This window comes from Heyndrickxia shackletonii (assembly GCF_001420715.1).
GTDB lineage: Bacteria > Bacillota > Bacilli > Bacillales > Bacillaceae_C > Margalitia > Margalitia shackletonii.
The window spans coordinates 3611411-3669081 of the sequence record NZ_LJJC01000004.1 but is presented as its reverse complement, the minus strand read 5'-3'; the positions used below and the strand labels follow the sequence as shown (position 1 = coordinate 3669081).

Genomic DNA, 57671 nt, shown 5'->3' with positions numbered 1-57671 from the left:
GATTAACAACCACATTTAAATCAACCTCCTTCTTAATAGTAGCATAAAAAATGTACAGATACTGTTAATAAAAAAGTAAATTGCATTACATTTGAAAAGGATTAAAAACAAAATGTACTACATGATTTTCCGCTTTTTCTCATACATTGTTGTATGAGTATGAAATATAACATGTGGAAAAGGGGGAGACGCGGTTGAATATTGAAGAGAAAAAGGACTTGGAGAAAGCGATATCGGAAATAACAGAGATTGCAAGTGGATTTGGTCTTGATTTCTATCCAATGCGCTATGAAATTTGTCCAGCAGATATTATCTACACATTTGGTGCTTATGGTATGCCGACACGCTTTTCCCATTGGAGTTTTGGTAAGCAGTTTTTCAAAATGAAGCTGCATTATGATCTCGGCCTCAGCAAAATTTACGAACTTGTCATTAATTCGGATCCATGCTATGCCTTTTTGCTTGATTCCAACTCATTAATTCAAAATAAACTGATTGTTGCCCATGTTCTCGCGCATTGTGATTTCTTTAAAAATAATGTTCGTTTTCAAAATACAAAACGAGATATGGTCGAAAGCATGGCTGCTACGGCTGAAAGAATTCGTGCTTATGAAATTAAATACGGAAAGAGGGAAGTAGAAAAGTTTATCGACGCGGTTTTATCGATTGAAGAACATATTGACCCTTCTTTAATGAGACCAAAACTTGCTTGGAGTATGGATGATGAGGATGAATGGGAGGAAGAGGAGCATAAAACTGTTACCCCATATGATGATTTATGGTCGATAGATGATCGCAATAAAAAACCAGTGGAGAAAAAGCAAAAAAAGAAATTTCCACCCCAACCAGAAAAGGATATTATGCTATTCATAGAACAGTATAGCCGTGAATTAACCGATTGGCAGCGGGATATTATGACGATGATCAGGGAGGAAATGCTGTATTTTTGGCCACAGCTGGAAACGAAAATCATGAACGAAGGCTGGGCATCTTACTGGCATCAACGGATTCTCCGCGAGATGGACTTGACAAGTGATGAATCCATAGAATTTGCAAAATTAAACGCAGGAGTGGTGGTTCCTTCAAAAACAGGAATCAATCCATATTACCTCGGAGTAAAAATATTTGAGGATATTGAAGAACGCTGGAATAATCCGACGGAGGAAATGATACAACGGGGTGAAAAACCAAATTCCGGGCGGGAAAAGATGTTTGAAGTACGGGAGATAGAGTCCGATATATCTTTTTTAAGGAATTATTTAACAAAAGATCTAGTAATGAGAGAAGATATGTATTTATTCCAAAAGCAGGGTCGTGATTACAAGATTGTCGATAAAGAATGGAAACAGGTGCGGGATCAGCTTGTCGGCATGAGAGTAAATGGCGGATTTCCTTATATTACTGTTAATGACGGAGACTATATGAAAAACGGAGAACTTTACTTAAAGCATTGGTATGAGGGAATTGAATTGGATTTGAAGTACCTGGAAAAAGTATTGCCGTATTTACATCAGCTCTGGGGAAGACCGGTTCATTTGGAGTCGACAGTTGAAGGCAAGGATATGCTGTTTACCTATGATGGACGGAGTGTGCAAAGAAAATATTTATAAATAATCGAGATTGCTGGATTTATTCAGCAATCTTTTTTTTTGCGAAGACCAGTTGTATAGAACACTAGGGTTTAGCTAAATACAAATAGTTTTGTCGAAAATAAATCAAAAAAATTTGATAAATAATACTTGCAAAAATCAAGTAAAAAGAATAAAAATAAATTAAATAAGTCATAAAATAGGAATTAAAAGTTGATTTTTACAACTAATAAGGAGGTATTAATATTGAGGAGATCATTTCAAACGATCACAAGGAGTTTTGGAGTGTTAAATAAAATCTGTTGCTCCGTGGATGGGGTAGATGTATCAGCCATACAAAGTCATATTCTTTATGAAATAGATACAAATGACCAACCTTCCATGCAACAGATCGCAGACCTGCTGGGCATTGACATCGCAACATTCAGCAGGCAAATTCAGACACTTGTCAAAATGGAACTGGTTGAAAAAATTCCATCTAAAGAAGACAAAAGAGCCAGCAACCTTATATTGACGGAAAAAGGGGAGAAAGTAGCAAGGGAAATTGACAAACAAGTGAATGCGTTTCTTGAAGATATTTTCAGCTCCATGACCGATTTTGAGCGTGAAACTGTGCAAGGAGCAGTAAAATTACTTGCTAATGTCATGACAAAATCACCATTGTGCTGCGGGAGCAAAAAAGGAATCTGGTAGTTGTTAAAGGAGGGGGAGGGATGGAGGAATTAAGGATTCGATTGGCAACGCTTCATGATATAGAAGATGTCCTTTCTATTTATAACGAAGGGATTGAGGATCGAGTCGCGACGCTCGAAACAGAAACAAAGGATTTAACGTATATGTTGAATTGGTTCCAAAATCATCAGAACCGCTACCCAGTGATTGTGGCAGAACGATTAGGTGAAATTACCGGATGGGCGAGTTTAAACAAATACAATACCCGAAAAGCCTATGACGGTGTTGCAGATTTATCGGTTTATATCAAAAGAACCCTCCGAGGAAAAGGGATTGGTGGAAAGCTATTATCCGTATTGAAGCACATGCAAAAGAAAATGATTTTTATAAAATTGTTCTTTCAACTTTTCCTTTTAACGAATTAGGGCAAGGACTATATAAGAAAAAAGGATACCGAGAAGTGGGAGTGTTTGAAAACCAAGGGAAGTAAGATGGAGAATTTGTGGATGTCATGGTCATGGAAAAATTAATTATATAGGGGGTAATGGATATGAATGAATTTAATATAAATACTCTTCCAGTTGCAATTATCGGAGGAGGCCCTGTGGGGCTAGCCGCAGCTGCCCATTTAGTGAAAAAAGGTGAGAAGTTTGTAGTGTTTGAAGCAGGAAGCACAGTAGGAGCGAGCATGCTGGAATGGGGACATGTAAAAATGTTTTCCCCGTGGGAATACAACGTGGATAAAGCTGCAAGGGAGTTACTAGAACAAACTGGGTGGACTTCACCGAATAAAGATGTGTTACCGACAGGTCGTGAATTGGTCGAAGAGTATCTTTTGCCGTTAAGTGATCTTCCAGAAATCAAAGACCACATTATATTAAATGCAGAAGTTATGGGTGTCACTAGAAAAGGAATTGACAAGTTAAAGTCAGCTAATCGGGACAACGTTCCTTTCCAGCTTTATGTTGAAGTTAACGGGGAGACGAACGTATTTGAAGCAAAAGCTGTCATCGATTCATCTGGTACTTGGAAAAATCCCAATCCTGCACTTTCGAATGGTATCTGGACGAAGGCGGAAAGAAACCTAAAAGATCAAATTTATTATGGTATCCCAAACGCGAATGAATTAGCAAATCGCTATATAAACAAAAACGTGCTGGTCGTAGGAAGCGGACACTCCGCTATTAATACGCTTCTTGAGCTTGCTGAACTGAAAGAGAAATATTCAGATACATCGATTACTTGGATCCTTCGTAAGAACAATCTTCATGAAGTCTATGGCGGTCAAGAAAATGATGCCCTGCAAGCTAGAGGAGAACTTGGAATCCTACTTCAGAAATTAGTGGAATCAGAACAATTAAAAATTGTTACTCCATATTATATAAACGCTTTAACCGAAGAAAATGGAAACATCAGTATAAAAGGGGATATAAACGGCGAAGAAATGACCATTTATGGAATCGATGAAGTTATCGTCAGCACAGGTTTCAGACCTGACACATCCATTATAAGTGAACTCAGATTAACCATAGATCCTGCGGTCGAAAGTGTTGAAGCACTTGCCCCTTTAATTGATCCTAATATTCATAGCTGCGGAACGGTAAGACCTCATGGTGAGCAGGAATTAAGACATCCTGAAAAGAACTTTTATATTGTAGGAATCAAAAGCTACGGGAGAGCTCCAACGTTCTTACTTGCGACTGGATATGAACAAGTACGTTCTGTTGTAGCGTATTTAACAGGGGATTATGATGGGGCAAAAGAAGTACATTTAGAACTACCTGAAACTGGAGTATGTAAAACGAATTTTACGACCAGTGCAAGTTCTTGTTGCGGACGTCCAGTACCAGTTACATTAGAAGTAAAAAATAGCTCTTGTTGCGGTTGAAAGATAAAAACCAGTCCTAATTTTGGATTGGTTTTTTAAATGCTTGCTCTTATTTTTACAAATTCTTAACGAAGCTTTCTTGAAAAACACATATAAGCAATTTATTATATAAGCAGTTAGTTATATTCGATTTTACATATGGAGGTTTCATATGACAGCAAAAGAAGAATTAAATATTACTACCGCAGCGGGAATTTTAAAACTTTTAGGGGATAAAACTCGCTTATCAATGGTGAAGATCATGTCAGAGCATGAGGTTTGTGTCTGTGAATTGGTTGATTTATTCGAAATAAGCCAACCAGCCATTAGTCAACATGTGAAAAAGCTAAAAGACAATAGACTAATCAAAGAGAGACGAGGAGCACAGTGGATTTATTATTCTTTGAATCCAGAATTTCCTTATTACGATTATCTATTGAATGTTATAAAAGATTTACCTAGTCAAAAGTACAAAATAGAAGAAAGTTGTCAAAATTGTTGTGACTAAACATAGGGGGAAATACATCAGTGGTTATCTTATCAATTATTATTTTTTTACTTACCTTGACGTTGGTCATATGGCAGCCGAAAAATTTATCCATCGGATGGTCTGCTTGCGGAGGTGCCGTCTTAGCTCTATTAGTGGGAGTTGTTGATTTCCATGATGTTATCGAAGTAACGAAAATTGTGTGGAATGCCACCTTTTCTTTTATCGCTATCATTATTATTTCTTTAATCTTAGACGAAATTGGTTTCTTTGAATGGGCAGCTCTCCATATGGCAAGGACGGCAAAAGGAAATGGAATTAAAATGTTTGTGTATGTCAGTATTCTAGGAGCATTGGTTGCAGCATTCTTTGCCAATGACGGGGCAGCACTTATTCTTACGCCGATTGTATTAGCGATGGTACGAAATTTAAACCTGGAAGAAAAAAAGATTTTTCCGTTTATCATTGCAAGTGGATTTATCGCGGATACGACATCTCTTCCACTAGTGGTAAGTAATCTTGTAAATATTGTTTCAGCTGACTTTTTCGGCATTGGATTCGTTCATTTTGCATCTAAAATGATCATCCCTGACTTGTTCTCTTTAGTAGCAAGTATTCTTGTGTTATTTCTTTATTTTAGAAGGAATATGCCGAAGCAATATGATTTATCGAAATTAAAGAGACCAGTTGATGCTATTCAAGATAAGAAGATGTTTCGAATGTCTTGGATTGTGCTAGCGGTATTATTAGCAGGTTATTTTATCAGTCAGACGTTCCACATCCCAGTTTCTATTATTGCAGGAGTTGTCGCCATCTTCTTCTTACTAATGGGAAGGGAAAGCAAGGCGATTGAAATCAAAAAGGTGTTAAATGGTGCACCTTGGGCCATCGTATTTTTCTCGATTGGAATGTATGTAGTCGTTTATGGACTGAGAAATGCTGGGTTAACCACCATATTGGGAGATGTGATTCAAGCGGCTGCCAATCATGGTTTACTAGTTGGAACGGTCTCCATGGGATTTTTGGCGGCATTTCTGTCTTCTGTCATGAATAACATGCCGACCGTCATGATTGATGCTCTTGCGATAAGTGGAACCCATGCGGCAGGAGTAGTGAAAGAGGGACTGATTTATGCGAATGTCATCGGTTCCGATTTAGGACCAAAAATTACGCCAATCGGGTCTTTAGCAACACTTCTATGGCTTCATGTATTAAAAACCAAAGGTGTAAAAATATCATGGGGAACGTATTTTAAAACAGGTATTATTTTAACCATCCCTGTCTTATTGATTACTCTTTTAGGCTTATACTTATGGTTACGGCTTGTTTAATCAAAATGGAATAAGGAGAATAATGATGTCTAAAACGATTTACTTTTTATGTACTGGCAACTCTTGCCGAAGCCAAATGGCAGAAGGATGGGCGAAGAAATACTTAGAGGATGAATGGACTATTAAAAGTGCAGGTATTGAAGCTCATGGATTAAATCCCAATGCCGTAAAAGTAATGAAAGAAGTAGGGATTGATATATCTAATCAAACCTCCGATATTATTGACCCAGAAATATTAAATAATGCAGATCTAGTGGTTACGTTGTGTGGGGATGCAGCAGACAAGTGCTCCGTCACACCACCGAAAGTGAAACGTGTTCACTGGGGTTTTAACGATCCTGCGAATGCCGAAGCAACAGAAGAGGAAAAGTGGGCTTTCTTTGGACGTGTTCGGGATGAGATAGGGGAACGTATTAAACGTTTTGCCAAGACAGGAGAATAAATTTTAGCCAAGAGTTTGATGCTCTTGGCTTTTTGTATGTAACAGCCTTCGTTTTTCCTGTCTCTAACTGACTTAAATATCCCGATGATATTCCTAATGCTTTCGCAAAAGGATTAAGAGAGATTCCTTTTTTTTCGCTCATTAGTCGGATTTTTTGCCCCAAATTCTTCAACATATTATTTCTCTCCATCCTTTATCAATATGCGGTAAAGGCTCTTTATAGAAGTTGAAAAATAGGCTACCGATTCATCAAATTTTTTTTGATAAACGGATTGACAGATGAAAATGTTGGAAGTATGATTGATATATCAAAATTATTTGATTTATAAAGTAGGTGAAATCAATGAATCAAGAAATCCCTTCTCAAGATGTATCCTTGGAGAAAGCTTTTGAGAAATATGAGCAGAAGTTTAAAGCACTTGCGGACAAAAAGAGACTTCAAATTATGAATATATTAACTCAGAAAGGTACGATGTGTGTATGCGATTTAGCTCCAATGATGGAAATGACTCAATCAAAACTGTCTTACCATTTAAAAATCTTATTAGATGCTAATATTATTTTAAAAGAGACCAAGGGTACATGGAGTTATTACACGCTAAATCAGGAAGAGGTTAATCATTTACTTTCACATGAACTTTGTTGTTTATTTAAACCTAGTTGTTGTTAATTTTTTTTTAGATAATAAATCAATTTTTTTTGATTTAATATTTTTTTACATTAAATGATAGGAGGAAGAGCAATGTTTAATGACTATGAAGTATTTCAATGGATTAAATTCCGCCAACAAGAAATGGAAAGAAAAGCAAAAAATGCATGGAAGCAACAAGTGGATCTTAGTGAAGTAAAACCTTCAATAAAACGTAGTTTTTCTTTAAAATCTACTATGCATCAGCCATGTTGTAATTGTGCATAGTACACGTTGGGGGAAGAGGGAATTAATATGACAGTAAATCATGCTGGAGTATTAAGTAAGGACTATTTCATTGCTTACTTGAAATTAATAATGAACGCAAGAGTATGCTCTTTAGAAATGGCAAAAGATATTACATTAGAACTCTTTTTCCATAGCAATTTAAAAGAATATGGAGAAGAAACATCGAAGCGGTTTTTAGAAGCCTACAATGAATTAATGACGGTTATGGATCATTAATTGTTTTTAAATCAAAAAAATTGATTTAGAGTGGAGGGGGAAGAATGAAAAGTCAATTATCCAAATTATCCAGCATACTTTCCAAAGATATTGCTTTTTTGACCGCAAGGGAAACAGAGGGCAGAGTTTCGGGATCCGTAGGGGCAAAAGTAGCAGCAAATTACCTGGTTAATCGTTTAGCGGAACTTGGTGCAAAACCAGCTGGAGAGGATGAATATTATACTTATCTCGATGTTTTTGCTGCCAGATTAAAAGGTGAAGTGACTCTTAACATAGGTGGTAAGAAGCTCATTCATCGGAAAGATTTTGGGGAAATATCTAAATACTCTAATCCGAGCGGAAATCACCTAAGGGGAAAATTATTGGTGGTCCGCGATGGGGATGATATGGATCCTGATGAGTTAAAAGGGAAAGTGGTTCTCATACCAGAGATTCCGAAGGATTTTGATTTGCCCGCTACGGTTAAGGCAGCTGAAGAAGTCGGAATTCAAGCGCTTTTAATAAATGGAGGAGAACGGCGCTGGTTTCATAAAACCCTGTTAGCCTCAAGGGAGAATTCCATCCCAGTCTTTCGAATTCACAATCAGAAGGTAAGTGTTCTTGTTGAAAGCGGCGACCATGAAGTGGAAATTCACCTACCTCTTATATCTGAGAGTTTAACGTGCCAAAACGTTTTAGGACTGTTCCCAGGCAAAAATCCATCTAAAACCCTGGTAATCTCAGCACATTATGATCATGTTGGGGATGACCCCAGCGGATTTCGATTCCCTGGAGCAATCGATAATGCATCGGGTGTGGCTATTGTTCTGGAGATTGCAAGAAAATTATCAGGTAGATTTTTCCCGTTTAATATATTAATCGCTTTTTTTACAGGAGAGGAATCAGGATTGATTGGGGCAAAACACTTTGTGAAAAATACAACGTTACCAATTAATGCGGTTATTAATATAGATAGTTTAGGATTTGAACCCTCCTTGGTCCAAATGAGAAATGGGCACGAGGATGCAGGAAATTGGTTAGCGGATTTATCTGCAAAAATCATCCAAAATCATGGTGTCGAGGTAGCATGGATTGCAGGAGGAGAAGACTCTGTTGCTTTCCAAAAGGAAGGAATTACTGCCATAGGATTAGGGCAAAAACCCACTGATCCTGCCCAAAGGGGAATCCATTCCCCAGATGATGATGCTGAAAATTTATATTACCAACCCATTGAGAAGGCATTGGAAATTACTGAAGACATAATCAATCAGTTCATCGAAGATCCAGAAAGATTTTATAAGTTAATTTAGTTTTTAAATCAAATTATTTTGATTTAAAATATAATTTCATTAAGGGAGATGGATGTAATGAATTTTATTCAAAAACAGGAAGGAAACGATCAAGCGAAAGGCTCAAGCTGTTGCGGTCCTGTAAGCAAAGAGGAAGAAAGTAAAGAAGAATCTTGTTGCGGTTCTTCAAGCGAAATAAGCACATCTTGTTGCTCTTAATTAAAAAAAGACATGGAGATATGAGATAGACCTTATTTTATTGGATGTAATGCTACCGGGAATAAGTGGTATTGAAGTATTAAGGAGACTAAGAAAAGAAAAAAGATAACCCCTGTTATTCTTATCTATAGTAAAGAAGGGGAGGGATCAGAGGCAGTATTATCCTTCCCATAAAATCCAACTCAGAAGAGCAAGTGGAGAAAATGACCTAATCCAATATGGATTAGGTCATTTCAATGGATAGAAATAATACGTTAACACTCCTACTAATATCCCTGTTACGGCTCCAAAAAACACTTCAATTGGTTTATGTCCTAACAGTTCTTTTAATTTCTCTCTGTACTCTGCTTTTTTTAAATTAGGATTTTTTAAAGTATCAATTAGTCTATTAAAATCAACTAATAATTTATTCAGAACTTCAGCATGAAAACCAGCATGTCTTCGAACCCCAGTAGCATCGTGCATGACGATTAGGGATACGACAAGAGCGATTGCAAATTCATTTGAATAAATACCAGAAGTTAATCCAATTGCAGTAGTCAAGGCGATAATGGTAGATGTATGAGAACTGGGCATTCCACCAGTACTGAACATTAATTTCCACTTTAATTCCCTTGTTGTTAATAAGTAAATGGGAATTTTTACGAATTGTGCAATTAGCATACCCAGAAGAGCGGCTAAGATGGGATAAGATAAGAACATTTTTCCTCCTAGTGTTTAAGAAAATATCGTATTCAAGGACTTATTCGTGATGGTTTTCCTTATGAAAAAAGATTCATAAACCTGATAAATCCTATATTTATAAAGTAGCAGTGAAGTACTAAGAATCCCTTATCGTTTCATTAAAGTTTGATTAAAAAGAGTTATTTCAAAATAATTGGTGCTAATATTATGAAGCGAATTTCAGAATTAAACCGATAATTGGAAGTATAGGGGAATTAATTTATTTCTTCGGAATGTTATTCCGCTTATAAAATTTCCATCCACTAAAGTTTATTATGATCGCAAAGAGAGGATTACTAGAATATCGAAATATCCTTTGAAAAAAATGCTTCTCTTTGCTTTTGATGGAATCACATCTTTTAGCGTTGACCCGATGAGAACTCTCATTTAAATGATTATTTTTTATAAAAGTGTGGTCTGAAGGCATAAATTTATTTTTATAACCAATTTCAGTGCCCAAAGAAGTGAATTATGGTATCTCAGAGGCACACGCAATTTTTTTGGATTACATTCAGTAATAATGAAAAACAAGGGAGACGCTACTCCCTTGTTTTTCATTGTGCGCCCGGCATGGGTGTAGTCTCTAGGGTGAAAGTCCCGAACTGTGAAGGCAGAAGTAGCAGTTAGCTTAACGCAAGGGTGTCCGTGGTGACGCGGAATCTGAAGGAAGCGAGCGGCAAACTTCCGGTCTGAGGAACACGAACTTCATACAAGGCTAGGTATCATTGGATGAGTTTGCAATACAAAACAAAGTCCTTTCTGCCGAAGGTGATACAAAGTAAATGAAGCAGATAGATGGAAGGAAAGATTGCACTCTTACCCGGGGAGGTCTGGTTGATACGCCAAGTACACTTGGTAACCTATCTAGTAATGGATAGCTGAACAATCAGAAGTCAGCCGAAGTCGTAGTACTTGGTTTGCTCGAGAGAATCAAGGAAGGACTGAACCATTTTAGGAGAACAAACACTCGGCAAACGGTTCTTTATGTATGAAAGCAGAAAATTCTTACGGAACCTACCTGAAAGGAAGAAATGGTGAATTCCATGGGGGACTTCGGGAGGGCTTAGTAAAGAACCCACTTAATGAGAATGTATTGTTCACGTAGAAAGGATAAATCTCAATGTTAATGGAACGAATGCTGTCACGGGAAAATCTTTTACTGGCATTAAAGCGAGTAGAAAAGAACAAAGGAAGTCATGGAGTAGACAATATGTCCGTAAAAGACCTACGAAGACATATTCTCGAAACGTGGGATACACTTAAAACATCCTTAATGGAGGGTACTTATCAACCTTCTCCTGTCCGTCGGGTTGAAATCCCAAAACCGAACGGTGGAGTAAGGTTATTAGGTATCCCAACCGTGACAGACCGTTTCATCCAACAGGCGATTACTCAGATTTTAACCCCTATCTTCGACCCGACTTTTTCAACACAGAGCTATGGTTTTCGACCAAACAAACGAGGTCATGACGGTGTTAGACAAGCGAAGAAATATATCGAAGAGGGATACCGATGGGTAGTCGACATGGACTTGGAGAAATTCTTTGATAAAGTCAATCATGATAGATTAATGCGGACTCTATCCAAAAGGATTCAAGACAGAACGCTCCTATCACTAATTCGGAAGTATCTACAGTCTGGCATTATGATTAATGGAGTCATAACGAAATCCGAGGAGGGTACGCCCCAAGGTGGACCATTAAGTCCTTTACTCTCCAATATCGTTCTAGATGAACTAGACAAAGAGTTAGAAAAGAGAGGGCACAAGTTTGTCCGATACGCAGATGATTGTAATATCTACGTAAAATCGAGAAGAGCCGGAGAGCGAGTAATGGACTCGATTACTACTTTCATTGAATTTACTCTAAAACTAAAGGTGAATCGAGAAAAGTCAGCTGTAGACAGACCTTGGAAAAGAAAGTTTTTAGGTTTTAGCTTCACATTTCATAAGAAACCGAAGGTGCGGATGTCAAACCAAAGTATTCAACGTGTCAAGAAACGGATACGAGAATTAACTTCAAGGTCAAAACCAATTCCAATGGATTATAGAATAGAGAAGCTGAATCAATATTTGATTGGCTGGTGCGGATATTATGCATTAGCAGATACACCCACTATTTTCAAAGAATTAGACGAATGGATTAGAAGGCGTCTCAGAATGTGCCAATGGAAAGAATGGAAGAAACCAAAAACCAAAGTAAGAAAACTCATTGGATTAGGGATTCCAAAAGAGAAGGCATACGAATGGGGAAACTCTAGAAAGAAATATTGGAGAATAGCCAGAAGCCCAATCCTACAGAAAACCCTCACAAACTCCTATTGGGAGATGCGAGGGCTGAAGAGTCTTTATGTGAGATATTCTCAACTACGTCAGACATAAATGGAACCGCCGTATACGGAACCGTACGTACGGTGGTGTGAGAGGTCGGGGGTTAGTCACCTCCTCCTACTCGATTATCGAGCTATGTTTCCTGCATTTGGGTCCACTTTAAATGAAGGCTTAAACCAATCGTATTTCACTTCCATCATCATCCCTGCTGACACATGATGTGGCAATGAAGCATCTAGTTTACCGGGATTGTTTGTTTTAAATGCAACGATGTATTCATCGTCTGGTTTTAGATTAATAATATCCTTTATTACTGGTGAAACGGATAGAGGTACACCATTTTTGCTTAGTATCTGAAAGGTGTAACCGTGAGAGTGCGTTGTGTGGTCAGATGCTTTGGATACTATTCTTAATTTTAACTATCACCATGTCTCCCTTTTTCAGCAGGATTGGGATCTGTTTTAGGGAAAGACTTAGCGTTATTCGTAAATGCCATTCCGTTTTTATTCATACGATCCCCAAGGTTCATTGTGTACTCGATATTATATTTTTGAGTTAAAGGACGTAAAACAACCGATCTTGTATGTGTTGATTTGTTTAATTCAAAAGGAAAAAGGAAAATATGGAATTATTAAATGCACATTTTCTGCAAATTTGTCTGTTATTTTAATAATTCGATAGGAGATTTATTAAATCAAAGGTATTTAAGGAGGAATAATTATGCAAAAAAAAATCGTAATAGGAATTGCTTCGTTCATGCTTATCTTTGCGTTAGCAGCCTGTGGAAAAAGCAATGGCTCCGCAGACCATAAAAATATGGACATGGATTCTAAGTCAGTAAGCAGTATGAACATGGATCATATGGTGCACTCAAGTTCTGGTGAAGTTCCAAAAGTTTTAAAAGTGGCTAAAAACCCAACATATAAAGTAGGAGATAAAGTGATTCTTAAAACAGATCATATGAAGGGAATGATGGATGCTGAAGCAACCATCTCAGGGGCTTTCGATACAACCGCTTGTGTTGTGAACTACACGCCGACAACAGGTGGACCGGAAGTAAAAAATCATAAATGGGTCATCCAGGAAGAAATAAAGGATGCAGGAGATCAAACATTAAAACCTGGTACAAAAGTTACATTGGAGGCAGATCACATGAAAGGAATGCAAGGGGCGAAAGGTGAAATTGTCACTTCAGAAAAAACAACCGTTTACATGGTTGATTATACACCGACAACAGGTGGACCAGTCGTAAAGAATCATAAATGGGTAACCGAGGACGAAGTAACTGCCAAATAAAATAGAGAAAAAGCTAATCCTATAATATGGAATTAGCTTTTTCTTTTTGAATTTCACTTTCTTACCTCTAAATTTTTGTTATTCGCCTTTAGGACTCCATTTATAACCGATGCCCCAAACCGTTTTTAAGTGTTGATTTATTGGAAATCCAACTTGCCGCAATTTATCTCTAATATTACGAATGTGGGAATCTATCGTTCGATCTTCTGTCTCAGCATCAAAGCCCCAAATGGTTGAAAGTAAATGATCCCTGGAAAAGACTTTATTAGGATACTGTAAAAACAGTGATAGAAGCGAGATTTCCTTAGGTGTCATCAATAGTTTTTGGCCTTTATAAAAGACTTCAAATGCATTCTTATCTACGGTTAATCCTTTAAAATGCAGAAGCTCTTCTGTATTATTTTTTGTCCTTCTCATGACCGCCTCGATTCTTGCCAGTAATTCTGCTTCATTAAATGGCTTAGAAACATAATCGTCAGCACCCATCTTTAAGCCTTTGACGATTTCCTCCTTAGCGTCGCGTGCAGTTAACATAATAACAGGAACATCGGATATTTCACGGATTTTTTGGCAGGTTGCCCAACCATCCATTTCAGGCATCATGATATCTAAAAGAACAACTTCTGCTTTTTCCTTTACCAAATAGGCTAATGCTTCCATTCCAGATTTCATCTTAATACAGTGATAACCATTTGGGGTTAGGTATAAGGACAAGAGATCGAGCATTCTCTGTTCATCATCAACCAGTAATACAGTTTTCATTTGAATTCTCCTTTAACAAAATGGTAAAGCAAGTTCCTTTTCCAACTTCACTTTCAACGGTTATTTGTCCTCCTTGAGCTTCCACTAGCTCTTTCACAATGGCAAGTCCAATACCAAAACCTCCAGTAACCCTCGACCGAGATTTTTCTACTCTGTACAATCGGTCAAAGATATAAGGAAGATCTTTTTTGGGAATTCCAATTCCTTCGTCACAAATAGATAAATGGACTATATTATTTTTTAGAAATGCGTTAATATGAGTAGTCGCAGGTTCACTCGAGTATTTTAAAGCATTATCCAATATATTTATCAATACTTGATCAAAACGTGTAGGGTCAATTTCGACAAAAATGGTTTCATCACTTTTTAACGATAACTGAATTCCTTTGTTTTGATAGGCAGGTAAAATTTTTTCATAAATAGATTGCAAAAAGGAGGAGAGATGAACCTTTTCCTTTATAATCGTAAATGTGTTTTGATCAAGCTTCGCCAAATCAAATAATTCTTCTAAAAGATTGTTTATTCTCTCTGCTTCCTCATGAATAATCTCAAGATAATGAATTCGTTCTGCTTCGTCTAATCCCTTTCTTTTTGCAAGGTCGGCATAACCTTTGACATACGTAAGGGGGGTACGGAGTTCATGAGAAATACTAGCTAGAAATTCGTTCCGTTCTTTCTTTAAATAATTTAAGTCATCCGCCAAAGTTTGAATCGATCTTGAAAGTTCACCTAACTCATCTTTTGATGGCTCTGGCAATGTAACGGAAAAATCCCCTTTACTAATTTTCTTTGTGGCTTCTTTCATGGATAACAGTGGTTTTGTCAATGCTCTTGATAAAAAGAAGACCGTAAAAAGCATAAAAAATAAGATTAAAACGGAAGCAAATATAAAATGTTGGTTTAGTTGAGAAATTAATTTCTGAACGTCATCTGTATTTTTAAACATATAAACATACCCTTGATTTTCGTTTCCTATATTAAATGCAGTGACAGTAGAAATATATTGTTCATTTTGCCAATCAGGCTGAATAATTTTTCCGTTCCGAGAAAGGTGTCCTATTGGTTGATGTAAGATATTACGGATACCTTTGTTTATTTTGCTTGAGGAAAGAATAATTTTTCCCTTTGTATTTGTAATGACTACTTCTGTATCTGTATGGGATTCCATCAGCCCGATATGATGGAGAGTGCCAGTATCATAGGAAATTTCCAAAACATCACGATGGCTATTTCCTCGCGCTTGAAGTGACTGTAATTCTTGGCTTACTCGTGAATGAATGACATGGTCGTGCAAATATAACATTGAAATAAATTCTATTAAAACTATGCAAACAAAAAACCATATTCCTAATTTTAATGAAATTTTCATGATATCACCCTTGTATCAAATACCTCTATTTTAAACTTTAAATATCGAGAAAGTATGCAGATTTATTTTCATATTTTATCTTGAAATTTAAAAAAGTAAAAAAATCACTACTATTTATTATCAAAGGAACTTTTTGTAAAGAATGCTACTCATAAACAAAAAAGTGTCTGTAGTTCCATTAATGATATAAGTTATATTAGTGCATAGAATTTCTAGGTATAGGGGTATGGATTGGTTTAATTCTTTTAGGTGTAATTATGAAAAGGCGAAACCAGCATTCGCTCTTATTGTGTATCAGATGCTAAACGTTTGATGAAATCTATCCATCTAAATAGATCTAAAAGTGAAATTGGGTAAATTTTGTAGTAAAGCCCGATAATAAATGTAATGGGATAAAAAAAGAAAGCAACCAGGTTGCTTTTCACTTTTAAACATGTTGTTCTGTTGTTGATCTTAATTTCGCTAACTTTTTCTCTGCTTTTCGCTTTGTTAGATAACGTTGAAGGAAATAGGATCCTAGAACATAAATAACAGCAACAGCTTGTAAGGATAATCCTTCTACATTCGGGAAGACGCAGAACCAAACTCCCATCCAATCTGGGAACTCTACACCAATTGATGTCGTACTCATCCAACCAGCAAGTTGCATTTCCTGAACGGTTTCTCCGACCATTACGGCAAGAACCATCACTAAAAGGACACCGGTAAACACCAACATTTTCTTGTGTGGAAGTTTCTTTTGAAATAAAAATGTAAGGACACCCACAATCATTGTGAGGGATAAACCAATTAATGTCCCTTGAAGGATAATATCTGAACCCACTTTTAATCGAAGATTTTGAAGGAATAAAACAACTTCAAATCCTTCTCGATAAACGGAAGTTAATCCAACAATAAATAAAGACCAAAAAGCGCTTTTCGTTACAACATTGTCCTTACCAATGTATTGTTGTTTCTTACGGTTATGGAGACTAATCCATCCAGTCCAGTATATTTTATGGAAGAACCAATTAAGAATGACTAATAAAACTACCACTGCTAAAATTCCTGTAAATGCTTGAATATCTAATTGAGGTGCATTAACTGAGGAAAGGATAGCAACTACTATAAACCATGTGATAAGAGTAGCTACAAAAGAAACACCAGCTCCTAGTGAAATTGGCTTCCAATAGTTATCCTGTTTCTTGCGAATTAACCCTGAAATAATGGCAGCTAATACTAAAATTGCTTCTAATCCCTCTCGAAAAACTAAAATGGCAGTATTAATAACTGCTGCACCTGGTGTAATATGACTGGCTGTAGGATCGGGATTCCCTTTAAAATAAACTCCTTGCCAGACCAAAACACCTATTAAAACAACGATGGAAAGAGCGATTAGAATCGTTTTCATATTAAACACTCTTTTAAGCATGTTGGATTCCTCCTATGTATGTTCGTGATAATGATAATCGTTATCAATTATTAACTTAATAATAGGGTCTTGTATGGTTATCGTCAATACTAAAAATGCGTTAAAAGTATGGTAAATAAATCAAAATGAGAAATAATAAAAAAGTAAATGCCTATTTTTTATTTTATCGCTTGACATAGGGTAGGGGGGTATTGTATGATGATGACATACCACATACGATAGGGGGGTATAGTAAATAAAGAAAGGAGTTTTATGTATGGAACAAATAACTGAAGTTATTGATGGCAGGCTCGAACATTGCGACAGAAAAAGCCATCATTCTGATACCGTAAAAAAGAATTTAACCACTCGGTTAAACCGAATCGAAGGACAAATTAGAGGCATTAAAGGGTTAATTGAAAGAGACACTTATTGTGATGATGTCATTACCCAAATTGCCGCAACCCAATCGGCACTAAATAGTGTAGCAAAAATCCTTCTGGAAGGTCATTTAAAAGGTTGTGTAGTCGATCGACTTCAAGAAGGGGATATAGATGTTTTAGATGAGTTGTTATTAACAGTCCAAAAATTAATGAAAAAATAAAAAGGAGTGTTTTAAAATGAAAAAACTAACTTTAGAGGTATTGGGAATGTCATGTGGGCATTGTGTTAATTCAATCGAAGGAAGCGTTGGAGCTTTAAATGGAGTAGAGAAGGTAAAAGTACATTTATCAGAAGGACTAGTGGATATCGAATTCAATCCTGAGGCAGTAACTCTTGAACAAATTAAAGAAACCATTGATGATCAAGGGTATGAAGTAAAAGGAGAACGTGCTCATGTCTGATGAGCGCTTTCTTTTTCAAGTAAATATACCCCTGTTAGGTATGTAAAGGAGTGCTTTGTAATGAGTGAAAATAAAAAAGAAATCCATCTTCAAATTGCTGGTATGACTTGTGCTGCATGTGCCAATCGAATCGAAAAGGGTTTATTATCCGATAATACCAGAATCAAAATTCTTTATTTTTTATCTCAAACATGGGGAACGTATTTTAAAACGGGTATTATTTTAACCATCCCTGTCTTATTGATTACCCTTTTAGACTTGTACCTATGGTTACGACTTGTTTAAACAAAGTGGAATAAGGTGAATAATTATGTCTAAAACAATCTACTTTTTATGTACTGGCAACTCCGGCAGAAGCCAAATGGCAGAAGGATGGGCGAAGAAATACTTAGGGGAAGAATGGACTGTTAACTCTTCAATTTCCACATAAGCATAAATGTATACAATCATCTCAACTTTATTTTTAGGATGGAAGTTTAAAGAATAGATTGTCAGGTAAATGAAAATAATGAAATTGAAAATAATAAGAGTAGATAGGAGAACCTTTCATTTTACAAAAAAGTTCACATACAAACTTTTAAAGGGTAGCAATCGGTGTAAATGTGAATGTTAGCATAAGAACAGAAATACACAGAATAAGACTTCAAAATACATAATGAAAAGCAATTAGAAGTGAGGGCTAAATACATGGAAAAAAAGCTTCTTTATGGACTTTTAACCGTTTGTGCTGCTTCAATACCATTCTTATTTAAAGGACCAAAAATGAGAGAAAATCTCGTTATATTCTTCTCCAAAGGAGTATTAGCCACTCTAGTCGATGCCTATGTGGTTGGAACTAAAAGAGTAAAGTATCCAGTTCGTCCATTTAGTAAAATATTTAAGACAAATATTATTTATGATATGTTGTTTTTCCCGCTTTTAAGCGTATTATGGGTTAAACAATCGTATAATGATAAATTAGGCGGAATTATTTTAAAAAGTTTTACATGGAGTATTCCTATGAGTCTTTCCCAATGGTTCCTAGAAAAACGTACCGGTTTATTTAAGTGGTATAAATGGTCCCCTATCCATACCTTTTTAAGTGTCAGTTTTACTTTATTTACAATTAGGGCACTTGTATCATTAATAAAGAAGTTAGATAAAGTAAAGGTAAAAATATGAAAGAATACGAATTAATTGCTTTATACTTTCGGCAATTTTCATTTGAGGAAATAACTGCAAAAAAGGAATTGTATCATATATTATATTTTGCTAATATGAGTTTAGAAACTCAATAGGCGATGGGGTTCGCCAAAAACGCTGAAAAGCTAATGACTCCTACCAGTATAGACACTGGTAGGAGTCTGTTTATTTTTGAGGAAGCTAAAATTATGAGGTGAGTAAATTTGGTTTATTTGTTAGTAGGAATTGCAGGAATTTTTGGCGCATCCTTACGTTATCTAATGGGATTACCGTTTAAAGATACATTGGTATATGGGTTCCCAATTGCTACATTTCTGACAAATATGATTGGATGTTTTGTATTAGGATGGTTTACGACTTTTCTACCAAAAATTAAATTCCTTTCTCCTTCATTCATTACTGCGTTGGGAACGGGATTAGTTGGATCCTTTACAACATTTTCTACATTTAGTGTAGAAACGGTAAGACTAATGATGGAATCCAAATGGAGTATAGCGGTTATTTATATCCTTTTAAGTTTGTGGGGCGGCCTATTATTCTCATTGTTAGGGTACCGTGCAGGAATGCTATATAAAAGGGATGGAGGAATGGAAGAATCATGATGAATATTGCATTGGTAGCGATAGGCGGCTTTTTTGGTGCCATCACTCGTTTCAGTATAAGTAATTGGATGAAAAGTAAAACTTCCTTTGCTTTTCCCATTGCTACCTTAACCGTTAATTTAATCGGCTCCTTTTTATTAGGCATTATTATTGGATCCAATTTGGAGAGGACATGGAGTTTACTGCTGGGAACAGGCTTTATGGGGGCATTTACGACTTTTTCAACATTTAAATTAGAAAGTATAACATTGCTGTCGAAGAAAAGGTGGATAACTTCTTTTTTATACTTAGGGGGAAGTTATACCTTTGGGATTCTATTGGCATTTGTTGGAATAAAAATCGGCATTCGTATTTAAAAACTTATGAAAATAATGGTGGTTGAATCCTATTTGTCTTTATACCTGAAGGAAGCAAGTCAAAATGTTGGGGCAATTAGAGGGGGATTAAGAGACCCCCACTAGTTGCAATTTCACTTTATAAAATGTGAAGAAGAAATTCCAGTGACACAGTCATTGATTATGTTAAAGGATTCATTCTTAATAAGTAATGGAGTGTATAGCTTGTACTTTTTATTACAAACGAAGCTTTAACAATCAAAGAAATCAATGCTGATACTATGCGAATAAGTATATTCACCTTCGATCCCCTCCACATTGAATTTAGTGTTATAAAAATAACACTAAAGATATTTTTTTACAGATAACGATATTTATTCACTTATCATCTATTAATTGCTTACGATCCTCCATTTGCGGCGGTTCCTCAAACCAACCATTTTAATCATGAGTTTAACTCCTTTGTCCATATAAGACTTCAGCATAAAAACTTTCTGAATCTCCATGCTAAAAACGCTTATTGAACTTGTTTAAAGTAACCTTTTACTTTCCTTTGCGTCTATTTTTAAAAAGGGGGATAAAAAAATGAGCAAAAGGTTATTTGTATTTTTTCTGTTTCTTACTCTAACGGCGTGTTCGAAAAATGGAATGGTAGGAGAGGAACCGCCAAAAGCGATGATTCAAGTTGGAAAAGAAACGTATGAAACAAAGCTTGGCTCCTATTGCTGGTCTTCCAATAATCAGGGGAAATGTGTAGATACTGCTGGACCAGTTGAATTATTAAAAGGAAAAAATCCGATTGCAATAAAACCCGGTAAAGCGGTAACCTTTAAAGTGAATTATAGTCCAAAACCAGATGAATTCGATGTAATACAATTTATAAATAATAAGGATACAATAATTCCGTTTGATAACGGGCGGTTTACAGCACCAACTCAAAAAGGCATCTATTATTATTCTGTCATAGCAAGGTGGTTGGATAAGAAGGACAAAAATATATCAAAAGGTGATGCATCATATGTATTTGCTCTGGAGGTAAAATAAAATATCTTAAAAATAAGACAACTATTTAACAAAGAACTAACAATGACACTAATTTGAAATAGTCTGTAAAAATGAATCCGTTTTTTTCCTCATTGGGTTTATTTTCGGTAATTTCCATTTGGAGGATAATATTACCTAAAAGGTGAGGAGGAGTTTTACAGCAAGGGATTGGAAGGAATAATAGTAGATACCAGGTTTTGGATAATGAATAACTATGTTACAACTGATAGCCTAGTAGATAAGGACGAGTACGAAACTACTAGGAGGTTATGTTTATGAAGAAACTTAAAAAACTAGCAGTTGCGGCAGGTTTAATCGTTTCAATGTCTGCCTTTACATTAACTAATCAATCAAATGCAGCAACCATGACCCATAAGGTTCAACAAGGTGAAACATTTTGGAAAATTTCAAATAAATTAGGAGTTCCTGTATCTAGTTTAATGCAAGCAAATCATGCGACAAATTCAAAACTTTATGCAGGTCAAACTATAGTAATCCCTAATTCTACTGTTTCAGCAGCGGATAAAGAGCTTATGGCACGACTTGTACATGCTGAAGCTGGCGGAGAACCATACGCAGGGAAAGTAGCGGTTGCGACCGTTATTTTAAACAGATTAAAGAGCCCTAATTTCCCGAATACAATTAAAGGTGTTATATACCAAGTAGAATCCGGACATTATGCATTTACACCTGTTCAAGATGGAAGGATTAAACTTCCGGCTGATGCCGATTCAAGAAGAGCGGTTAATGAAGCAATCGCTTTTAGTGGAAAAGGCAAAGGTTCGTTATATTTCTATAATCCAAAAACAGCGAAAAGTAAATGGATTTTTTCACGTCATGTGACAGTAACCATTGGACACCATCGCTTTGCAAAATAAATGTAAGAGCACCGATCTTTTTGATTGGCGCTCTTTATTTAATTTAAATTAATTTACCAATACCTTTTCTACTCTGATCTTCATCGCTTTTCAATGAATCCGCAGTATTTTCCACACTTCCCTTCCTATTTTCATTTCCTTTCAAAATAATTCAACTGAATTCTCTAAATAAAAAAGATAGGGATTTGTACATATTTCGGAAAAACGAAGCGTAAAATCTATTGTTCATTTTCAATAAATATAGGGGGTTTTAAGTGATGGCAGATAATGTAAGAGTTGGATTAATTCAAGCTTCCAATGATGTAGATGGAAATGAGCCAGTAGAGTTTCATAAAGAAAAGGCGATCGAAAAGCATCTTAAATTAGTAAGAGAGGCTGCAGCAAAGGGTGCACAAATTATTTGTCTTCAGGAAATATTTTACGGACCTTATTTTTGCTCGGAGCAAAATATAAAATGGTATGATGCTGCAGAAGAGATTCCAAACGGTCCCACAACAAAGCTATTTCAGGAAGTCGCAAAAGAGCTTGGAGTAGTCATTGTTCTTCCTATTTATGAAAGAGAAGGAATAGCAACTTACTACAATACAGCTGCGGTAATTGATGCTGACGGTTCTTATTTAGGGAAATACCGTAAACAGCACATACCGCATGTTGGGGTTGGAAATGACGGTTATGGATTTTGGGAGAAGTTTTACTTTAAACCTGGTAATCTTGGATATCCTGTGTTCGATACGGCATTTGCAAAGATTGGTGTTTATATATGTTATGACCGCCATTTTCCGGAGGGGGCTAGACTTTTAGGGCTAAATGGTGCTGAAATTGTCTTTAATCCATCTGCAACGGTTGCCGGATTATCTGAATACTTATGGAAGCTGGAACAGCCGGCACATGCTGTGGCAAATGGTTACTATTTAGCGGCAATTAACCGTGTCGGATATGAAGCACCATGGAATATGGGGGAGTTTTACGGTCAGTCGTATTTAGTAGATCCTAAAGGGAATTTTGTCGTCATGGCCAGCCGTGATAAAGATGAAGTGATTATTGGGGAAGTAAATAAAAGAATGATTCGAGAGGTTCGCGATACATGGCAGTTTTATCGTGATCGTCGCCCTGAAACATACGGTGATATGACCGCATTACTTCCTTAATTGCTTCGAAAATTGACAGTGAGTCAGAAATACTGACTCTATGAGTCCTGATATTTTTCATGTAGAGGGAAAAGGAGGTTTTCTTTTTGGAAAATGGAAAAAATCAGCGCATCTCTCTTATGAACTTAGAAGATAATTTTCAAGAAGTCAGTCCCGGCCTTACCAACCAAGAAGCGATTGAAGAATCAAACCGATGTTTATACTGTTATGATGCCCCATGCATTAAAGCATGTCCCACTGGAATTGACATCCCAGCATTTATCAAAAAAATAGCCTCAGGAAATTTATTAGGATCTGCAAAAACCATTATGATATCCAACCCTATTGGTGCCAGCTGTGCACGTGTATGTCCAACGGAAGAACTTTGCGAAGGTGCATGTGTTCTAAATCTCTCGACGAAACCGATTATGATCGGAAACTTGCAAAGGTATGCTACTGACTGGGCAATAAAAAATGAACAGTCTCTCTTTAAGCCAGGTACATCGAATGGAAAGAAGGTAGCTATCATAGGCGGCGGTCCTGCTGGATTATCTGCCGCAAGGGAATTAGCGAGATTAGGATATGAAGTCACTATTTATGAAGCCTCTGAAAAATGCGGAGGATTGAATACGTATGGAATTGTTTCTTTTAGACTTCCACAGTCTATTTCCTTTTGGGAAGTAGAGCAAATTGAAAAATTAAATGTAAAAATTATTACCAATACAAAGGTTGGGAGAGATATATCCGCTTATGAGCTGCTGGATAACTTTGACTGTATTATTTTAGCAGCAGGTATGTCCAAGGTTCCGGATTTGAAAATTGAAGGTGAGGATTTGTTAGGTGTCTACGATGCCATCGAATTAGTTAAGGCAACAAAGAGCGGCAGCTTATCAAGAAATTTTATTGGGAAAAAGGTTGCAGTTATTGGTGCCGGAAATACAGCGATAGACGGTGCGACATGCTCTGTTCGCTTAGGAGCAGAAAATGTAAAAATCTTATATCGAAGAACGCAGGAAGAAATGACCGCTTATGATTTTGAATATGAATTTGCCAAAATGGATGGGGTGGAGTTCCGCTTTCTTACTGCACCTAAAAGAATTATAGGAGATGAGAATGGCAGAGTTACAGGAATCGAATGCTACAAAATGGAGTTAGGAGTACCTGACCCAGATGGGCGTCGAAGTGCCAAGCCTATAGAGGGATCAGAATTCATTATTCCGGTTGATGCAGTAATAAAAGCAATCGGACAAACGCGGCATCTTGAATTAATAGAAGCCTTTGGACTTAAACATGCAGATGGAGTTGTTCAAGTAAATCAGGAAACCTATCAGACTTCCAATCCGAAAGTATTCTCATGCGGCGATATTATTTTCGGAAAAGGAAAGGGAGAAGCAATGGTCGTCACAGCCGCAAAGCAAGGGAAAGAAACGGCTTATGCCGTTCATAAGCAGTTAACGTTAGTAGAATCGGTTTAATTTGTGGTGAAAGCGTTTTCTGATTATAAAAAGGGTATAAGTTATTTTTCTAAAAACAAGTAAAGATACTGTCTAGCTACAGCGCCTATCGGCTAGCGGATTTCTCCGTCTCCTCCCTACGATAAGTCAACATCAGCTCGTGAACTACCTCGCTGTGTTTCCTTTATCTCAGTCGAAGACTACGAAATCCGTACGCCGATGAGCAAGGCGCTTTCGCTTTTCTAATAAATTTGAAAAGGGGAGGAAAGGATGGCTGATTTAAGTATAAATCTAGCAGGTATCAAGTCTCCTAATCCGTTCTGGCTGGCATCGGCCCCGCCAACTAATTCAGGGTACCAGGTGCAAAGAGCTTTTGAGGCAGGATGGGGAGGCGCGGTCTGGAAAACCTTAGGGGAACCGATCTTAAATGTTTCTTCTCGATTTGCAGCTGTAAGCTTTAACGGCCAGCGGGTGGCAGGATTTAATAATATAGAACTCATTACGGACAGACCATTAGATATTAATTTAAAAGAAATATATGAAACAAAAAAGCGATTTCCTAACCATGCCATTATTGCTTCCTTAATGGTGGAACCTAAACAGGAAAAATGGCATGAAATTGTAAAAAGGGTAGAGGATGTGGGAGTGGATGGTCTGGAGTTGAATTTTGGCTGTCCGCATGGGATGGCAGAACGTGGAATGGGATCTGCTTCAGGTCAAGTGCCCGCATTAGTAGAAAAGCAAACCTATTGGGTAAAGGAAGTGGCTAAAACACCGGTTATTGTAAAACTAACACCTAATATTACGGATATTACTGCCACAGCTGAAGCAGCGGCAAATGGCGGTGCAGATGCAATCAGTATGATAAATACGATCAATAGTTTAGCAGGGGTGGATCTTGAAACATGGAATACGATTCCTCATGTTGGCGGTAAAGGTGCACATGGAGGATACTGCGGGCCGGCTGTAAAGCCAATCGCTTTAAATATGGTAGCAGAGTGTGCAAGAAATAATCGAATCAATGTTCCTATATCTGGAATCGGAGGAATATCTAATTGGCAGGATGCAGTAGAGTACATGTTAATGGGTGCTACAGGTGTGCAGGTTTGTACAGCAGCCATGCACCATGGCTTTCGAATAATTGAGGATATGGTAGAAGGATTAAATCACTATTTAGATGGCAGAGGGATTAAGTCTGTTTCCGATATTATTGGGAAATCAGTGGAGAGATATTCTGATTGGGGAGAACTGGATCTTAATTATAATATTGTCGCAAAAATAAACACGGATATATGTATTAACTGCAATAAATGCCATATTGCTTGTGAAGATACTTCACATCAATGCATCGATATGCTGACAGATGAAAACGGTAAAAATTACTTAAAAGTTCGGGAAGAGGATTGTGTGGGATGTAATTTATGCTCCATTGTCTGTCCGGTGGATGGTGCCATTGACATGGTGGAGGTGCCAAGTGAGCTTCCGTCAATGACCTGGAACCAACGACAGTCTGCATTGGCATTGGGAGCTCTAAAATCGATGCCGTAAAAAAACGGAGGGGAAATCAGATGAGAAAACTTATAAAAAATGGAACGATTGTAACGGCAGCTGATACATTTCAGGCGGAAATACTAGTGGAAGATGGCAAAATCAGTGCAATCGGTACTAACTTACCATCAGCAGGTGCAGAAGTAATTGATGCAAAAGGCTGCCTAGTATTTCCCGGAGGAGTAGACCCTCATACACATTTAGATATGCCATTTGGAGGGACGGTAACAAAAGATGATTTTGAGACGGGAACTATAGCTGCTGCGTTTGGCGGTACCACTACTGTCATTGATTTTTGTTTAACAGAGAAAGGCCATCCTTTAAAAAAGGCTATCCAAACATGGCATGCTAAATCGAATGAAAAAGCCGTTATTGATTATGGCTTCCACTTAATGGTCAGTGAAATTAATGATGATGTATTGAATGAGCTCCCACAAGTCATAAATGAAGAAGGAATCACCTCTTTTAAAGTATTTATGGCCTATAAAAATGTTTTTCAGGCTGATGATGATACATTATTTCGCACGCTTTTATCTGCTAAAGAATTAGGAGCTCTTGTAATGGTTCATGCGGAGAATGGTGATGTGATTGATTATTTAACGAAAAAGGCTTTGGAAGAAGGAAAAACAGAGCCGATTTATCACGCACTGACCAGGCCTCCAGAATTGGAAGGGGAAGCAACAGGGCGAGCAGCGAAATTAACCGGGCTTGCAGATTCACAGCTATATGTTGTCCATGTATCATGTGCAGATGCTGTAGAAAAAATCGCGGAAGCTCGCAGTAAAGGATTGAATGTATGGGGGGAAACATGTCCTCAATATTTAGTACTGGATATAAGTGATTTAGAAAAGCCGAATTTTGAAGGGGCAAAATATGTTTGGTCACCTCCGCTCAGGGAAAAATGGAATCAAGATGTTTTATGGAATGCCTTGAAGAGCGGGCAGCTGCAAACAATTGGATCGGATCAATGCTCCTTTGATTTTAAAGGACAAAAGGATTTAGGCAAGGATGATTTTTCGAAAATTCCTAACGGAGGTCCAATGATTGAAGACCGAGTCTCCATATTATTTTCAGAAGGAGTAAAGAAAGGACGAATAACCCTTAATCAGTTCGTTGATATTATCTCCACAAGGAGTGCAAAATTATTTGGCTTATTCCCGAAAAAAGGTACTATTGCAGTTGGATCGGATGCAGATATCGTTATTTTTGATCCAACCATCGAGAGAGTAATTTCGGCCGAAACACATCATATGGCCGTAGATTACAATGCTTTTGAAGGAATGAAGGTAACAGGAGAGCCTGTTTCCGTTTTATCTCGCGGGGAATTTGTCGTTCGCGATAAGCAATTTGTAGGGAAGCCAGGAAATGGTAAGTATTTAAAGCGAGAAAAATATAATACTTACACCAAATTGAATCAAAATGAAACGATGTCAATTTAGTTTCAAAAGATAATTGATCAAAACTGTTCATTTTCGGAAAAAGGAAGGCGAGTATATCCTGTCAACGTATAAGTAGGCAAAAGAGAATCTCCTAAAAAGCGAGGCTCCATAATTTTTGTGACAAGGTGTCTAAAAGTAATTTAGGAGATTCTTATAAAAATAACTTTAGCAAGTACTCACCATTTCTCGAACATAGCGACTTCAATGAGAAAGGGGTTATGTTGAATGAAAAAAAATGAAAGTGAAATAGGTGAAAGTTCACTGATTAACCATGATTTAGCACCAACTACTGAGGAACAGCGAACATGGAAAACGGCAAATTTTGTCTCCATGTGGATGGGAGCTCTTAACAATATTCCCACGTATATAACAATCGGTGGTTTGATTGTTTTAGGTTTTTCACCATTGCAAGTTATTGGGATCGTACTAGTGGCTTCTCTCATCCTTTATGCAGCATTAACTCTTAATGGTCACACAGGATCCAAATTCGGGATTCCCTTTCCAATTATAGCAAGAACATCCTATGGTATCAGAGGTGCCAATATCCCTGCCTTATTGCGGGGGTTTGTGGCGATAATGTGGTTAGGTATACAAGCATATGCGGGAAGTACAGCACTAAGAATGGCGATTGCTAGCCTATGGCCAGCTTGGAATAACTTAGGAGGGGACATAACAATTTTAGGAATTGACCTTCCAGGGCTTCTTTCCTTTTTGATTTTTTGGTCCTTGCATCTTCTTGTTCTAAAGTCTGGAATGGAATCGCTGAAAAAAGTCCAAAAATGGACTGGGCCCATTGTTGCTGTTGTAATAATTGGAATGTTTATCTGGGCTTTAAAGATTGCCGGAGGGATGGGTAACATTTTTTCACTAGATGGAAAATATGATACGTTTGGAAAAGCATTCTTTCCTTTTCTTGCAGCAGTAACAGGTGTAATCGGTTATTGGTCCACTTTGATTTTAAATGTGCCCGATTTTACCCGGTTTGCCAGATCACAGAAAGATCAGATAAAGGGTCAATTAATTGGTCTACCGGTTATCTTTACGATTTTTGCATTTGCTACAGTAACAATTGTAGGAGCTACTGCAGTGGCCTATCATACACCTATTGCTGACCCAATTGCGACAATGAAACACTTCAACAGCCCTTTTCTTATTGCTGTTTCAGCATTATTGCTTTCCTCTGCAACAGTAACTGTTAATGTTATCGCGAATATGGTATCACCATCTTATGATTTGGCAAATTTGTTTCCAAAGTATATTGATTTTAAACGCGGCTTTTATTTAACAGCTTTCCTTGCTCTATTCACATTTCCATGGGAGATTATGGAAAATTCTGAAACGATTTTCACCATGTTAAATTTGATTGGAGGATTCCTTGGTCCAGTTGCTGGTGTGATGATTGCTTATTACTTTATCATTAATAAGCGCGAGGTCAATATGAAGGACCTCTATAGCTACCAAGGACAGTACATGTATTTTAAAGGATATAACTATCGGGCGTTCCTTGCTACTGTGGTTGGAGCCATCATTGCTCTAATCGGACAGTTCGTACCTGCAATGAAGGGTGTTTATGAAGTATCCTGGTTTGTTGGAGTAATCCTTGCCTTTTTCATTTACATTGCATTGATGCGTATTCATCCCCCTGTTCCGGTTACAAAGCAAGAATTAATAGTAGAAGAACCTCTTTAACAAACAAAAATAAATCTTTCAATTTAAAAGGGAGATAGATTGGGTTCCAAGCAGTGTACCTTTGGAATAATTTTATAAGGAATTGCGAGGAGAAATGACATGTCAGATTATCAGCAATATATCAATGAAAAGGATAATATCGATGATTTTATTCAAAAGGGATTTCTAATTAGCCATGTAAGAGAGAATTTGGACGGAGCATATGTAGAATTTTCTCATCCGGTGGAAGGGAAAAAGGAAACCGTTTTAATAGGAACAGCGAATGCCAGAAAATATTTTTCTAGCATTCTGATTCGACAGAATGGTTAAGAGATGAAATGAATAGAGAAAGAATTGGAAAGTATATGGTTTTCTGTCATATAAATGATATCAAGTCTATTGTCCAGGAAGTTTGGAGAAAAGACTGAAGAGCGCATGAAAATATTTTGTTGATATGGAGGACCAAGGATGAGTGTGACAAGTGATACAAAGGTAATAAAAAATTTAATAAATGGAGAATGGGTTAGCTCAAATAGCAAGGTAACACTTGATATACCAAATCCAGCTACAAATGAAATATTAGCTAAGGTGCCAGTCTCAACGAAAGAGGATGTAGATCAAGCAGTTGCAGCTGCTAAAAGGGCATTAATAGAATGGAAAAAAGTTCCGGTACCAAAGCGGGCAAGAATTTTCTTTAAATATCATTCTTTGTTATCAGAAAACCACGCGGAATTAGCAAAATTGATTGTGTATGAAAATGGGAAGGCGTATAAAGAGGCATACGGAGAAGTCGGGCGCGGGATTGAATGTGTGGAGTTCGCAACGGGAGCACCGACTTTAATGATGGGGGAAACTCTTTCCGGTATTGCGGAAGATATTGATTCTGAAATGTTTCGTTACCCATTAGGTGTTGTGGGAGGAATTACTCCATTTAATTTTCCAATGATGGTACCGCTGTGGATGTTTCCGTTAGCGATTGTTTGCGGGAACACATTTGTATTAAAGCCTTCAGAACGGACCCCGCTGCTTGCAAATAAATTGGCTGAATTATTTACGGAAGCTGGTGCACCTCCGGGAGTACTAAATGTTGTCCATGGCGCCCATGATGTCGTGAATGGATTGCTTGAGCATAAAGACATTGCCGCCATTTCATTTGTCGGCTCACAGCCAGTTGCGAAATATGTCTATGAACGTGCCGCTGCACAGGGCAAGCGAGTGCAGGCTCTCTCAGGAGCTAAAAATCATCATATTGTAATGCCGGATGCAGATATTGAAAAAGCGGTTCAGCATGTGTTAAGTTCGACATTTGGAAGTGCCGGCCAGCGTTGTATGGCATGCAGTGCCGTTGTAGTAGTAGGAGAAAACGATAAATTCATAGATGCATTGAAACAAAAAGCGGATGATCTAAATATTGGGAATGGAATCGATGAAGAAGTATTATTAACACCTGTTATTCGAAAAGAACATCGCCAGAAAATTATCGGTTACATTGAAAAAGGTGTAGCAGAGGGTGCGGAACTAATTAGAGATGGGCGCAAGGAAATGGGGGAACACCCTGCTGGAAATTTTCTTGGACCAACCATTTTCGACCATGTCACACCTGAAATGACAATTGCAAAGGACGAGATTTTTGGACCAGTTTTAAGCTTACTTCGTGCGAAAGATTTAGACGAAGGATTAGAGTATATTAAACGATCACGTTTTGGAAATGGGGCAACCATCTATACCAACAATGCCAAAGCAATCCGTAAGTTTCGCGAGGAAGCGGATGCTGGAATGCTCGGCATTAACATTGGCGTCCCGGCAACAATGGCTTTTTTCCCATTTTCAGGATGGAAGGATTCTTTTTACGGAGATCTTCACGTAAATGGAAAGGACGGTATCAACTTTTACACAAGGAAAAAAATGATTACGTCGAGATTTGATGCATAATAAGCAATACCTTTGCAAGAGGTACGGCAGATTATTAATATATCCTTTCAAAAAAATGAAACAGGAGGAATGAGTAGATGGTGCAAACAAGTCATTCCCACGAGACTTTAATAGGGCAGGATGAAAGATATGTCTGGCACTCTATGAAACCATATAATCCAAAGGCGACGATTGTTGCAGAAAAAGCGGAGGGATCATGGGTTACGGATTCAGATGGAAACCGGTATTTAGATGCGATGGCAGGGTTATGGTGCGTAAATGTAGGTTATGGGAGAAAGGAGCTTGCCGAAGCAGCCTATGAGCAATTAAAGGAAATGGCATACTTTCCGCTTTCGCAAAGCCATATTCCTGCTATTAAGCTGGCAGAAAAACTGAATCAGATGTTAGGAGACGAATATGTAATCTTTTTCTCCAATAGTGGTTCTGAAGCAAATGAAACGGCATTTAAAATTGCTCGCCAATACCACCAGCAAAAAGGGGAATATAATCGTTATAAAATTGTTTCACGCTACCGTGCTTATCACGGAAATACAATGGGAGCTTTGGCAGCGACAGGGCAAGCACAACGAAAATTCAAATATGAACCGCTTGCTCCAGGGTTTATACATGTTTCTCCTCCAGACTCATACAGGGATAAAGAGAATGTTTCGAATCCAGCCGAACTTTCTTCTGTGAAGGAAGTCGACCGTGTCATGACATGGGAAAATAGTGAAACGATTGCTGCGATGATCATGGAACCGATTATTACAGGTGGCGGGGTACTTATTCCTCCTGATGGATATGTGAAAGCGGTAAAGGAGATTTGTGATAAGCATGGGGCGCTTTTAATCGTGGATGAGGTTATTTGCGGTTTTGGGCGAACAGGTAAACCATTTGGCTATATGCATGAAGATATTAAACCGGATATTATTACGATGGCAAAAGGAATCACGAGCGCCTATTTGCCGCTATCTGCGACCGCTGTTCGAAAAGAGATTTATGAATCCTTTAAAGGAACGGAAGAATATGACTATTTCCGCCATGTAAATACCTTCGGCGGAAATCCGGCGGCATGTGCTTTGGCGATAAAGAATTTAGAAATAATGGAAACCGAAAATCTATTTGACCGTTCCCATCATCTCGGTGAAACGTTAAAAAAGGAATTTGCCACCCATCTCAAAAATCACCCGTATGTAGGGGATGTTCGCGGAAGAGGTCTATTAGTTGGGATTGAACTGGTAAAGGATAAGAAAACAAAGGAACCGTTAGAAGTGGACTTGGTGAACCAGGTCATTGCTGCATGTAAACAAAATGGGCTATTGATTGGCAAAAATGGGACAACGGTTGCAGGCTATAATAATGTGCTTACCCTATCACCACCACTAAATATTGAGCGGAACGATTTAGATTTTATTGTAAAAACACTAACGGATAATTTAAATAAACTATAGCAATAAGAAAAAGGTAGGGGAAATCCCTTACCTTTTTAAATCTTCAGTTCTATCAATGGCCGAGTATATTTTTTGATAAAGTAGCTTCCAAGTAATAAACAAATTCCTAATGAGAAGAGCAATAATGTGATGTATTGATCCGAAACTGCATTTAATGTATCGTCAGAAACGAATGTTTCAATGGTTTTAATGATAAATCCGTGTAACAGGTATACGTACAAGGTGCGTTCTCCAATTACCGTCCACTTAAATCCGCCAGATGGAACAATGGATAAAAATCCGTAAATAACAATTGCTGTTAAGAAATACTGTGCAGCACGAATGAATCCATCTGTTATTTCCTTATTCCCCATTCCCGCATAGGAAGTATCTCCAAGCAGCCATGGTACTGCGTCTTTAGGGAAGAATGTTCCGAATAACAGCATTGTTCCAACAAGGACGACAAACCCGATAAGCGTAGAATATTTCACTTTTTTTACAAGTTCTAAATGCTTTCGCTCTAACAGGAATCCAAGGAGGAAGTAAGGGAAAAATACAAAGGTCCTGGAAAGAGAAAGAAAGCTGCCTACATGATCCCAGTATCCAATTCCAATTCCAATCACTACTGAAATTCCTAAACCTACCCATCTTAACTTGGCAAAAACATACAGCAACAGATTCCAACAGAACAGGCTTAATAAAAACCATAATGTCCAATGAGGATGGAGGAGGTCGATATTAAGGCTGGAATCATGGCCGTTCCAATAATAGAAAATAGAATAGATTACTTGAAAAATAACATATGGTACTAAAATCTTCTTAACCGATTTCCAGAGATGCCCTTTCTTATGAAAGCCCTTTGAAAAATATCCGGAAATAAGAATGAATGCCGGCATATGAAATAGAAAGATGACTGAATATAAGGTAAACAAAATATTATCATTACTTTTCAAAGGACTTATGACATGACCGAACACCACTAAAAATATTAAAATGAATTTTGCGTTGTCAAAGTACAGACTCCTACTGGAAGAGGAAGCCATACTTAACACCTCCTGAACTTCATTCTAAACGAAATCAACCCTATACTAGTATAGCTCTTTTAATACCCTTTTCATGATGTTATAAACTAGTTTGAATGTCCCGTTTCAATAAAAATGGGTAATGAAATAAAAGATGTAGCTTCTAGCAATGATTGTCCATTATGCACTAATACTACTGTACGATATTATTGTTACAGAGATATGAAAAAAATTTTAAAATGAAATGAAAATTCGATATCCAATTTGCTATTTTTGAAAAAAAAGATACATTGGAAGGGAGAAACTAGGGGAAATACCAAATATATTAAAAATACATAAAAAAAAAGACACCTTTATCTCAATGGATAAAAATGCCTTTCAAAAACTTTAAACTATTTAACACCTTTCGTCACTGTCTAGGTACACTTTTCCGATTTTTGCGTCTTCTCCGTACGCCGATGAGCAAAGCGCCTACGCTTTTCTTATCAACAGCAGCGATTTACTTTACCGCTTTCATATTTTTCTTTTAATGCAAACATATAATATTCCTTTTCAGACATTATAGGTTCATTTGGATGTTTTCTTTTCTGATGTTCAACGTATTGATCATAATTGGGAAGGCCAAAAATGACCTTAATATTACATTGAATTTTCTTGAAGGTTGCTGCAAGTGAATTCATGATCCTCACCTACTTAACGGTACATTTGGAAACTTTGTTTGAATAAACGGCGTTTCATGCAGCTGAGCTTTTTTCTTCTTAACCAGAATGTTATACCATACTCTTAAGGAATCAATTACCATTAAGAGCACGATGGCAATAAAGACAATCGTTAAAGTAGCATCCAATCGGTCATTAAAGACAATTTGCTTCATGACATCCATGCTCGTTGCTGGACCTACAACCTTTCCGCTGTCGATACCGTCCTGATAAATTTTTGCATGGGCGAAAAATCCAATGGCAGGCACTTTTGAGAATAATTTCATAAATGCTGCTGTAAGTGTAGTGACGGTTAAGAAAACATACGGAATAATTGTCACCCAGGAGTAACGGGCTTTTCCCATTTTAATAATAATGGTAGTTGCAACCGCAAGAGCAATAGCTGCAAGCATTTGATTGGATATTCCAAACAATGCCCATAGGGAGTTGATACCGCCAAATGGGTCAATTGCACCTTGATACGTGATATAGGCCCACCCTAAAGTAATGAGGGCTGAAGCAATAATATTTGCTATAAGATTGTTCGTTTTTGCAAAAGGCTTATAGAAGTTACCAACCAAGTCCTGTAACATAAAACGCCCAATTCTTGTGCCTGCATCTATGGTGGTTAAGATAAATAGTGCCTCAAATAGAATGGCAAAATGATACCAGAATGCTTTCGCTCCAGCTAAAAAGCTTGTGAAAATTTCTGCCATACCTACTGCAAGAGTCGGTGCTCCGCCGGTTCTGGAAAGAATGGAGGCTTCCCCAATATCCTTTGCTGCATTAGTGATATCACTAGCTGAAACTTGGAATCCCCAAGTGGAAATGACGGATGCCGCATTGGCTGCATCTGTACCAATAGCTGCCGCGGGAGCATTCATAGCAAAATATAGCCCTGGATGAAGGGAACATGCAGCAATTAAAGCCATAATAGCGACTCCGGACTCCATTAACATACCGCCATAACCGATAAAACGGGCATGGGACTCTTTTTCTATCATTTTCGGAGTTGTTCCAGAAGACACAAGGGCGTGGAAACCAGAAACAGATCCGCAAGCAATGGTTATAAATAAGAAAGGAAATAAGTTACCGGCAAATACTGGTCCAGTTCCATCAATAAATTTACTGATTTTTGGCATATGCAGATCAGGAAGTACGATTAAAATACCAGCTGCCAATAGAAAGATGACACCAATTTTCAAAAATGAGCTTAAATAATCACGAGGAGCAAGCAATAGCCAAACAGGAAGGATGGATGCCACAAAACCATAAATCCCAATCATAACAGCCAGTTGCCCGCCAGTGAATGTAAACATTTTAGCTAGTTCAGGGTCTGCAGCAATATATTGGCCACCCCAAAGAGCTATCATGAGTAATACAAATCCAATGATAGATCCTTCTAATACTTTACCTGGACGGATGTACCGCATATATATACCCATTAGAATCGCAATCGGTATTGTACATGCGATGGTAAATACACCCCAAGGTGAACCGGCAAGCGCTTTCACCACTACGAGTGCTAAAACAGCAAGTAAGATAATCATAATGGCTAAAATTCCAATAGATGCAATAATCCCACCGAATGGACCTACTTCTTCCTTTGCCATTTGTCCCAGTGACTTACCGTTTCTTCTCATGGATCCCATTAGAATAACACCGTCTTGGACTGCTCCTGCCAAGACAACCCCAATAATAATCCAAAGTGCACCAGGCAAGTATCCCATTTGAGCGGCCAATATTGGACCTACCAGTGGACCTGCACCGGCAATCGCCGCAAAATGATGACCGAATAATACCCATTTATTTGTGGGCACGAAATCTTTCCCATCATCATTTACTTCTGCTGGTGTTGCCCGGTTATCATTTAGCTTGAAAATCTTATAAGCGATAAATTTACTATAAAACCTGTATGCTACTGCATAAGTACAAACAGCGGCAACAACCAGCCATGCAGCTGAAATTGTCTCACCATTGGCTAACCCAAGTAATGCAAAAGCAACAGCGCCAAGAATAGAAATAATAGTCCAAATTAAAATGGAAAGAGGCTTTTTATTCAATTCTCTATACTCCCCTCTACCCAAAATCTATTAGAACAAGAAATATTCGAATAATTTATAGTTAGCCCTCCTAACGAATGATTTTGAATATTCCTAATTCAACAAAAATAATAACCTAGACAACCTGAATTATCAAGTGCAAATTGCGTCTTATCCAATATTTGTTACAAATATTTTCCGACATTATTATTATTTTGATAAAATAAGTATGACAAGGAGGAATATACATTGATTAGAATTGGAAAAAAAAATGAACCTGAAAATTATGTGGAAGAGATAGCAGCTTTAACGTATGAAATTCTGAAGGATTTAGGAATTGACGTTCTTCAGAACCAATCACAAAGGAAAGTAGTGAACTTTCTTAAGGAATTATATAGGAAGGATCATAATCGTTTTAGCTATCATAATACGCTTGTGAAAGAATCAGATGGGCAAATCTTTGGGATAGCTATCATATACCATGGCATGGATGCACAGGAATATGATAAGAATTTTGTTCAACATTTGCAGCAGGAGTTTCATTGTAGCCAAATAGAGCTTTCAAAGGAAACGGAGAAAGATGAGTATTATTTGGATTCATTAGCTGTTTCTCCCAATCATCGTAAAAAGGGAGTAGGCGGTGAACTGTTAAAAGCATTTGAAAATGCTGGGTACGAGAAGGGATTTCATAAATTATCCTTGAACGTGGATGAAGACAATACAAACGCATATCGATTGTATGAGAAAAATGGGTTTGTATATGAGTCTACATTTGACTTATATGGGCATCCTTATTTACATATGGTTAAGTATATTTAAAAGTTATATTATTAACCTATTTTCAAAAACGGGGAGAAAGTTTGATAAGAGCAACATTTTTAGAATAATATCAAACAGTTCACCTCAAATTAAAAGCGTACATATGGGCAAAAATCTTTCTCTAGACCCACCTGATGACGATTTGTTAAGATAACAATGCTGCTTTCTTATAAGTTGTTATCCTCTCATGCGCAGAATCCTAATGAAGTATAGTTTCAGCGCATCTTTTCTTAGAAGAATATCCATTCTAAAGTCGAATGAGTAATTCTATTGGATTTCAACATGTTTAAGAAAAGAGTCGTGACAAAAGACTTTTCAATGAGGTGTTTATACAGTGGGTGCACGTGAATCTTTAGCGAGAAGAGTCGCTTGGATAAGTGTTTGGAGCAATCTTGTCTTAACAATTGGAAAAATTCTAGCCGGGTGGTTTGGACGAAGTGATGCCGTTATGGCAGATGGAATTCATTCCAGCGCGGATGTATTTGCCTCTATCATCGTACTCTTGGTGATTAAAGTTGCCAATAAACCTGCAGATGAAGATCATCCATACGGACATGGAAAGGCAGAGGTAATAGTCTCCGGGGTAGTAGGGATATTGTTATTGCTAATATCCTTTTATATATTATATGAAGGAATAACAGGCTTCTTTCATCCTATTGAACCGCCAAGACTTTTGGCAATGTGGATTGCCATCCTATCATTCGTAATGAAGGAATTATTATACAGATGGTCCTATAAGGTTGCAAAGCAGCATAGCAGCAAGGCAATTGAAGCAATTGCTTTAGACCATAAGGCCGATATTGTGGCTTCGATCGCTGCGGCATTCGGGGTATTCATTTCTTATTTGGGCACTACATTTGACCTTCACATCTTGTTGTATGGTGATAAAGTAGCAAGTATTTTTGTAGCATATTTAATTTTTAAAATATCAAAGGATATGTTAAACGAAGCTTTTCAAATTCTTATTGAGCGAAATATCGATATGGAAATCCTTCAAAGCTATATATCCACCATATCGGAGTTCGCGGAAGTAAGAAGAATTGATAAAATTCGTGCCCGCGAGCATGGAAATTATATTTTAGTTGATTTGCGAATTTCTGTAGATCATTTTAAAACAATAAAGGAAGGACATGATCTTTCCAGGGAAATTAAAGAAAAGCTTATGGAGAAAAATGATAATATAAGGGAAGTCCTTATTCATTTAAATCCATATTTTCCTGAGGAATCGAAAATAGATGAGAAATAAAGAAATACTGCTGAAAAAACATTCAGCAGTATTTCTATTCTACAGACCTAAATCCTCATAAATTTTCTTTCCCATCACATAGTATCCCTCTGGGGTTAAGTGAATGCCGTCATCACTTATTAATTCCTTTAAATCCCCAGCTTTCTTAATAGCCGTACGGACATCAATGCTTAGCACATCCAACTGCTCAATTAATAAAGAAAGGCTGCGATTATACAAACCATGCCAATGCTCGATTCCGCCTACATAACTAATCCAATGGCTAATTGATTTTCCATATTGATTTGCGATGGATCGATAATATCTTACTGGATCTAATGGTGGAAGAGTTAACAATAATGGTTTTATACCTGATGTTTTGAACTTTTCGACCATGTATTTTATGTTCTTTATATAAATTTGGAGTGGAACAATTGGCACATGTTCCGCTTCCGGTTTTTTGGCGACTTCATCCCAATGGAAGTTACAGTCATTACCGCCGACACAAATAATAACAATATCGGGATGCTCCGATATAACATCTTTTTCAATCCTCTTTAATAATAAGTTAGAGTTATCGTTAAATACGCCCTTATTAACGACATCTATAGTAGAATCATTTGCAAAAAATCCCTGCAAAAATGCTGGATAATTTTCTTTTAATATTCTTAATCGGCCTTTAACAAAGGAAACTCCTCTTGTAATACTATCTCCAAAACATACAATCTTCACATTAAATCCTCCAAAAATTGATTGAATACGTGATCTTGTAAATATTTTAGACCTTTAAAGTAAAAAAGTCGATTTATTCAATTTTATCATTGAACCAACCTTTTTTCTTAAAATAAAGCGGAATCCCGATTCCAATCGTAAGCATAATAATCCATACAAATAAATACCCATATTTCCATTTCAATTCTGGCATGTGTACAAAATTCATTCCATACACCCCAACTATGAAAGTAAGAGGCAAAAAGATGGTGCTTAAAATCGTCAATTTAATCATGATTTGATTGCCGTGAAAAGCATTTAGAGATATGTATGAATCTCGAATGTCTGCTGTGAGTTCACGTGAATCTTCCACAATTTCAGATAGCCTCAGCAAATGATCATAAATATCGCTAAAATAGCCGTGGTATTCCTGAAAGTCTGGGATACGACTGGAGTTAATGATTCTATATACTAAATCACGCATAGGGTAAATCGTTCTTCGCAGCCGCAATAGATCACTTCGAATATCAAATACCTCATCCATCAATGCCGTCGTGGATAATCCCTTTGTATTATCTTCCGCATCATTTAGGCGATCCTCCATGGAATAAATGATAGGAAAATATAAATCAACGGCTTCATCCAGAATAGCGTGGAATATCAGTAAAGGTGTATTCAACGCACCTGATTCAATTTTTTTATTAACTTTATCCAGATACATAAGCGATTCAAAGTGAAAGGTAACGATGAAATTTTTCCCCAGGAAACAGTCTATTTCTTTCACCACCGAGGTTTCCGGATTTAAGGCATGAAAAACAAAAAAAGTATAATCTTCATAATGGTCAAGCTTAGGTCTTTGAATATATAAAAGACAGTCTTCAATCGCAAGAGGATGAAAATGAAAAAAAGTAGATAAAAGTGCTGATTCATTCTGCGTTGGGTTTTCAAAATCAACCCAATACCATCTGTATTTATTACCAGATAAGTCGTCTAGACTTATATCTTTATGTAATGTTCCGTCGTGAGCAAGTGCGACAATCCTTAACATTAAACCACCTAGTTCCATAAACTTTTTACATCTATTAATAATATTCATTTAATAATATACCCTTATAGAAAAATGAAATCATTATTTTTAGTAAAAATATCCTTTGTTTTTATGTTTGGTGATGGATGTGAGCGAAGGTTAACCTTTTTAAAGAAAAATAAATTTTAGAAAGATTCATAACATTTGATAGTTATTCCTCCAAATTACGATATAATGAAATCACAACATGAGTTTAATAAAGGGGTGACGATTAGTGAAGCCACTAATAGGAATTACAGCACATGTGGAGTTAGATTCAAAACATACTCTAGCCAATGATTATATTCAAGCAGTCATTAAGGCTGGCGGTATCCCGGTACTTCTACCAATTGGAATTGATGCCGATGTAAGACAATTGGCAAGTAGACTTGATGGTTTAGTTCTGTCAGGAGGTGGTGATATTGATCCCACTCTATTTGGGGAAGAACCTCATCCTAATCTTGGAACCATATCTCCTGGGCGTGATAGCTTAGAGATTGCACTCATCCAAGAAATGCTGGACAGGGATAAACCTATTTTGGCAATTTGCCGAGGTATTCAAATATTGAACATTGCTGCTGGAGGTGATATGTTTCAAGATATCTATAACCAAATAGATACTCCTTTGCTCCAGCATTCACAAAAAGCATCCAGATCTCATTTATCCCACTATGTAAAAGCGGAGCCTAATAGTTTACTAGCTAACATTGCAGGTCAATCTGAATTTAAGGTAAACTCCTTTCATCATCAGGCTGTAAGAAATGTTATCCATCCGCTTGTAATCACGGCACTTGCTTCTGATGGAGTGATTGAGGCAATTGAGAGTGTCCACCACTCATTTGTGGTTGGAGTCCAATGGCATCCAGAACCATTAGCATTAAATGGAGACCATATTTCTATGCAGTTATTTATAAAATTTGTAGAAGCTTGCAAACAATAAAGGCTCTTTTCTTAAACTATGTAGCTTTTGTAGATGAAAGCCTTATAAGCATCTTTATCCGGGATATGAATGAACAGCCATTATGGTAAAACATGCCCCGAAAGTAAATTTGTATCATTTACGAAAAACAACAATCTGTACGAAAACAAGCATATTAATTGAGGTGATAGTAATGAATATTATTGATCTGCACTGTGATGCATTAATGAAACTTGCTGATGCAAAAGGAAAATTAAATTATGCGGATGCCCCTGAATTAGATACAAATAAAATCCGCCTTCAAAAAGGCGGAGTGAAGGTCCAATGTTTTGCTATTTTTATTCATCCTAACATGAAGGCCGAGCAAAAGTTTCAAGCTGCACTTGATCAAGTGGATTATTTCTATAACGAAGTGCTTGCCAAAAATCCTGAAATGAAACAAATCAAGGATTGGAATGACTTTGATCAATTAAATCATGGGGAAATAGGGGCAATGCTCACCCTTGAAGGCGTTGATGCAATTGGAAACGACATGCATAAATTAAGTATACTGTATCAACTAGGTGTTCGTTCGGTTGGCTTAACGTGGAATAATGCAAATTTAGCTGCAGATGGTGCAGGGGAACCGCGCGGAGCTGGATTAACGGCCTTTGGAAAAGAAATTGTCCAATTCAATAATCAGCATCACGTGTTTACGGATGTTTCCCACCTTTGTGAACAAGCGTTTTGGGACGTGATGGAGTATGCAGATTATCCTATTGCTAGTCATTCTAATGCTAGGGCAGTTTGTGATCATGTAAGGAATTTATATGATCAGCAGGCAAAGGCTATGTTTGACCGCGGCGGTTTAATCCATGTGGTATTTTGCCCGCAATTTGTTAAAGCTGGAGGTAAAAATGTAACAATTGCGGATTTAATAAAGCACATAGATCATTTCTGTTCCCTTGGGGGAGTAAATCAAATTGGTTTAGGGTCAGACTTTGATGGAATCGAAACCTATATTCATAATCTTGAAGATTCTTCTATGTATCAAAACCTAATTAATGAACTATTAAAGTATTACTCTGAGGACCAAGTAAAAGGCTTTGCATATCAAAACTTTTTGGATCACCGTCCAAAATAAACAATTTGAAGTGAAAAAAGAATACTGATCAAACAATAACATAACCCTATGTATATCCAAGGTTTTGGGGGAATTGGCTTCTTTTGGGTTGGATAATATTCGATCACTTTTCCCTCAATTTCCTGGATAATTTGCTCTTTCTTGTTTATTACCCGAAAAAAATGCTTGAAACTATGTATAAAGGCGGAAAAGAAGTTGCTCGACCAAACTAAAATAATACTGCCTATTAATAAATAAATTAAGCCCAAGTAGAATAAGGCATTAGTCCACAATAGGAAATTCCATTCATGAAAAACGAGAAATATATACGGAAAAGATAAGATAAGCGATATGCCAGCACTTAAATATACTTTTTTCATATAATATCAACCTTTCTGAAGTAGTAAATATATTTTATCATATTTAATATTTTTGCAATATTTAAATTAGTGTTGAAAGTTATTAAAAAAAGATATAAACTATTTCGTAAATAGAAAAAATTCGATTAATAGGGGGAAGCTCATGAATAGAAAAAAAGTAATACCTTTTATTATTTTTTTTGTAGTTGCTGCTTTAGCACTTTCGGGGTGCGGTTTTAGTGCCAATAAGGAAACGGGATCCAAGGAAACTGAAAAAGGTAATAAAGGAAGTGCAAAACAAGTATTAAATGTAACCGCTTCCGCAGAAATTCCCACTATGGACTCCACGAAAGCACACGATGCAGTTGCATTTACAGTATTAAATAATACAAATGAAGGCTTATACCGACAAGACCAAAATAATCAACCGATTTTAGCTATGGCCGAAAAAGATGATGTAAGTTCTGATGGCCTCGTACATACCTTTACCATTCGGGATGCGAAATGGAGCAATGGCGACCCTGTTACGGCCCATGATTTTGAGTTTGCATGGAAAAGGGTATTAAAGGAAGCGGGACCATACAACTATATGTTTGTAACCGCTGGTGTTAAAAATGCCCAGGCTATCATTGACGGCAAAAAGTCTGCGGATGAATTAGGCGTCAAAGCAATGGATGATAAAACATTGCAAGTTACATTAGAAAATCCTAATCCATTATTAGAAACGTTGCTTACCTTTGGAACATTTCTTCCGCAAAATCAAAAATTTGTAGAGAAATTGGGCGATAAGTACGCTTTGGAAGCAGATAATTTATTATCTAACGGACCTTTCAAATTGGCGGAATGGAAGCATGAATCAAGCTGGAAATATGTTAAAAATCCAACATATTGGGATGCAAAAACCGTTAAGCTGGATGAAATTAATGTGTACGTTGTAAAAGATGATGCAACCGGATTAAACCTTTACGAGAGTAAAAAAGTCGACAGGGTTGGCTTAACGGCTGCTACTGTAGATAATTACCGCGATGATAAAGAATTTAAAACCAACACATTAGCTGGAATTGGTTTTCTGCGATTCAATCTAAATAACCCGATATTAAAAAATAAAAATATCAGAAAAGCAATCAATTTTGCCATTGATAAGAAAGGCTTAACAGATATTGCTTTAAATAATGGTGCCGTGCCATTATATGGAATTGTACCAAAGAATTATTATTTCTCTCCTGATAAAAAAGATTTCAGGGAGCTAAATGGTGATTTATTAAAGGGTACAAAAGAAGAAGCGAAGAAATATTGGCAAGAGGGTTTAAAAGAAGCAGGTGCTAAATCTGTTAAATTATCCATCAATATTTCAGATGCAGAATCAAGTAAACAAATGGCAGAGTTTATTCAATCTCAATTAGAAACAAATCTTCCAGGTTTCAAATTAGAAATTAAAGCTGTACCGTTTGAGCAAAGACTCGAAATTGAAAAATCTATTAAGTATGATATTTCTTTATCGACATGGGGACCTGATTATAGTGATCCAATGACTTATTTAGATATGTGGGTAACTGGAAGCTCATCAAATCGTGAGGATTACTCAAATCCAAAATATGATGCACTTGTTGAAAAGGCACGTCTTGAAACAGACAAAGCAAAACGATATGAAATGTTATTGCAACTTGAAAAAATGTTGTTGGAAGATGATGTAGCAATTGCTCCATTATACCAATCTGGAGAGGCAATATTACAGCACAATAATATTAAAGACCTAGTGGAACATCCGAGTGGAGCAGATTTTAGCTATAAATGGACATATATCGAATAAAACAAACTGCTAAACATGAAAGAGGATGTATCGATTGGTGCATCCTCTTTCATTTTCTAAATATTCGGATAGACAAGCTGTTCATGACAGGTTTATAAATTCAAGTCGGTATATTTGCACAAAATTAACATCTTTGGAGGGCAGTCTCTCATTAGAGCTGTGATAAAGCATCCTAATCGAATTGAGGTGTACTAGTGAAAACGTATATTCTAAAAAGACTTGCTTACATGCTCGTTACTATTTTTATCATTATCACATTTACCTTTTTTTTAATGCATCTTTTACCGGGAACACCGTTTAATAATGCTGAAAAGCTTTCAGACAAGCAACTAAAAATATTAAATGCCAAATATGGATTAGACCAACCTGTCGCACTTCAATATCTTCGTTATTTAGGTAACTTACTGCACGGAGATCTAGGCATGTCTTTCAAATATCCAGGCAGAACAGTAGACGATATGATTTTAAGCCGTATTGGACCTTCTGCTTTGATTGGATTACAGGCAATGATATTTGGAACGATTGTAGGATTATTACTTGGAATTATTGCCGCCCTTAGGCATAATACGATCCTAGACTACGGATCTGTTACATTAGCTGTTCTTGGAATGTCCATACCATCATTCGTATTTGCTGCATTACTTCAATACTATGTTGGCGTTAAGCTTGGCTGGCTTCCACCTGCATTATGGGAGAGCTATAAATACACATTACTCCCGTCATTTGCACTTTCAGTAGGTGTAATAGCCACTGTCTCGCGCTTTATTCGGACAGAAATGCTGGAGGTATTGGGCCATGACTATATTATTACTGCACGGGCAAAAGGTCTTTCGGAGTCGAGGGTAATTTCCAAACATGTTCTGCGTAATGCATTAATCCCCGTTGTCACGATGCTTGGTCCGATTGGGGTAGGAATAATGACTGGAACCTTGGTTATTGAGAAAATATTTGCGGTTCCGGGTTTGGGAGAACAATTTACTTTATCCATATTAGTGAATGATTATAGTGTAATTATGGGAATTACCATTTTTTACAGTGCATTATTTATTTTTGTCGTGTTTCTCGTGGATATCCTATATGGAATTCTTGATCCTCGCATTAATTTTAAGAGAGGGGCAGAAGTATGAATCTAGAAATTAATAATAATAAAACATCCCTCCCGATTGAAAATACAAAACATTTTGGCAATAACTCGATACCAACAGAAATTACGGATGATCTTTTTGTAGCTGCACCTATGGATGTAAATAAGCAGGATGAAATATTATCTCCGCCGGTAACTTTTTGGAAGGAGGCCATGGGCAGGCTTTTAAAAAATAAGGGATCTGTTATTTCTCTTATTATATTAGTCTTAATGATTATGCTGGCTCTTATTGGACCGCAAATTAGCGGTTACACGTATAAACAACAAAATATCGCCCATACAAATTTGCCTCCGAAAATATCTGGATTGGAATGGCTTGGTTTTAACGGTAAAGATGTCCATGGCATTGATCAGTATAAAAAAAGAAATATCAAATCCAACCATTGGTTTGGGACAGATGAATTTGGCAGGGATTTATGGACAAGGGTTTGGAAGGGGACGCAAATATCCTTATTTATCGCGTTAGTAGCTGCCTTACTCGACCTATTTATTGGTGTCTTATATGGAGGAATTTCCGCTTTTTATGGCGGTAAGGTAGATAATTTTATGCAAAGAATTATCGAAGTATTAGTAGGGATCCCGAATTTAATCGTGATTATTCTCTTTATCCTGATACTGGAACCTGGTATCACGTCCATTATTTTAGCAATGATTATCACAGGTTGGGTAGGAATGGCCAGGGTCGTTCGGGGACAAGTTCTACAATTAAAAGGACAGGAATTTGTACTGGCTTCCCGTACATTGGGGGCCTCTAATGGGAGATTAATAGGGAAACATCTGCTTCCAAATGTTATGGGACCTATTATTGTAACCTTGACGTTTACTATTCCTACAGCCATATTTTTTGAGGCGTTTTTAAGCTTCATTGGCCTTGGCTTGCAAGCGCCGCTGGCATCGCTTGGTGTTTTAATTGAAGATGGATATAAAGGGATGCGCTTTTTTACCTACAAGCTTATTTTTCCAGCGGTAGTGATAAGTGCTATCATGATAAGTTTTAATCTTTTAGGGGACGGACTTAGAGATGCGCTGGATCCGAAGATGAGAAAATAGAGGAGGCCATTGTATGAAGGACCATATTTTAGAAGTGGAGGATTTACATGTTTCCTTCCACACGCAAAATGGTGTGGTTAATGCTGTCAGGGGTGTGAATTTCACATTAAATAAAGGCGAAACGTTAGCAATAGTCGGAGAATCTGGATCGGGAAAATCAGTAACAGCAAAAGCTATCATGCGTTTATTACCGAAACAAAATGCAAGAATTACTTCCGGTAAAATCAATTACGAGAATCATGATTTGCTAGATATGCCAATCAGGAAGGTCCAACAAATAAGAGGTTCACAAATTTCCATGGTTTTTCAAGATCCTATGACCGCTCTTAATCCTACAATGAAAATAGGCAAGCAAATTATCGAAGGGCTGAAAAAACATCAGAATCTCACAAACCAACAAGCAAGAATAAAAGCAATTGAAATGCTCAAATTGGTTGGCATTCCAAACGCGGAAGAACGTCTGGATTCTTATCCGCACCAATATTCTGGTGGAATGAGACAACGGGTAGTGATTGCTATGGCTTTAGCTTGCAATCCGAAAATATTAATTGCAGATGAACCGACAACCGCCTTAGATGTAACAATACAAGCACAAATACTAGAATTAATGAAAGCATTGCAGAAAAAAACAGGGGCCTCCATTATTATTATTACCCATGATCTTGGTGTCGTTGCAAATATGGCAGATCGCGTAGCTGTTATGTATGCAGGAGAAATCGTTGAGATGGGGACGGTAGAAGAGATCTTTTATACTCCTCAGCACCCATATACAATGGGCTTACTGCAATCAATGCCAAAGCTTCATGAAGATCGTACGAAACCATTAATTCCGATTCCTGGATCTCCTCCAGATTTAGCAAGTCTTGGAGCGGGATGTCCATTTGCTCCAAGATGCCCTTATACAATGAAGGTATGTCATTATTTTGCACCTGGTACATCGGAGGGAACAAATGGGCACTCTGTTGCATGCTGGCTCCAGGATGAGAGGACACCTAAGGAACTACAGCCTGTAGGCATTGGAGGTACATACTAATGCAAAACTTGAAACCATTAATTGAGGTTGAAAATGTGTCTAAACATTTTTCCATTGGCAAAAACAAAACATTACACGCTGTAGACGAAATTAGTTTCACCATATATAAAGGGGAAACACTGGGATTAGTAGGAGAATCAGGATGCGGGAAGTCCACAGTTGGCAGAACGCTTATCCAGCTCTATACTCCAACTTCCGGCCGAGTTATATTTGCTGGTGAAGAATTGGGGGACAGAAAAGGAAAAGCGGACAAGAAGTTTATCCATAAAAATATGCAAATGATATATCAAGACCCGTATTCCTCGTTAAATCCTCGTATGACTGTATTAGAAATTATTTCTGAAGGGTTGCTTATCCACCATCCAAATATGAGCGGGATGGAACGAAGGACTCGGGTATTAGAGTTATTGGAACTGGTAGGTCTAAATCAGAACCACGCTAATCGATACCCACATGAATTCAGTGGTGGTCAAAGACAACGGGTAGGAATTGCAAGAGCATTAGCAGTCGATCCGCAATTTATTGTTGCAGATGAGCCTATTGCCGCATTAGATGTTTCCATCCAAGCGCAAATTGTTAATTTACTGAAAAACCTGCAAGAAGAAAAAGGATTAACGTACTTATTTATTGCTCATGATTTATCCATGGTAAAACATATTAGTGATAGAATTGCTGTAATGTATTTAGGCCATATAATGGAACTTACGGAAAGTGAGGAATTGTATGATAATCCGCTACACCCATACACCCAAGCACTTTTATCTGCAATCCCGCTTCCTGACCCTAAATTGGAAAGGCAAAGAGAACGGATTATTCTAAAAGGGGATGTACCAAATCCTGTGAATCCTCCGAGCGGATGCAGATTTCGTACTAGATGTCCTAAAGCGATGGATATTTGTTCTATAAAAACACCAAACTGGGTAGAGGCGAAACCAAACCATTTTGTGGCTTGTCATTTATATGAATAATTAGTAAAGGGAGAAACATTGGTAGTTTCTCCTTTTTTATTTTTCCCATTCAGAGTAGATTACCTTATCCGCCTATTTTTATCGAACCCAGTGACCATCCGCTGAAAAATGAATACTAATGAATAAGGATATTTATCATAGTTTTTGTTGGGGGGGGTAATGATGAGGTATCTGGCAATAGGCGATGGTTTATGTTCAGGGATAGGGGCATCATTTTTGTCACCAGGATTTATTCATAGACATGCGAGAATGGCAGAAGAAGTGTTGAAGGAGAGAGTCTCTGTTACTAGTATTGCTCGCTCAACCTATCGTTCTAATGACATCTATACGCTTTTAGAGGAAAAGCGGGTAAAAGATGCAATGAAAGACAGTGGCATCATTGTACTTTCTGCAGGGCATCAAGATTATATCGATGCTATGAATAAGTATAAGGAGAACAAAAATGAGACGGAGTTCTTTCGATCATTAAAGACTTGCAAGAGTAATATTGATGATATTGTTCAAAAGATAAAGGACATGAAATCCGAGCAGAATGACAAATATATGTTGATCATTTTGGGTCTCCATAATCCGTATCCTGAGGATGAAAACGCAGAAAAATGGATTAAAAACTTTAATCGGTATATGGAATCTATGGCAAGAAAACCACCTATATATGCTTTAAATATTCATCAGTATTTTAAAGGTGAGGAAGAAAAGTGGTGCACAAGAGATTTACTCTATCCAAATAATGATGGACATCGAGAGCTTGCAAGAAAAATGCATGAAATTGGTTATGCGGCTATCCACGAAGAAGTGCCTGTCAATAAATAATATTTTTGTCTATAAAATAATCAAAAGCCCATAACAATTGGTTCAATAATGAATAATGTATTTCATTAGAAATATTATTGAACTCCTTTTTAAGGAGGTGATACTTTATGTGTGGATGCGGCGGATATGGATACGGCTATGGATATCCTGGATATGGCTACGGTGTCGGTTTTGGAGCTGGACGTGGATTCGCGTTAATCGTGGTGTTGTTTATTCTTCTTATTATCGTTGGTGCAGCTTATGTATACTAGGTAACCGGAATATCCCTTTTCCACATTTAGCAGGAAAGGGATATTCTTTTTTTAAGAAGGTTAAATGCTTAAATTGTTATTTTAATGAATTATAGTACCCGAAATGAAAAGCGGGACGACCAAGGCAGTTATTTGCTAGAACCTTGTCATAAATTACATAAGAAAATTAAGCGATGGCCCTGTACGATTGTCCATCTCAAAAAATATAAATCTCCATACACTAAAGTGTAGGAATTTAATGGAGGTGAACACAATTGAATTACTATCATATGTGTCAGCGTGGGATCGGAAGACCCGTTGAAATTCGTACAAAAGACGGAAGAATTCATCGGGGAATAATTCATCGAGTAGATAATAGGATGGTATATTTAAGACCTCTTCCAGGAGGATATGGAGGTTACGCATATCCATTTTATGGTGGATATGGTTATCCATATTGGGGCTGGGGCTGGGGTTGGGGCTTCGGTGCAGGAATAGCATTAGGTGCAATTGGAGCCTTGGCCTTTTTACCTTTCTTTTTTTGGTAATATATTGCTGGATTTATATGAACAAAGAAACTCTTCCAATTTCGGGAGAGTTCTTTACTTTAACAGTATGTATATGGATGCTTCTAAAAGTTGTTATGTATGTGGAAGTAGGATCTTAAATACAGTCCATTCATCCGTTGAATGACACGTTAATATTCCGCCATGCTTTTCTATAGTATTTTTGCATACATAAAGCCCTAACCCGGTTCCGCTTTCCTTTTGTGAAACAAATGGTTCAAAAATATGATCTATTAAGCTTTCAGGAATTTTTGGACCATTATTAGCTATTTCTAACGATACAAATGAGTCTTGTTTATCTAATTTAATCCGAATAATTGGGTGTTCTATATTTAATAAAACATCTATCGCATTAAAAATAATATTAACAAGCACCTGTTTGATCTCATCATGATAACCTAAAATGCTATAATTTTCTTTGTATTCCTTTTGTACCTCTACATTCACTTCTAATATTCGAGGATATAAAAATGATAATACTTGTTCAATTAAATCATTGAGCAAAACAGTTGTTTTTTTATTTTCGATAATTTCCTTTTTTGATAGCATCAAAAATTGTGAAATACTAAACTTTAATTGTTCAAGCTCATTGGAAATGATGTCCAAATAAGGAATCTCAGGGTAATCTGCTCTTAATAATTGAACGAAACCGTGAATAGATGTTAGCGGGTTACGGAATTCATGAACAAAACTGGAAGTCATTTGTCCCAGAAGTGTTAACCGATCTTGATGTGTCGAAGAAATATATTGATTTTTTTCTTTAATAATCATATCCTGTGTTTCAGAATACTTGGAAACAGCGTAATAAAGAAATTGATCAAAAGTGTAGTTTACCTTATCTAAGGAAGGCTGCAGTTTATTCCACTCCGTATGCAGGGAGCATAAATTCTTGAAAATGATAGTACGTCCCAAATTAACATTATAAACAAATTCACCAATATTAATATTGGCATTTTTTCTTTCTTCTGCAACTTTTTCTGATAACGGTTTTAATAGCTGATCAATTTGATTTTTTGGCATTGAGATGGCCTTCAAAACAATATCGTACATAAATTGGCCATTTAAAAGCACACCTTCTTTAAAGGGATCTTTTTCGCTTATTAATATTTTGTTATTCCATTGGGATAAGATTCGCTCACGACAATCTTCCAGAAAATCTATAACAACATCTTTTAACGGAATCATTTTGTCACCCCCTAAAAAAACGTTACTTTAGAGAACATAAGTGTTTTATTTTAAATATATCAAAATTATCAAACACTTTCCAAGTTATTTTAATGAATTTACTACTTTTCTTAAATAAATGGAGAATAAAGTAAAAATGATTGTCAAATGTATAGTTTCGTAGTATATTCAAGAAGGTAAAAATGAATATTCCCACAAGGGGAGCCGATATGGCTGAGAGTGAACGACTGAGTTCTGACCCTATGAACCTGTTAGATAATGCTAGCGCAGGGACTGTGGTTTGATGGAATGAGCAATACAAGGACTTCCTAAAAACCGTCCTGTATTGCTTTTTTATTTATAGCAATATAGAGGTTTTATTCATCCCGGTCCCTAATAGGGCAGTCAGTTCATAATGAAGTATTAGGGAATGGGGAGGATGAAAATGAGAACGAAAACGTTATTTCTTGTGGAAGTTGCTGTTTTAGGAGCACTTGCTTATTTGCTTGATCTTGTATCAAGTGTTATTTTTCAAGCGATATGGCCAGAAGGAGGTTCTGTTTCTATCGCGATGGTTCCGGTTTTTATCATGGCATATCGTTGGGGACTAAAAGGCGGACTATTAACCGGATTTATATTGGGATTATTACAATTTATCATTGGATATTCTAAAGTATATGTATTAATACAGCTTATTTTAGATTATTTTGTAGCATTTACAGTATTGGGATTTGCAGGTCTTTTTGCAAATCAAGTGCGTAGTGCTATTCAGGAATCAAAAAAAGGGAAATGGATTACGTTTTCAGTTATAGGAATATTTGTCGGTTGTATATTAAGATTTATCGTTCATTTTTATACAGGAATTGTATTCTTTGGATCTTACGCACCAAAAGGGCAGCCGGTAGCGCTTTATTCATTCTTATATAATGGTACTTATATGTTGCCAAGCTTTATCTTAAGCTCTATTTTGGTTGTATTCATTTTAATAACAGCTCCAAGACTTGTAAAGAATGTAAAAAAATAATAGAAACGAAGAAGGGGAGCTATCCCTTTCTTTTTATATAATCATAAAAAAATAATTAGTAACTAGCTCACGTCAATCAACTAACGGAACCGTTAAAGATAAGTGGGCATCATCTTCTGAACTGCCTCTGGTGCGTTATCTAAATCTTGCGACGAAGCACCTATAGCCCTATGACAATGGTTAGGGGCCACTGTTTTTAAAATTTCCATTGATTTTTTTCAAGTTCCATAATATCCTTTAGCATAGAAATAGAGACAGCTCTATTTTGTAAATATTGGAATGTGATTCCTCCATTCCAAATGAATGATGAAAGCAGGGAACTACATGAAACGGTTACAGCCAGTTTGGGTTGCTGTAAAACGGTTATGGAAGAAAGCACATATGAATCAAATAATCTTGCTGGCACTATCCCTTGTAGTGTTAGGATTTTTGGGATTTTTCACCTATTTTGCCAGTACGGTTAATGTTGGCTCATTGAAAAAAGGATTAGCACAATCCACAGCGATTTACGATAAAGATGGGGATCTTGCAAGTAAAATATCAGCCAATCGAACAGAAGGAGTCTCCATAAAACAAGTGCCGGACAATTTGAAAAATGCAGTTGTTGCAATTGAGGACCATAGATTTTATGATCACGGCGGGTTCGATATCCGCGGAATGACAAGCGCCTTTTTCAAAAACATTGCCGCAGGCGGTGTTACGGCCGGGGGAAGTACGATTACCCAACAGTTAACGAAGAATGCACTTCTTTCCCCGGAAAGAACATATAGACGTAAAATTGAAGAGCTTTTTTTAGCTGTTAAAATTGAAAAATATTATTCTAAAGATGATATTTTACAAATGTATTTAAACCAAATCTTTTTTGGACATGGTGCTTGGGGTGTTCAAAACGCATCTAAGAAATATTTCGGGAAAGATGTCCAGAATGTTGATTTAAGTGAAGCAGCAACATTGGCCGGCATCATTAATGCACCATCTGCACTCGATCCATATAAACATATGGACCGGGCAATTCAGCGCAGAAATGTTGTGTTGGGAGCCATGAAAAAATATGGTTACATTACAAATGATCAGTATAAAAAAGCAGTTAACGAAAAATTAGTTTTAAAAGACACTGGGGGAGATCCTTTAAAAGGAAAATATCCTTATTATGTGGATGCGGTATTAGATGAAGCAATTAATCGTTATGGATTGACACAAGATGAGATTTTAACCAGAGGATATCGCATTTATACAGAGATGGATCAAAACATTCAATCTGGACTTGAACGTGTATACCAAAATGATTATTTATTTCCTTCGGGACGCAGCGGAGATTTAGTACAAAGCGGAGGGATTTTGCTGGATCCAAAATCGGGTGGAGTAAGAGCACTTGTAGGAGGAAGAGGTCAAAAGGTATTCCGGGGATTTAACCGGGCTACCCAGCTGCAAAGACAACCTGGATCAACGATGAAGCCATTAGCGGTGTATACGCCGGCATTAGAAGAAGGTTATACGGCAAATTCCTCCTTGAAGGACGAACAAATGACCTTCGGAAATTACGCTCCTAAAAATTATAATGGACAGTATCTCGGGGAAGTTCCAATGTATAAAGCAGTTGAAGACTCGATTAATTTACCGGCCGTCTGGCTTTTAAATGAAATTGGGATAGATAAAGGAATGGATGCATCCAAACGATTTGGAATTCCATTAACAAATGAGGATAGAAATCTAGGATTGGCTCTCGGCGGATTGCACAAAGGTGTATCACCGATGCAAATGGCTGATGCATTTTCGGCTTTTGCCAATGACGGAAAACGCTATGATGCCCATATTATCACGAAGATTGTAGGGCCAACTGGCAATATTATTGCTGAGAGAAAACCGAAGGAAACAGATGTAACCAGTAAAAAAGTTGCAGATGAAATGACTTCTATGTTACTGAATGTTGTAGAAACGGGAACTGGGAAAGGTGTAAATGTTCCTGGCTATACCATTGCTGGAAAAACAGGCTCTACACAATCCTCATACAGTTCAAACGGAACAACAGATCAGTGGTTCGTGGGATATACCCCAAATCTTGTTGGTGCTGTCTGGATAGGATATGATAAAACCGATTCACAGCACTATTTAAATGGACTAAGCTCCCAAGGAGTTGTGCCAGTTTTCCAGGCTGTCATGCAAAACACATTGAAATACACGAAACCAGGTCAGTTTGGTGTACAATCTGTCAATGCAACTCTTGCCGGGAAAAAGGATAACCAATCCTTCATTGATAAAGCAGAGGAAATTGATAAAAAATTAAAAGAAGGCGCAAAAAAACTCAAAGATAAGATAGAAGAGCACAAAAGCAAGTGGAAGGATTTAACAGATCAATTAAAGAAAAAATGGAATGAAATTAGAGGACATTAATGATTATGGAAAGGCTCCAAACTGTGTTTGGGGTCTTTTTTTATATGGAATTATAATGTCGGAAACGGGTCACATTCACTCAGAAAGAGGGAACAAAGAAAAACGGAAGGAGCATATTAAATTGGATGGAAGGAGCGAAAAACCGGCAAAGTGACATAAAATGACGCATATACCCCGAAAGAACAATGAAAACTAGAAAAGCCCATAAATCAAACATATATAATTACGAATCTGTTAAGATTAATTTCCGCCTTCAGACCGAGATAAAACCATTCATGAGATAGTCCCGAAACAAATTCCTGCCAAATATAATTAAGGTAACTTAAAAGAATGAGGTATAGGAGAATGAAAAAATTTATTGAGTTATTTAAAAATCGCAGCTTTGCCAAATTGTTTTTTGCAAATTTCACGTCCCAAATGGGATCTGTTATTGGAATGACGGCTTTTACGTTCTACTTGCTTGACCGATTTTCTAATCAGCCTGGATATGCTTCCGCTGCAGAAATGATGTACTCATTGCCGACGCTGGCTATCTTTTTCATTGTTGGGGTTGTAGCGGATCGGATGGATCGTCAAAAGGTTGCTTACTATTGCGACACGATCAGTATTTTTCTCACCGCAGCATTATTTGTTGCCATATACATTGGATGGATGCCATTAGTTTTTGCCGTCCTCTTCCTAAGAAGTGGGGTTCGTAAATTTTTTGCCCCGGCAGAATCTGCTATAATGCAAGGGATTTTAGCAAAAGACGATTACGCAACTGCAGCTGGTTTAAACCAAATGGTATCAAGTATTTTTATGCTTTTCGGAAGCGGTCTCGGTATCATTGCGTATAAGCTTACTGGAGTATATGGCGCCGTTATTATTGATGCAATATCATTTTTCATTAGTGCGATATTAATAAAAGCGAATCGCTTTGAGGAAAAAGTCAGAATGCCGAATGGTAAGCATACATGGAAAGATCTAAATATTTCCCTTGTGTTTAAGGATTTTAAATCTGGTGCTGGGTATATTCTGAATCATAAGCTACTGCGCTCCTTGATTATCGGCTTTATTGTTTTTGGGGTTGCAAATGGAGGATTTTCCGTTATCCCAATTTTTATTCTAAAGTATAAACTAGCACCAAACACTTATGAAGAATATTCGGTGTTAATTGGAATAATATTCGGGTGCGGGGTTTTAATCGGCAGTGTGATTAGTTCTATTTTAGTTCAAAAATATAAGTTCCATCATTTAATTATTATCGGATTACTTATATCTGGAGGATTTGTTGCTCTATCTGGATTTGCAACATCTATCCCAGCATTTTTAAGTCTAACATTTATCTCAGCACTTGCATTGCCGGTCATAAATGTTTCCATTGGCGGCTGGATGCCTAGTATCGTGGACCCTAAGCTAATGGGGAGGGTGCAAGGATGGATTGATCCGTTAATGATGTCATCCCAAACGATTACGTTAGCATTTATTGGAGTAGCTTTTCAAAAGTTCCTTAGTATCGAGGCATTATTCTGCATAGTTGGATTTGCCTTAATGCTGCCTGCTATTTATTATATGATTGTTTTACCTAGATTAGTAAAAGGAAGTACAGTTATTCAGGAAAAATCTCCTGCAATGTGAAGAAAAATAGCTTGAATGGAAAGCGACTTCTAAATCGAAGTTGCTTTTTTAGTTTTTTTTTAGAAATTTATAATAGTTAACTTTAAAAAAAGAGTTCCGTCTACCTCAAAGTGCAAATTTCACCAACACCTATTGGCTAACGGATTTCTCCGTCTCCTTCCTATGATAAGCCAACATTAGCTCTTGAACTACCTCACTGTGTTTCCCTTTTTCTCGCTTGTGACTACGAAATCCCTACGTATTTGTTATAAGCATTCCACATGAACTTTAAAAATAAATATGAGAAAATAAACATGAAAATGGGTCAATTAGGAAACAAATGTATAGTGTATGACGCTTAAGGAGGAATGTATGATGGAATATCGTATTGAAAAAGATACCTTAGGAGAAATGAAAGTTCCAGCAGATAAATATTGGGGGGCTCAAACTCAAAGAAGTAAAGAGAATTTCCCGATTGGTTCTGAAAAAATGCCGATGGAGGTTGTCCGTGCTTTTGCTCAACTTAAAAAAGCCGCAGCCGTTGTAAATCAAAGACTCGGAAAACTATCCGAAACAAAAAGCACTGCGATTGTGAAAGCATGTGAGGAAGTTTTAGAAGGTAGATTTGATGATCATTTTCCACTCGTTGTTTGGCAAACAGGAAGCGGTACACAATCTAATATGAATGTAAATGAAGTGATAGCAAGACGGGCAAATGAAATACTGAAAGGGCAAAATAGTGAGGAAAAAATTCATCCGAATGACGATATTAATATGTCGCAAAGCTCAAATGACACATTTCCGACTGCTATGCATATTGCAGCGTTTCATGAATTACAAACAAGATTATTGCCGTCCATTGAACAATTGAAAAATACTTTAGCGCAAAAAGAACAAGCATTTATGGATATTATTAAAATTGGCCGGACCCATCTTCAGGATGCTACTCCATTAACACTTGGCCAAGAGATCAGCGGCTGGAGAGCAATGCTGGAAAAAAGTGAGCAAATGATCAAAGAAAGCGCGGGTCATATATTAAGTTTGGCAATCGGCGGTACAGCAGTTGGTACTGGGATTAATGCTGACCCGCGTTTTGGTGAAGAGGTAGCAAAACAATTAAATGAGCAAATGGGTTATGCTTTCCGTTCATCCGATAACAAATTCCATGCCTTAACCAGCCATGATGAAATAGTTCATGTACATGGTGCGTTAAAGGGACTTGCAGCAGATTTAATGAAAATTGCAAATGATGTTAGATGGTTAGCAAGTGGACCAAGAAGTGGAATTGGCGAAATTTCCATCCCTGCGAATGAACCAGGAAGTTCCATCATGCCTGGCAAAGTAAATCCGACACAAAGTGAAGCCCTTACGATGGTAGCTGTTCAAGTGTTTGGAAATGATGCAGCTATAGGTTTTGCTGCAAGCCAAGGAAACTTTGAATTAAATGTATTCAAACCAGTTATTATCTATAATTTTCTGCAGTCTTTACATCTACTAGCAGACAGTATCAAATCATTTGATGAAAGATGTGCGGTAGGAATTGAACCGAATAAAGAGGT

57 protein-coding genes, 6 pseudogenes and 2 riboswitches (2 of these 65 running past the window's edge) are annotated in these 57671 nt (G+C 37.1%); of the genes and pseudogenes, 49 read left to right on the top strand and 14 right to left on the bottom strand.

From position 1 onward, the window contains the following. Positions 1–15, bottom strand: partial view of a hypothetical protein gene (locus AN964_RS17640; RefSeq protein WP_055740945.1) — the 5' portion only. Its footprint begins 270 nt before the window's first position; only the first 15 of its 285 coding nucleotides appear in the window; the start codon lies at positions 13–15; its stop codon lies off the left edge, out of view. Between the two features lie 179 nt (positions 16–194). Here AN964_RS17640 and AN964_RS17635 point away from each other — a divergent pair, with 179 nt between their 5' ends. From AN964_RS17635 to arsC, 7 genes and pseudogenes are all read left to right on the top strand, one after another. Beyond that, on the top strand, positions 195–1610 hold the full coding sequence (locus tag AN964_RS17635; RefSeq protein WP_055740944.1) for a SpoVR family protein: 1416 nt from the start codon (positions 195–197) through the stop codon (positions 1608–1610). 225 nt (positions 1611–1835) lie between these two features. Beyond that, a complete protein-coding gene (locus tag AN964_RS17630) occupies positions 1836–2282 on the top strand; it encodes a MarR family winged helix-turn-helix transcriptional regulator (protein ID WP_055740943.1) in 447 nt (148 codons plus the stop codon). A 20-nt stretch (positions 2283–2302) separates the two neighbouring features. After that, positions 2303–2751, top strand: a pseudogene (locus tag AN964_RS17625) (arsinothricin resistance N-acetyltransferase ArsN1 family A). 60 nt (positions 2752–2811) lie between these two features. Beyond that, complete coding sequence (locus tag AN964_RS17620) at positions 2812–4149, top strand: NAD(P)-binding domain-containing protein (RefSeq protein WP_437177103.1); 1338 nt, start codon at positions 2812–2814, stop codon at positions 4147–4149. A 151-nt stretch (positions 4150–4300) separates the two neighbouring features. Further along, positions 4301–4636, top strand: coding sequence for an ArsR/SmtB family transcription factor (locus tag AN964_RS17615; protein ID WP_055740941.1), 336 nt, complete (start codon positions 4301–4303; stop codon positions 4634–4636). 20 nt (positions 4637–4656) lie between these two features. After that, positions 4657–5946: an arsenic transporter gene (locus AN964_RS17610; protein WP_126649101.1), complete on the top strand. Its 1290-nt coding sequence runs from the start codon at positions 4657–4659 to the stop codon at positions 5944–5946. A 22-nt stretch (positions 5947–5968) separates the two neighbouring features. Continuing rightward, the gene (gene arsC, locus AN964_RS17605; RefSeq protein WP_055740939.1) at positions 5969–6388 is read left to right on the top strand and encodes an arsenate reductase (thioredoxin); all 420 of its coding nucleotides are present in this window, start codon (positions 5969–5971) and stop codon (positions 6386–6388) included. Here arsC and AN964_RS17600 read toward each other — a convergent pair. After that, complete coding sequence (locus AN964_RS17600) at positions 6360–6563, bottom strand: helix-turn-helix domain-containing protein (RefSeq protein ID WP_055740938.1); 204 nt, start codon at positions 6561–6563, stop codon at positions 6360–6362. The two genes, arsC and AN964_RS17600, sit on opposite strands and share 29 nt — an antisense overlap. A gap of 168 nt (positions 6564–6731) precedes the next feature. Between AN964_RS17600 and AN964_RS17595 the strand changes: the two genes are divergently transcribed. The 6 genes and pseudogenes from AN964_RS17595 to AN964_RS25735 all read left to right on the top strand — a co-directional run. Beyond that, positions 6732–7058: an ArsR/SmtB family transcription factor gene (locus AN964_RS17595; RefSeq protein WP_055740937.1), complete on the top strand. Its 327-nt coding sequence runs from the start codon at positions 6732–6734 to the stop codon at positions 7056–7058. A gap of 72 nt (positions 7059–7130) precedes the next feature. Next, positions 7131–7304, top strand: a complete 174-nt coding sequence (locus tag AN964_RS26485) for a hypothetical protein (protein ID WP_161809276.1) — start codon at positions 7131–7133, stop codon at positions 7302–7304. A gap of 27 nt (positions 7305–7331) precedes the next feature. After that, positions 7332–7541 carry a hypothetical protein gene (locus AN964_RS17590; protein ID WP_055740936.1) on the top strand — a complete coding sequence of 70 codons (210 nt, stop codon included), beginning with the start codon at positions 7332–7334 and terminating at the stop codon, positions 7539–7541. Between the two features lie 44 nt (positions 7542–7585). After that, positions 7586–8830 carry a M28 family metallopeptidase gene (locus tag AN964_RS17585; protein WP_055740935.1) on the top strand — a complete coding sequence of 415 codons (1245 nt, stop codon included), beginning with the start codon at positions 7586–7588 and terminating at the stop codon, positions 8828–8830. A 57-nt stretch (positions 8831–8887) separates the two neighbouring features. After that, positions 8888–9028, top strand: a complete 141-nt coding sequence (locus tag AN964_RS26480; RefSeq protein ID WP_161809275.1) for a hypothetical protein — start codon at positions 8888–8890, stop codon at positions 9026–9028. Positions 9029–9050: 22 nt separating this feature from the next. Further along, positions 9051–9128 (top strand): annotated as a pseudogene (locus AN964_RS25735) (DNA-binding response regulator); the annotation flags it as partial. Between the two features lie 128 nt (positions 9129–9256). On the opposite strand, the gene AN964_RS17580 reads toward AN964_RS25735, so the two are convergent. Beyond that, a complete protein-coding gene (locus AN964_RS17580; protein ID WP_055740934.1) occupies positions 9257–9730 on the bottom strand; it encodes a divergent PAP2 family protein in 474 nt (157 codons plus the stop codon). A gap of 223 nt (positions 9731–9953) precedes the next feature. On the opposite strand from AN964_RS17580, the pseudogene AN964_RS27150 reads away from it, so the two are divergent. Next, a pseudogene (locus AN964_RS27150) lies at positions 9954–10130 on the top strand (glycosyltransferase); the annotation flags it as partial. Positions 10131–10871: 741 nt separating this feature from the next. Next, the gene (gene ltrA / locus AN964_RS17575; RefSeq protein ID WP_055737770.1) at positions 10872–12131 is read left to right on the top strand and encodes a group II intron reverse transcriptase/maturase; all 1260 of its coding nucleotides are present in this window, start codon (positions 10872–10874) and stop codon (positions 12129–12131) included. 74 nt (positions 12132–12205) lie between these two features. Here ltrA and AN964_RS27535 read toward each other — a convergent pair whose 3' ends face one another. Then, entirely contained in the window at positions 12206–12487 is a 282-nt protein-coding gene (locus tag AN964_RS27535; RefSeq protein WP_083489396.1) for a multicopper oxidase domain-containing protein, read from the bottom strand. A 313-nt stretch (positions 12488–12800) separates the two neighbouring features. On the opposite strand from AN964_RS27535, the gene AN964_RS17570 reads away from it, so the two are divergent. Next, positions 12801–13376, top strand: coding sequence for a YdhK family protein (locus AN964_RS17570; RefSeq protein ID WP_055740933.1), 576 nt, complete (start codon positions 12801–12803; stop codon positions 13374–13376). A 78-nt stretch (positions 13377–13454) separates the two neighbouring features. Here the strand turns inward: AN964_RS17570 and AN964_RS17565 are convergent, their stop codons facing one another. The 3 genes from AN964_RS17565 to AN964_RS17555 form a co-directional block, all read right to left on the bottom strand. Further along, a complete protein-coding gene (locus AN964_RS17565; protein WP_055740932.1) occupies positions 13455–14138 on the bottom strand; it encodes a response regulator transcription factor in 684 nt (227 codons plus the stop codon). After that, positions 14116–15507, bottom strand: coding sequence for a sensor histidine kinase (locus AN964_RS17560; protein ID WP_205603496.1), 1392 nt, complete (start codon positions 15505–15507; stop codon positions 14116–14118). The genes AN964_RS17565 and AN964_RS17560 overlap by 23 nt, the downstream gene beginning before the upstream one ends. Before the next feature lie 427 nt (positions 15508–15934). Further along, the gene (locus tag AN964_RS17555) at positions 15935–16918 is read right to left on the bottom strand and encodes an FTR1 family iron permease (protein WP_055740930.1); all 984 of its coding nucleotides are present in this window, start codon (positions 16916–16918) and stop codon (positions 15935–15937) included. 256 nt (positions 16919–17174) lie between these two features. Between AN964_RS17555 and AN964_RS17550 the strand changes: the two genes are divergently transcribed. From AN964_RS17550 to AN964_RS17475, 17 genes and pseudogenes are all read left to right on the top strand, one after another. Beyond that, positions 17175–17501, top strand: coding sequence for a metal-sensitive transcriptional regulator (locus AN964_RS17550; RefSeq protein WP_055740929.1), 327 nt, complete (start codon positions 17175–17177; stop codon positions 17499–17501). Positions 17502–17517: 16 nt separating this feature from the next. Then, positions 17518–17742 carry a copper chaperone CopZ gene (copZ, locus tag AN964_RS17545; RefSeq protein ID WP_055740928.1) on the top strand — a complete coding sequence of 75 codons (225 nt, stop codon included), beginning with the start codon at positions 17518–17520 and terminating at the stop codon, positions 17740–17742. A gap of 171 nt (positions 17743–17913) precedes the next feature. Continuing rightward, a pseudogene (locus AN964_RS25720) lies at positions 17914–18027 on the top strand (ArsB/NhaD family transporter); the annotation flags it as partial. 25 nt (positions 18028–18052) lie between these two features. Then, positions 18053–18160: pseudogene (locus AN964_RS25715) on the top strand (arsenate reductase/protein-tyrosine-phosphatase family protein); the annotation flags it as partial. A gap of 269 nt (positions 18161–18429) precedes the next feature. Beyond that, complete coding sequence (locus tag AN964_RS17535; RefSeq protein ID WP_055740926.1) at positions 18430–18903, top strand: CBO0543 family protein; 474 nt, start codon at positions 18430–18432, stop codon at positions 18901–18903. A gap of 106 nt (positions 18904–19009) precedes the next feature. After that, positions 19010–19069: riboswitch (Fluoride riboswitch) on the top strand. 58 nt (positions 19070–19127) lie between these two features. Continuing rightward, a complete protein-coding gene (crcB, locus tag AN964_RS17530; protein WP_055740925.1) occupies positions 19128–19526 on the top strand; it encodes a fluoride efflux transporter CrcB in 399 nt (132 codons plus the stop codon). Further along, positions 19523–19882 carry a fluoride efflux transporter CrcB gene (gene crcB, locus AN964_RS17525; protein WP_055740924.1) on the top strand — a complete coding sequence of 120 codons (360 nt, stop codon included), beginning with the start codon at positions 19523–19525 and terminating at the stop codon, positions 19880–19882. The genes crcB (AN964_RS17530) and crcB (AN964_RS17525) overlap by 4 nt, the downstream gene beginning before the upstream one ends. A 564-nt stretch (positions 19883–20446) precedes the next feature. Beyond that, positions 20447–20905, top strand: coding sequence for a hypothetical protein (locus tag AN964_RS17520; RefSeq protein WP_055740923.1), 459 nt, complete (start codon positions 20447–20449; stop codon positions 20903–20905). A gap of 275 nt (positions 20906–21180) precedes the next feature. Continuing rightward, a complete protein-coding gene (locus AN964_RS17515) occupies positions 21181–21783 on the top strand; it encodes a cell wall hydrolase (RefSeq protein WP_055740922.1) in 603 nt (200 codons plus the stop codon). 257 nt (positions 21784–22040) lie between these two features. Next, entirely contained in the window at positions 22041–22931 is an 891-nt protein-coding gene (locus tag AN964_RS17510) for a nitrilase-related carbon-nitrogen hydrolase (protein ID WP_055740921.1), read from the top strand. 119 nt (positions 22932–23050) lie between these two features. Then, positions 23051–24385, top strand: coding sequence for an NAD(P)-dependent oxidoreductase (locus AN964_RS17505; protein ID WP_055741283.1), 1335 nt, complete (start codon positions 23051–23053; stop codon positions 24383–24385). Positions 24386–24634: 249 nt separating this feature from the next. Next, positions 24635–25912 (top strand): NAD-dependent dihydropyrimidine dehydrogenase subunit PreA, encoded by a 1278-nt coding sequence (gene preA, locus AN964_RS17500; RefSeq protein ID WP_055740920.1) that lies wholly within the window; start codon positions 24635–24637, stop codon positions 25910–25912. 20 nt (positions 25913–25932) lie between these two features. Further along, complete coding sequence (gene hydA, locus AN964_RS17495) at positions 25933–27351, top strand: dihydropyrimidinase (protein WP_055740919.1); 1419 nt, start codon at positions 25933–25935, stop codon at positions 27349–27351. 225 nt (positions 27352–27576) lie between these two features. Further along, on the top strand, positions 27577–29040 hold the full coding sequence (locus AN964_RS17490) for an NCS1 family nucleobase:cation symporter-1 (protein WP_055740918.1): 1464 nt from the start codon (positions 27577–27579) through the stop codon (positions 29038–29040). Positions 29041–29139: 99 nt separating this feature from the next. Continuing rightward, a complete protein-coding gene (locus tag AN964_RS17485; RefSeq protein ID WP_055740917.1) occupies positions 29140–29349 on the top strand; it encodes a hypothetical protein in 210 nt (69 codons plus the stop codon). Positions 29350–29487: 138 nt separating this feature from the next. Further along, positions 29488–30951: a CoA-acylating methylmalonate-semialdehyde dehydrogenase gene (locus AN964_RS17480; protein ID WP_055740916.1), complete on the top strand. Its 1464-nt coding sequence runs from the start codon at positions 29488–29490 to the stop codon at positions 30949–30951. 77 nt (positions 30952–31028) lie between these two features. Next, positions 31029–32381 carry an aspartate aminotransferase family protein gene (locus tag AN964_RS17475; protein WP_055740915.1) on the top strand — a complete coding sequence of 451 codons (1353 nt, stop codon included), beginning with the start codon at positions 31029–31031 and terminating at the stop codon, positions 32379–32381. A 35-nt stretch (positions 32382–32416) separates the two neighbouring features. Here AN964_RS17475 and AN964_RS17470 read toward each other — a convergent pair whose 3' ends face one another. The 3 genes from AN964_RS17470 to AN964_RS17460 all read right to left on the bottom strand — a co-directional run bounded on the left by AN964_RS17470 (position 32417) and on the right by AN964_RS17460 (position 36143). Next, the gene (locus AN964_RS17470; protein ID WP_055740914.1) at positions 32417–33403 is read right to left on the bottom strand and encodes an acyltransferase family protein; all 987 of its coding nucleotides are present in this window, start codon (positions 33401–33403) and stop codon (positions 32417–32419) included. A 464-nt stretch (positions 33404–33867) separates the two neighbouring features. Then, entirely contained in the window at positions 33868–34062 is a 195-nt protein-coding gene (locus AN964_RS17465; protein WP_055740913.1) for a YbdD/YjiX family protein, read from the bottom strand. Between the two features lie 5 nt (positions 34063–34067). Further along, positions 34068–36143 (bottom strand): carbon starvation CstA family protein, encoded by a 2076-nt coding sequence (locus tag AN964_RS17460; RefSeq protein WP_055740912.1) that lies wholly within the window; start codon positions 36141–36143, stop codon positions 34068–34070. A gap of 228 nt (positions 36144–36371) precedes the next feature. Here AN964_RS17460 and AN964_RS17455 point away from each other — a divergent pair, with 228 nt between their 5' ends. Continuing rightward, entirely contained in the window at positions 36372–36941 is a 570-nt protein-coding gene (locus tag AN964_RS17455) for a GNAT family N-acetyltransferase (RefSeq protein ID WP_055740911.1), read from the top strand. A gap of 334 nt (positions 36942–37275) precedes the next feature. Then, positions 37276–38187 carry a cation diffusion facilitator family transporter gene (locus AN964_RS17450; protein WP_055740910.1) on the top strand — a complete coding sequence of 304 codons (912 nt, stop codon included), beginning with the start codon at positions 37276–37278 and terminating at the stop codon, positions 38185–38187. Positions 38188–38226: 39 nt separating this feature from the next. Here the strand turns inward: AN964_RS17450 and AN964_RS17445 are convergent, their stop codons facing one another. Both AN964_RS17445 and corA read right to left on the bottom strand, forming a co-directional pair. Further along, a complete protein-coding gene (locus tag AN964_RS17445) occupies positions 38227–38898 on the bottom strand; it encodes an SGNH/GDSL hydrolase family protein (protein WP_055740909.1) in 672 nt (223 codons plus the stop codon). A 73-nt stretch (positions 38899–38971) separates the two neighbouring features. Beyond that, entirely contained in the window at positions 38972–39925 is a 954-nt protein-coding gene (gene corA, locus AN964_RS17440) for a magnesium/cobalt transporter CorA (RefSeq protein ID WP_055740908.1), read from the bottom strand. 253 nt (positions 39926–40178) lie between these two features. Between corA and AN964_RS17435 the strand changes: the two genes are divergently transcribed. After that, a complete protein-coding gene (locus AN964_RS17435; protein ID WP_055740907.1) occupies positions 40179–40883 on the top strand; it encodes a gamma-glutamyl-gamma-aminobutyrate hydrolase family protein in 705 nt (234 codons plus the stop codon). 172 nt (positions 40884–41055) lie between these two features. Beyond that, positions 41056–41985: a dipeptidase gene (locus AN964_RS17430; protein ID WP_055740906.1), complete on the top strand. Its 930-nt coding sequence runs from the start codon at positions 41056–41058 to the stop codon at positions 41983–41985. Here AN964_RS17430 and AN964_RS27530 read toward each other — a convergent pair. After that, on the bottom strand, positions 41970–42344 hold the full coding sequence (locus tag AN964_RS27530) for a DUF3899 domain-containing protein (protein ID WP_055740905.1): 375 nt from the start codon (positions 42342–42344) through the stop codon (positions 41970–41972). The two genes, AN964_RS17430 and AN964_RS27530, sit on opposite strands and share 16 nt — an antisense overlap. Before the next feature lie 142 nt (positions 42345–42486). On the opposite strand from AN964_RS27530, the gene AN964_RS17420 reads away from it, so the two are divergent. The 8 genes and pseudogenes from AN964_RS17420 (at position 42487) to AN964_RS17390 (ending at position 49919) form a co-directional block, all read left to right on the top strand. Further along, a complete protein-coding gene (locus tag AN964_RS17420) occupies positions 42487–44133 on the top strand; it encodes a peptide ABC transporter substrate-binding protein (protein ID WP_055740904.1) in 1647 nt (548 codons plus the stop codon). Between the two features lie 194 nt (positions 44134–44327). Continuing rightward, positions 44328–45260: an oligopeptide ABC transporter permease gene (gene opp3b / locus AN964_RS17415; protein WP_126649115.1), complete on the top strand. Its 933-nt coding sequence runs from the start codon at positions 44328–44330 to the stop codon at positions 45258–45260. Between the two features lie 8 nt (positions 45261–45268). Beyond that, positions 45269–46327 carry an oligopeptide ABC transporter permease gene (gene opp3C / locus AN964_RS17410; RefSeq protein ID WP_244885893.1) on the top strand — a complete coding sequence of 353 codons (1059 nt, stop codon included), beginning with the start codon at positions 45269–45271 and terminating at the stop codon, positions 46325–46327. A 13-nt stretch (positions 46328–46340) separates the two neighbouring features. Continuing rightward, a complete protein-coding gene (locus AN964_RS17405; protein ID WP_055740903.1) occupies positions 46341–47360 on the top strand; it encodes an ABC transporter ATP-binding protein in 1020 nt (339 codons plus the stop codon). Beyond that, positions 47360–48328 carry an ABC transporter ATP-binding protein gene (locus AN964_RS17400; protein WP_055740902.1) on the top strand — a complete coding sequence of 323 codons (969 nt, stop codon included), beginning with the start codon at positions 47360–47362 and terminating at the stop codon, positions 48326–48328. The genes AN964_RS17405 and AN964_RS17400 overlap by 1 nt, the downstream gene beginning before the upstream one ends. A gap of 162 nt (positions 48329–48490) precedes the next feature. Continuing rightward, positions 48491–49141 (top strand): SGNH/GDSL hydrolase family protein, encoded by a 651-nt coding sequence (locus AN964_RS17395; protein WP_055740901.1) that lies wholly within the window; start codon positions 48491–48493, stop codon positions 49139–49141. A gap of 173 nt (positions 49142–49314) precedes the next feature. Then, positions 49315–49392, top strand: a pseudogene (locus AN964_RS27615) (YjcZ family sporulation protein); the annotation flags it as partial. A gap of 269 nt (positions 49393–49661) precedes the next feature. Then, positions 49662–49919, top strand: a complete 258-nt coding sequence (locus tag AN964_RS17390) for a hypothetical protein (protein WP_200915628.1) — start codon at positions 49662–49664, stop codon at positions 49917–49919. Positions 49920–50012: 93 nt separating this feature from the next. On the opposite strand, the gene AN964_RS17385 is transcribed toward AN964_RS17390, so the two are convergent. Then, positions 50013–51122 carry a histidine kinase N-terminal domain-containing protein gene (locus AN964_RS17385; RefSeq protein WP_055740899.1) on the bottom strand — a complete coding sequence of 370 codons (1110 nt, stop codon included), beginning with the start codon at positions 51120–51122 and terminating at the stop codon, positions 50013–50015. A 187-nt stretch (positions 51123–51309) separates the two neighbouring features. Then, a riboswitch (TPP riboswitch) is annotated at positions 51310–51413 on the top strand. 133 nt (positions 51414–51546) lie between these two features. On the opposite strand from AN964_RS17385, the gene thiT reads away from it, so the two are divergent. The 4 genes from thiT to fumC form a co-directional block, all read left to right on the top strand. Further along, positions 51547–52125, top strand: a complete 579-nt coding sequence (gene thiT / locus AN964_RS17380) for an energy-coupled thiamine transporter ThiT (protein ID WP_280513073.1) — start codon at positions 51547–51549, stop codon at positions 52123–52125. A 324-nt stretch (positions 52126–52449) separates the two neighbouring features. After that, on the top strand, positions 52450–54516 hold the full coding sequence (locus AN964_RS17375) for a transglycosylase domain-containing protein (RefSeq protein WP_235950514.1): 2067 nt from the start codon (positions 52450–52452) through the stop codon (positions 54514–54516). A 345-nt stretch (positions 54517–54861) separates the two neighbouring features. Continuing rightward, positions 54862–56133, top strand: coding sequence for an MFS transporter (locus tag AN964_RS17370; RefSeq protein WP_055740896.1), 1272 nt, complete (start codon positions 54862–54864; stop codon positions 56131–56133). Positions 56134–56487: 354 nt separating this feature from the next. Next, positions 56488–57671, top strand: the 5' portion of a protein-coding gene (gene fumC / locus AN964_RS17365) for a class II fumarate hydratase (protein WP_083489392.1). 202 nt of this gene lie beyond the right edge of the window; only the first 1184 of its 1386 coding nucleotides appear in the window; its start codon is at positions 56488–56490; its stop codon lies off the right edge, out of view.

Coding starts and splice junctions, on each gene's coding strand:
- AN964_RS17490 (WP_055740918.1), top strand. CDS start 27,577: ATGAAAAAAAATGAAAGTGAAATAGGTGAAAGTTCACTGATTAACCAT.
- AN964_RS17480 (WP_055740916.1), top strand. CDS start 29,488: ATGAGTGTGACAAGTGATACAAAGGTAATAAAAAATTTAATAAATGGA.
- crcB (WP_055740924.1), top strand. CDS start 19,523: ATGATGAATATTGCATTGGTAGCGATAGGCGGCTTTTTTGGTGCCATC.
- AN964_RS17560 (WP_205603496.1), bottom strand. CDS start 15,507: ATGAAAATTTCATTAAAATTAGGAATATGGTTTTTTGTTTGCATAGTT.
- AN964_RS17570 (WP_055740933.1), top strand. CDS start 12,801: ATGCAAAAAAAAATCGTAATAGGAATTGCTTCGTTCATGCTTATCTTT.
- AN964_RS17430 (WP_055740906.1), top strand. CDS start 41,056: ATGAATATTATTGATCTGCACTGTGATGCATTAATGAAACTTGCTGAT.
- AN964_RS17470 (WP_055740914.1), bottom strand. CDS start 33,403: ATGGCTTCCTCTTCCAGTAGGAGTCTGTACTTTGACAACGCAAAATTC.
- AN964_RS17400 (WP_055740902.1), top strand. CDS start 47,360: ATGCAAAACTTGAAACCATTAATTGAGGTTGAAAATGTGTCTAAACAT.
- AN964_RS17505 (WP_055741283.1), top strand. CDS start 23,051: ATGAACTTAGAAGATAATTTTCAAGAAGTCAGTCCCGGCCTTACCAAC.
- AN964_RS17465 (WP_055740913.1), bottom strand. CDS start 34,062: ATGAATTCACTTGCAGCAACCTTCAAGAAAATTCAATGTAATATTAAG.
- AN964_RS17620 (WP_437177103.1), top strand. CDS start 2,812: ATGAATGAATTTAATATAAATACTCTTCCAGTTGCAATTATCGGAGGA.
- hydA (WP_055740919.1), top strand. CDS start 25,933: ATGAGAAAACTTATAAAAAATGGAACGATTGTAACGGCAGCTGATACA.
- AN964_RS17475 (WP_055740915.1), top strand. CDS start 31,029: ATGGTGCAAACAAGTCATTCCCACGAGACTTTAATAGGGCAGGATGAA.
- AN964_RS17555 (WP_055740930.1), bottom strand. CDS start 16,918: ATGCTTAAAAGAGTGTTTAATATGAAAACGATTCTAATCGCTCTTTCC.
- AN964_RS17485 (WP_055740917.1), top strand. CDS start 29,140: ATGTCAGATTATCAGCAATATATCAATGAAAAGGATAATATCGATGAT.
- AN964_RS27530 (WP_055740905.1), bottom strand. CDS start 42,344: ATGAAAAAAGTATATTTAAGTGCTGGCATATCGCTTATCTTATCTTTT.
- AN964_RS26480 (WP_161809275.1), top strand. CDS start 8,888: ATGAATTTTATTCAAAAACAGGAAGGAAACGATCAAGCGAAAGGCTCA.
- thiT (WP_280513073.1), top strand. CDS start 51,547: ATGAGAACGAAAACGTTATTTCTTGTGGAAGTTGCTGTTTTAGGAGCA.
- AN964_RS17390 (WP_200915628.1), top strand. CDS start 49,662: ATGTGTCAGCGTGGGATCGGAAGACCCGTTGAAATTCGTACAAAAGAC.
- AN964_RS17585 (WP_055740935.1), top strand. CDS start 7,586: ATGAAAAGTCAATTATCCAAATTATCCAGCATACTTTCCAAAGATATT.
- ltrA (WP_055737770.1), top strand. CDS start 10,872: ATGTTAATGGAACGAATGCTGTCACGGGAAAATCTTTTACTGGCATTA.
- AN964_RS17375 (WP_235950514.1), top strand. CDS start 52,450: ATGAAACGGTTACAGCCAGTTTGGGTTGCTGTAAAACGGTTATGGAAG.
- AN964_RS17565 (WP_055740932.1), bottom strand. CDS start 14,138: ATGAAAACTGTATTACTGGTTGATGATGAACAGAGAATGCTCGATCTC.
- AN964_RS17385 (WP_055740899.1), bottom strand. CDS start 51,122: ATGATTCCGTTAAAAGATGTTGTTATAGATTTTCTGGAAGATTGTCGT.
- AN964_RS17370 (WP_055740896.1), top strand. CDS start 54,862: ATGAAAAAATTTATTGAGTTATTTAAAAATCGCAGCTTTGCCAAATTG.
- AN964_RS17615 (WP_055740941.1), top strand. CDS start 4,301: ATGACAGCAAAAGAAGAATTAAATATTACTACCGCAGCGGGAATTTTA.
- AN964_RS17515 (WP_055740922.1), top strand. CDS start 21,181: ATGAAGAAACTTAAAAAACTAGCAGTTGCGGCAGGTTTAATCGTTTCA.
- AN964_RS17590 (WP_055740936.1), top strand. CDS start 7,332: ATGACAGTAAATCATGCTGGAGTATTAAGTAAGGACTATTTCATTGCT.
- AN964_RS17600 (WP_055740938.1), bottom strand. CDS start 6,563: ATGTTGAAGAATTTGGGGCAAAAAATCCGACTAATGAGCGAAAAAAAA.
- AN964_RS17510 (WP_055740921.1), top strand. CDS start 22,041: ATGGCAGATAATGTAAGAGTTGGATTAATTCAAGCTTCCAATGATGTA.
- copZ (WP_055740928.1), top strand. CDS start 17,518: ATGAAAAAACTAACTTTAGAGGTATTGGGAATGTCATGTGGGCATTGT.
- AN964_RS17595 (WP_055740937.1), top strand. CDS start 6,732: ATGAATCAAGAAATCCCTTCTCAAGATGTATCCTTGGAGAAAGCTTTT.
- AN964_RS17405 (WP_055740903.1), top strand. CDS start 46,341: ATGAAGGACCATATTTTAGAAGTGGAGGATTTACATGTTTCCTTCCAC.
- AN964_RS17535 (WP_055740926.1), top strand. CDS start 18,430: ATGGAAAAAAAGCTTCTTTATGGACTTTTAACCGTTTGTGCTGCTTCA.
- corA (WP_055740908.1), bottom strand. CDS start 39,925: ATGTTAAGGATTGTCGCACTTGCTCACGACGGAACATTACATAAAGAT.
- AN964_RS17420 (WP_055740904.1), top strand. CDS start 42,487: ATGAATAGAAAAAAAGTAATACCTTTTATTATTTTTTTTGTAGTTGCT.
- AN964_RS26485 (WP_161809276.1), top strand. CDS start 7,131: ATGTTTAATGACTATGAAGTATTTCAATGGATTAAATTCCGCCAACAA.
- AN964_RS17550 (WP_055740929.1), top strand. CDS start 17,175: ATGGAACAAATAACTGAAGTTATTGATGGCAGGCTCGAACATTGCGAC.
- AN964_RS17395 (WP_055740901.1), top strand. CDS start 48,491: ATGAGGTATCTGGCAATAGGCGATGGTTTATGTTCAGGGATAGGGGCA.
- AN964_RS17520 (WP_055740923.1), top strand. CDS start 20,447: ATGAGCAAAAGGTTATTTGTATTTTTTCTGTTTCTTACTCTAACGGCG.
- arsC (WP_055740939.1), top strand. CDS start 5,969: ATGATGTCTAAAACGATTTACTTTTTATGTACTGGCAACTCTTGCCGA.
- preA (WP_055740920.1), top strand. CDS start 24,635: ATGGCTGATTTAAGTATAAATCTAGCAGGTATCAAGTCTCCTAATCCG.
- AN964_RS17580 (WP_055740934.1), bottom strand. CDS start 9,730: ATGTTCTTATCTTATCCCATCTTAGCCGCTCTTCTGGGTATGCTAATT.